This is a genomic window from Colwellia sp. SU-HH01172, from assembly GCF_057553355.1.
Genome location: NZ_BAAJMB010000003.1, coordinates 288358 through 346028 on the forward strand (window position 1 = coordinate 288358; position 57671 = coordinate 346028).

A 57671-nucleotide genomic window follows, 5' to 3' on the forward strand; every position below is an offset into this window, starting at 1 on the left:
ATTACCGATTAAACCTGCTAATGACAGTGCGATAGAAACAAAAATACCAATAATGAAAATGACAGCAATTGGTTTAGGTATTTTGTAACGTGCCGCTTTAACCACCAAAGGGTTACAGATAATGGCGATAAATGCCGACAATAAAAATGGTACTAATAATGTTGCCGCGGTTTTTATACCGGCTAAAACAACAAATAAAGCCGCTGTAACTAATAAAAACTTCACAGCGCCTTCTGACTTCCCTTGTAAACCCATTCTATAAACCCTGAGTATTATCAAATTAAATATAAGTGATTAAAACTATACGCGATTTCATAGCTGGGTAGCTAGTGTTAAACACGCATAGTTTTGCATAGAAATGAAATTACATGGTTCTTCGGATCAAGGTTACGCTTGATAAGTTCAACAATCGCCAGCAACTTAGCATACCGATTAAGCCAACAAATAATGCTCCTGCGCCAATACCAACCAACCAATACTGAAAATGAAAACTACCCGCCATTTGGAAAACTTGCTTTTGCAATATATAAACGGCTATTTCCATGCCAATACTTGCCATTAAACCCGCAATAGCTCCCAAGGCAACGAATTCATAGAGCACACTATTACGAAGTAATTTACCGCGAGCCCCTAACGTTCGCAAAATAGCGAGTTCGCGCTCTCGTTCTTCCATGCTCGCCTGTACTTGAGCAATCAATACTAAGCTGCCGGCAAGAACAACAAGGATCAGAATTAATTGAATCGCCACTGAGACTTGCTCAATAATATTATTAAGCTGCGCCATAATGGCAGCAAAGTCCATTAAGGTTATGGTAGGAAAGTTCGCCATAAAACGATAAATCATATCTCGGTCTTGTTCGGAAACCGACCAAGCTGAAATAGCTGTTGTTGGAAATTGTTCAAGCACATGGCGGTTAAACACCATAATGAAATTTAACTGTCGGCTTTGCCAATTAACTTTACGAATACTAGTCACTGGTACGGTAAATTCATCAGAACCCAAGGTAAAAGTTAATTCATCGCCTAAAGCAATTTCCAAGCGTTCTGCCATGGAACTTTCGATAGACACTTGTGGTTGTTCATCATCAAATTGCCACCATTGTCCTTCAATGATTTCATTCTCAACCGGCAACTCATTTCGCCAAGTGAGTCCGAGCTCTCGCCCTGCTCCTCGTCGGCCTTCCTGTTTAGTTTCATCGCTATCCGTTTCAGCTTTTTTCTCATTATTTTGCTCAGAACTAGGTTCTTGACGAGAACTATCTTCTTCTCGAATAGTTTTTTCACCATTTATTGCCGCCAAACGAGCACGATAAATGTTATAAAAACCTTGGTTAGCAATGTTATTCTCATCAACAAATTGCTGTAATGGTGCAATTTGCTCTTGAGCAATATTAATCAAGTAGTGATTAGGGGTGTCATCCGGAAATTGTTGTTCCCATTCCGATAAAATCGAACTTTTCATCACCGTAATTAGTAACAACAACTTGATAGCAATCGTAAAGCTAACTAATTGCACACTATTCTCACTGGCACGGCGTTTTAAATTCGCCAGTGCTAAATGCCATGACTTACCGGCTTTTGTACCGACACTGCGACCAGCACTCATCAATCCACGACCAAATAGCAGCAGAATAAAGGCAACCACTATGCCACCAAATAATAATGCGGCACTCATCACAAGATTTTGACTGAAGATGAAAAGCAAAACAAATAATGCTAATAACGGCGGTGCTTGATGCCAACCAAAACGAGCCGGTTGCTGCTGACTAAAACCGCGAATAACATTAAGCGGTGAGCTATTCACTAAAACACTAATCGGATGAATCGCAAAGGCAATCGCACACAATAAGCCAGTAAATATTGCAGTTAAAAAAGGCGTAAATGTAAGTGGTGCATCAGCCAGCGACAAATAATTTGCAATGGCATTAACCCCTAATAACATCAGGCCATAACCCACAACCAAACCGGTAGCTATACTTAAACAACTTAATAACGTCCAATGTAAACAATATAATTTTCTCACATGAGATATTGATGCACCCATAGCCTTAAAAATTGACACGGTTGACTGGTGGCGTTGACCGTAGCGACGACTTGCCACAGCCACCGCAACAGCAGCTAAAACAATACCTAGCATACTGGCCAAAGACAGAAACTTTTCAGCCGTATCTAATATTCTTGATAACCGATTTTGTGCCGCTTTCGCGTCATACCAACGTTGAGCATCATTAATTTGTGGTTTAACCCATGCTTCAAACGCTTCAATATCATCAGTTTCACCGGCAAAGAGATATTTATAGGTCATACGGCTACCAGGCTGTATCAACTCTGTTTTTGGCATATCAGCAATATTTAAGATCACCGTTGGCCCAGCTATAAAGGCGCGATAAGAGCGGTCGGGAATGTCGGTGACTATGCCGGCAATGGTGAGTGGTGCAACACCAATTTCAATAATATCGCCAATATTGACATTTAAACGACTTAACACACTAGGCTCAACCCAGACAGTACCTGGCTTAGGAGCATTAACTAATATGCTGTTTGCTTGTGATAACGATGTTTTAACTCGCAGCTCACCACGCAATGGATATGTTGCTGAAACCGCATCAATCTCACTAAGCAACATATTGTCGCCAGCAAATGCCATTGACTCAGTTTCAATTTTTCGCGCATGGTTTAGCGACAAAGCCTGACTTTTTTCGAGAAAGCTTTTATCAACTTCCGCAGACATTCTTAACACCCGATCGGCACCTATGGTATTGGTACTATTGGCAACAATGGCGTGTTTAATTTGTCCTGAAAAACCGGTTAATGAAAATACCGTGGCAACAGCCAAAACAATGGCGAGAAATATTATTGTCAATTCACCACGGCGAAGCTCATGATGTAACAAGCGTAATGATTGTGCGAACCAGGCCGAAGACGCTTTTTGATTAACAGTGATCATAGTTAACCTACTTGTGGAACTGAAGTTTGGCTATCAATATCGTTCGCTTGCGTGGCTTGAACATTAACATTAACATTTTCAATTTCAGGATCCGCAGCTTTTTCATTCAACATACCGCTGTCCATTTCAACTTGGCGCTGACATCTTGCCGCCAATTTAGCATCGTGTGTTACTAACACTAAGGTGGTGCCTTCTTTAGCATTTAAGTCAAAAATTAAATCGGTAATATGCTGTCCGGTCTTACTATCAAGATTACCCGTCGGTTCATCAGCAAACAAAATATCAGGCTTAGCAATAAAAGCGCGGGCAATAGCAACACGCTGTTGTTCACCGCCAGAGAGCTGTGATGGGTAATGATCCAGTCTGTCTGCTAAACCAACTTGCTCTAGCAACGCTTCCCCTCTTGCTTGGGCGTCAGGCAAGTTAGCTAATTCTGCCGGCAACATCACGTTTTCCAACGCAGTTAAACTGTTAATCAATAAGAATTGCTGAAATATAAAGCCAACATGTTGCGCCCTAACTTGGCTACGTTGCTCTTCATTAAACTGGTGTAATGGTTGGTTTTTAAGATACACTTCGCCAGAGCTTGGCAGATCTAATCCTGCTAAAATTGATAATAACGTTGTTTTACCTGAGCCAGAAGATCCAACAATAGCAATTGACTCACCTGCGGCAACGGTTAAATGAAGTGGTTGAAGTAAGGTTAAGGTTTTATCTTCAACTTGAACTGATTTAGTTAAGCTTTTAACGCTTAAAATACTCTCGGAATTTAGATGCATGAAAAATTATCCACTTTTTATCTTATTTATTAGCTTACTACTTATTACTACCGCCAATGCAGCAGTAGAAAACAATACGGTTGAAAACCCGATAGCTATCACACCAACGAGCAACATTTTACTATTAGGTGATAGTATCAGCGCAAGTTACGGGATGAAACCCTCTCAAGGCTGGGTTCATTTATTGAACCAAGCTCTTACACAACAGAAACAACCTTACACAATAATAAATGCCAGTGTTAGTGGTGAAACGACGAGTGGCGGTTTATCTCGGTTAGCCGGTATTTTAGCCAATGAGAAAGTCGACCATTTATTAATTGAGTTGGGTGGTAACGACGGTTTAAGAGGTTATTCTCCTAAATTAATTAAAAATAATTTGTTACAAATGATCAAGCTTGCACAAGATAAAAACATAAAAGTTTCAATGATTAAGATAAAAATAACGCCAAACTATGGCCCTCGATACAATAAAATGTTTGAGCAAGTTTTCGAAGATGTCGCCAAAGAGCGCAACATCACGCTACTGCCATTTTTTATGGAGGCAGTCGCCACTAATAAAGCATTAATGCAAGCTGACGGCATTCACCCTAACGCAAAAGCGCAACCGATAATTGCCGATTATGTTGGGCAACAACTTGCGAAATTGATGACAACGGAGCTTTAATTTAAAAATGGAATTTATCTGGATAGGTTTTGCTTTTATCTGTGGTTTGTTAACCAAACTGGTTTCATTACCCCCTTCTATTGGTTATTTGGCCGCAGGCTTTATTCTCCACTTTCTCGGTTATCAGGCTGACGACATGGTAACCACCCTTGCTGACATTGGCATTACGCTAATGCTATTCACCATAGGGCTGAAATTAAATATAAAAGACTTAATGAAAAAAGAAGTTTGGCTAGGTAGTTTAAGTCATACGGTTTTATGGCTATTGATTGGCTTAGTACTATTAAAAGCCATTGCACTTGTTACCATCCCCTTTGTCAGTGGCTTAAGTTTAACCACGTCTGCGTTAATTGTATTCGCATTAAGTTTTAGCAGTACCGTCTGTGTTGTAAAGCTAATGGAAGATCATGGTGAAATGCGCACCCGCCACGGTAAACTCGCTATCGGCATTTTGGTTATGCAAGATATCGTTGCGGTGATATTTTTAGTTGTTGCTACCGGCAAAATACCAAGCCCCTGGGTGGCATTATTATTGGTGCTCATTCCTTTAAAACCTTATATTAATAAATTAATAGACAAAGTAGGACATGGCGAGCTACTTCCGTTAATGGGCTTTTTCATGGCTTTTGGCGCCTATGAACTGTTTGAATTGATGAAAGTAAAAGGCGATTTAGGTGCCCTACTTGTCGGCATGTATCTAGCATCTCATGGCAAAGCCAGTGAAATAACCAAATCATTACTTAGTTTTAAAGACTTATTTTTAATTGGCTTTTTCTTATCTATAGGTTTCACCGCTTTACCTACCCTAGAGATGCTTGCGATAGCTGCCATTTTAACCTTGCTACTACCAATTAAATTCCTCTTATTTTTCTTTATATTGGTAAAGCTCAACTTGCGTGGACGAACAGCCTTTCTATCTGCTTTAGCGTTAAGTAATTTCAGTGAGTTTGGACTAATAGTCGCGGCGTTAAGTAGTAAATCAGGTTGGCTTTCACCTGAATGGCTAGTGATATTGTCGCTGGCAGTTTCACTATCATTTATTATAACCAATATTTTATACAACTTTGCTCACGACTACTTTGCTAATAACAAAGAAAAATTTAAGCGTTTTGAAAGTAAAAAGCGCTTAGAGGAAGATAACTTTGTCCAGCCTTGTGAAGCGCCTATCGCCATTATCGGTATGGGTCGTGTTGGCATGGGGGCCTATCGAGCCTTGAATGCACAAATAGAGAATCAAGCTTGGGGCTTAGACACCGACAAGAATAAAGTAAAATGGTTAAATAAGAACGGCATACAAGCCTATGTTGGTGATGCTGAAGATGCAGATTTTTGGGAGAGCATTGATCTCAGTAAAATTGAATTAACACTATTAGCGCTGCCGTCAGTACAAGACATTATGAATATTACCGCACAAATAAAACGCACAAACTATACCGGAAAGATTGCCGCAATTGCTCGCTATGAGGATGAACGTATTGCCTTAGAGAGCTTTGGCGTAGATAAGGTGTTTAACTTTTACAATGAAGCTGGTGTTGGTTTTGCTGAAGAAAGTATCAATTTAATTAAACAGACATAAACACGATAAATTTCATACTAATATCTATTTAGCCAAGTTAGCTAATGAAATTGATTAAGCAAGTTAACACGGTATTAGTGAGCTTAATAATTGAACATGCCTTTGTTAGATCGACAAAGGCGTTCTCAACTAAGTAATTCCTATAGGCTCTCGTCTATATTCGTATTAGCTAACTTTGTGATTTATGTTCTGGAATGATTGGCAGAGGTTACGTTCTCATATTTTAGTTCTAATAGCGTCACTGAGGTAAACTTTATATGAGGTTATAAAATTTATTACCAGCAATAATATGGCACTCGAAAGTGCCATTACTAAGCTAAACTTCAGCTTTACTTTATGCTTTTTTTGAACGAAAGCCTATTAAACCTAAAAGACCTAAGACCATGATAGCTAATGAAGTTGGTTCTGGTACAGGTGCAGCTAAAGAAAATGTAAATGTTTCTAAGGCATTAACCGTCAGATTATTGAGATCTGAATTTTGGTCCCAACGAACTCCCATAAGTTGTCCTGCGTTATGAGAACCTGTTGTATATGAAAAATCATAACTAAATCCATTGACTTCACCTAGTACATCCAGACCACCAAATAAATCGACTCCATTTCCAAATGTTGCAAAATAATGGCTCTGGGCTTCTATTTCTCTAAAACCATTTACGAAATTAAATTTTTCATTTGTATCTAGATTAAAAAGGAATGAATTACCCTGTCCAAACTTAAAGCCAGAGGATGCCCAATTCAGATCGGTATAACCACCAACTAAAAAGTTTTGACCTTGATATGAAAAATCGTAGATAGATACGGTAGCACCAATATTGTCAACAGCGCTATGCCAAGAGGCCGCTGTCGCATTTTGCCCTGACGCTCCATACCAAATACTATCCCAATCTAAGTCTCCTTGCCCAATCCAGTTTTCAAGCTGTGTTGCTTTAGTATCATCAAGTAATATGCTACTTAAATCTATAATTCCGGCATCAGCAACAGATGAAACTATGAATGATGCTGCCATTACAAGTGAAAATAAATATTTTTTAATCATTTAACATCCTTATTTTTCTTTTTCGATAAATAAACTCAAACTTTAAAATACAAAGCAAAAAACACTAAGTAAATAACATAATATTTTAAAATATGCTCACCTCCAATTATTGGCCAATATGCAAGTTCCCTCGCCATCAAGCAATTAATTTTTCTATAAAAACTTAATTATATCAACAATATATTTTTGAAGTATATAATGCAATTTATTGATGCTTTTTGGATACGTAGTAGAATCAATACCACAAATTTCAGGCATAAAAAAACCGACTAAAGTCGGTTTTTTTATTTTCACTTTTAAGCACTGAATACTTGCATAAAAGCAAAATAAATAGTGGCATCCCTAAGGGGATTCGAACCCCTGTTACCGCCGTGAAAGGGCGGTGTCCTAGGCCTCTAGACGATAGGGACACAAGACAATGTGATTAAAGTTAAACAAGTTAATCCATTCACGTTTTGTATCTGATTGTTAAACGTCAAAAAACATTTATCAATCTAAGTTAATGGTGGCATCCCTAAGGGGATTCGAACCCCTGTTACCGCCGTGAAAGGGCGGTGTCCTAGGCCTCTAGACGATAGGGACACATTAATACCAAATGGAATACTTAATTATAAAGCTACCGTATAAAGCTCTAGCCTAGTGAACTTATAACAACCTTATATATTCCATAGTATGTGTCAAAAACACTTACCATTAAACTTATCTAACTAAAAATGAGTGGCATCCCTAAGGGGATTCGAACCCCTGTTACCGCCGTGAAAGGGCGGTGTCCTAGGCCTCTAGACGATAGGGACACATTAATAACTTGAAATACTTAGTATAATAAAACCGTATAAAGCTCTAGCCTAGTGAACTTATGGTTTACATATATATTTCTTGTTTGTGTCTAAAACACGAACTCATTTTCTTTTTACTTCCGTAGAAGTCTTCCGAAGAAGTGGCATCCCTAAGGGGATTCGAACCCCTGTTACCGCCGTGAAAGGGCGGTGTCCTAGGCCTCTAGACGATAGGGACACTAAAACGATAAAACAAACCATTACAGCTTATTTGTGTAATCCGATAATTTAATCGTTACCCAACTACATTTATCTTTTTATCTATCTTTTAATCATGCGATTAACATGACTAAATAATAATGGTGGAGCTATGCGGGATCGAACCGCAGACCTCTTCGCTGCCAGCGAAGCGCTCTCCCAGCTGAGCTATAGCCCCACATAGAAATAAAACAAGTGGCCTAATACTTATCTTAATCCTCCTCCAAACAAGTAATCGAGTTACTCGTTGAAAGCGAGGCGCATTCTAAGCAGCGACCATGATACTGTCAACCCTTATTTTAGATATTAATGCATTTTTTTCAAAGATTTCATTTAACTGATTACTTATAGAACAAGTTGACTAAATTTTGTCTTATCAACTGTTTATATTAGACATAGTGGCAAGAATGGTTAGGAAGAAAATAAAAACTCTGATGTCATTTCATAGTCTTAATTAAAATATATGCGCTTAGCTGCCAATTTATCTAGCTTATCTTGCGCAGAAACTATGGCTTGCCGCTTTATTTATCATATAATTAACGTTATGGTTAAGGCTCAATTGAAAAAAATAATAGTTATATGCAGCTAAAAGAGCTCAATGTTGTTGCCATTGGCGGCGGACACGGTCTAGGGCGTGTACTTTCCACCCTCTCCTTTTTAGGCAACCAACTAACGGGTATTGTCACCACGACAGACAATGGTGGCTCTACCGGCCGTCTAAGAAAGCGCAGTAGTTCCATTGCTTGGGGCGATTTACGTAATTGTTTGACGCAATTAGTCGATGAACAATCCGTGGGTAGCCAACTTTTTGATTTTCGCTTTGACGGCGAAGATGAACTCGGTGGCCACAACCTAGGTAACCTTATCTTATACGGTTTGGGTCAAATTCACTCTCGCCCTATTGAATCCATTAAGCTTGTTCGCCGTTTGTTAGGTGTTAAAACGCAAGTATTGCCAATGTCTGAAACACCAACCGATTTGATGGCGTTTTATCCTGAGGGACGCTGCCGTGTCGGCGAACTATCTGTCGATGAAATGCCGATAATGCCAAAAAACTTAATGTTGGCCCCTTTGGTTAAAACGCTACCCAATTGTATCGATGCCATATTAAGCGCCGATTTGGTTATTCTGGGTCCGGGCAGTTTCTTAACTAGCATAGTTCCACCATTGCTGGTACGAGATATCAGCAATGCTTTAAAGCAAACCAATGCTCATCGGGTGTTTATTGATAATATTGTTGCCGAAAATAGTCCAGCCGCAGATATCACTTTAGATGAGAAATTGGCATGGATTGAAGAGAACATTGGTTGCTTGCCTATTGATAGCGCAATTTGCCACGATAAAACAGCCACGTCAGCACGTATTAGCATTTGTCATCATGAGTTAGGTAGTGATACGGTTCCACATTATCATAGCCGTGATAAATTAATTGCCGCATTGAATATGTGTATCTCTAAAGCACTAAGCGAAAATGAAACAGCACCAGCGAGTGCTGTTAATTCAAATTAAGTCTTAATTGTAAATTCATAATCAAAAAAGCCAACAAAATTCTGTTGGCTTTTTTCTTAACGGCAAAGTAACTAAAATATTACTTTTGGCGTTCGTCTTGGCTAATGCGACTAGCCACTGCGCCCATTTGACCTTTGTATTTAGCATCATCACGTTTGTTATAAGGGCGTAATGCACTTGATGACATAGTTTCAAAATTCAGTGCAGCAATTTTCATTTTCGGACGCAAGGCTAACGGTAATTTACCGCTGTTGTAGAATTCTAAAACAATTTGCCCTGACCAACCGGGATCAATGCGATGAGCAGTAACATGCACCATCAAACCTAAGCGTGCCAATGAAGAGCGACCATCTAACCAACCAACAATATTATCAGGTAAAGTCACCGACTCATAAGTAACCGCTAAGGCTAATTCTCCTGGGTGAAGAAAAAACGCTTCACCATCAGGTATGAAAATTTCATCACTCATCACTGAATTCATCGCTTTTTGCATTTCATCTTTTGGGCCACTCAAATCGATATATGGCGCGGTATGATCTTGAAATACTCTAAATTCATTACCTAAACGGATATCAACACTGACGCCTGAAATCATACTGCTATCAGGTGTTGGTGAAATTTTTATCTCACCTTTGCTAATACTTTCTTCAATATCTTTGTCACACAATCTCATGATTATTCTTCTTAGATTTAGGTGTTAAATAAAATAGCCATTAAACTACTTCACTATTAAATTTTTCTGCAAGTCCTTGCTTTAACTGTCAACAACCTCAGCTGTTGTTGGGCTGCGCATATCTAACTGATAATATAATTGCGCCGCAACATTCCGCGCTATTTTACGATAGAGCTGAGCTAATTCACCAGCGCTATTTTCATTTATTAAACAACTACCACCGTCGGCATCTTCACGAATACGAATATCAAGCGGCAATTGTCCCAATAATTGTGTTTTAGCTGTGTTAGCAATACGCTTGCCACCACCTTCACCAAATAAATGTGAATGATGACCACAACTTTCACATTGGTGATAACTCATATTTTCAATAATACCCAATACCGGTAATTTAACTTGCTCAAACATCGCCATGCCCTTTACCGCATCAACTAAAGCAATATCTTGTGGTGTTGTAATTACTAAGGCACCAGCCACGGGTACTTGTTGTGCCAAAGTTAATTGAATATCTCCGGTACCTGGTGGCATATCAACAATTAAGTAATCTAAATCTGACCAGTCTGTTTCATTTAATAGTTGTGAAAATGCTCTACTTGCCATTGGCCCTCGCCATACGGTCGCGTTAGCATCATCAACCAAAAAACCGATCGACATCGCCGCTAAACCACCTGTTTCAAGTGGCGTAATCAACTTACCATCACTCGATGTTGGCTTTTCACCTTTTAAACCCAACATAGTTGGAATTGACGGACCGTAAATATCAGCATCTAAAATGCCAACGCTACAACCTTCTGCGATAAGACCATAGGCCAAATTTACCGCGGTTGTTGATTTACCGACACCACCTTTTCCTGACGACACGGCAATTATATTTTTAATGCCTTTTATCGCATGTTGTCGCACAGGCTCAACAGCATATTCAACCTCGAAATGTACTGGTAAGTTGATCTGCGAGCTTAGTTGTTCAGCAAGTTCATGAAGTTCACCGTCACAAGGAAAAGGTAACACGGCTTTAATTATCAATTCTTTGTTAATTAAGCTCATGCGCAAAGATTGGCTTATCGACACAAGCCCGACCGGAAATGCAGCAGAGTGGTAAGCGTCAAGAAATTGATTAATTTCTTGCTCCATTTCGTTATCAAGTTCATTTTTTGAAAGCATATTTTTAGAGAAAAAATTTGAGAACATTTTAAAACGCATTTTATCTAACCTTTATCACATAAAGGCGATAATTCTTAATGAAAAGTAGTGACAAATTCTGTACCATTCATCGCATAATTACCACCAATAATATGTAAACTTTATATGTCTTTATCAAAGTCATCTGTAGTATCAGCAGATAAACGTAAAATTTTAGTTACTTGTGCCCTCCCTTACGCCAATGGTTCAATTCACCTAGGCCATTTGTTAGAACATATTCAAACCGATATTTGGGTTCGTTTCCAACGTATGCGTGGTCATGAAACTTACTTTGTTTGTGCAGATGATGCCCACGGCACACCTATTATGTTAAAAGCACAAGAGCTTGGTGTAACGCCTGAGGAAATGATTGCTGGTGTTCGTGATGAGCATATGGCTGATTTTGCTGATTTTTACATTAGCTTTGACAACTATCATTCAACGCATAGCGATGAAAACAAAGCATTTGCTGAAGAAATTTATAATCGTTTACATGCTAAAGGTCATATAAAAACCCGTACGATTGAGCAATTATACGATCCAGAAAAAGGTATGTTTTTGCCTGATCGCTTCGTAAAAGGCACCTGCCCAAAATGTAAAAGTGAAGACCAAAACGGTGATAGCTGTGATAACTGTGGTGAAACCTATTCACCAACCGAAGTGTTAAACCCACGTTCAGTGGTTTCAGGGGCGACACCGGTATTACGGGATTCAGAACATTACTTCTTCGACTTACCAGCTTTTGGCGAAATGCTACAAGAATGGACGCGTAGTGGTTCCCTACAAGAAGAAATGGCGAACAAATTAGCGGAATGGTTTGAGTCAGGTTTACAGCAATGGGATATCAGCCGAGATGCACCATACTTTGGTTTTGAAATTCCAAATGCACCAGGTAAATACTTCTACGTTTGGTTAGATGCACCTATTGGTTACATGGGTAGCTTTAAAAACTTATGCGATAGAACTGGTATCGACTTTGACGCATTTTGGAAGTTAGATTCAGAAGCTGAGCTTTATCATTTTATTGGTAAAGACATTATTTATTTCCACAGTTTATTCTGGCCTGCAATGTTAGAAGGCGCTGGTTTTAGAAAGCCAACGTCAGTTTACGCCCACGGTTTTGTTACCGTTAATGGCGCTAAAATGTCTAAATCTAAAGGCACATTTATTAAGGGCCGTACTTATTTAGAACACTTAAACCCAGAATACCTACGTTATTACTACGCAGCAAAATTGACCAGCCGTATTGATGATTTAGATTTAAACTTAGAAGATTTTGCGCAACGTGTTAACTCTGACTTAGTGGGTAAAGTGGTTAATATTGCTTCTCGCTGTGCAAGCTTTATTACCAAGCGTTTTGACGGCATGTTATCAACAAATATTGATGACCAAGCACTAGCTGACGAAGTGATGGCCGCTGGCGATAGCATAGCGGCACATTATGAGTCTCGTGATTTTGGTCGTGGTATGCGTGAAATCATGGCATTGGCTGATAAAGTAAATGAATACATTGCAGTGAAAGAACCTTGGCAGTTAGTGAAAGACGAAAGCAAGCAGCAAGAGGTTCAAGATATTTGTTCATTAGGTATCAACATGTTCCGTACCCTAATGATATATTTAAAACCTGTTCTTCCTGTTTTAGCCGACAGCACAGCAGCATTCTTAAATGATGAATTAATCTGGGAAGGTCACAAAACCTTATTAACAGATCATAAAATTAATAAGTTTAAAGCCCTACTACAGCGTGTTGATATGGATAAAGTTAACGCCATGACTGACGCATCAAAAGACAATTTGGCGGCAAAAGCTGAACAAGAGAAGTCTAAAAAAGCGGATAAGAAAAAAGCTAAGAAGTCAGAGCCAAAGCAAGAACTTACTGGCAAGCCATTAGTTGATGACCCGATTTCAGAAGAAATTCAGTTTGATGACTTTGCAAAAATTGACTTACGTATTGCGAAAATTGTTAATGCTGAGCACGTTGAAAAAGCCGACAAGCTTTTAAAACTTACCTTATCACTTGATAGTGAAGAAGGTGGTGAAACACGCCAAGTATTTGCCGGTATTAAGTCAGCATATCAACCTGAAGATTTAATTGGTAAGCACACGGTAATGGTAGCTAACTTAGCACCGCGTAAAATGCGCTTTGGCATGTCAGAAGGCATGGTCTTAGCTGCCGGACCAGGTGGTGAAGATTTGTGGATATTAAACCCAGACGATGGCGCACAACCGGGCATGCGTGTTAAATAGTCAAACTTCTGCATAAAAATAATTAGGGCGAACTTTTTAGTTATTAAAGTTTGCCCTTTTTTATGTATCAACCTTTATGGATAGCGCTTTATCAAAAAGCCCGCCTTTTAACGCAGTTTAATCAATACATTTATATTTCAATCAGTTTACTATACTCTAAAAATAATAACGCCAATAAGACAAGACCTTAGCCTACATGAGCAAATTTAAGCTTAGCCAAATTCCGTTATCTGCACGCATTATTATTTCAATGGCCTTAGGCCTCATCATTGGTGGTTTAGGTACTTCACTTTTTTCCACTGTTAACCATTTAGCAAACGCCTTTGTCATGTTGTTACAAATGACAGCCCTGCCTTATATTTCACTGTCACTTATGGTGGGTATCGGCAGCTTGTCAGCACATAAAGCAAAAAACGCGTTAAAAAGCAGCGTAGTATGGTTGTTGGCACTTATTGCTTTAACACTAGGCTTTATCCTATTAGCACCGCTATCTTTTCCCAATTGGCAAACCGCCGAGTTTTATAGCGCCAATACCATTAAAGTTAGTCAAGAATTTAACTTAATAGAACTGTTTATTCCGTCAAATCCATTTAATGCCTTCGCCAATGCTGTTATCCCATCGGTCGTATTATTTAGTATTTTCATTGGTGTTGGCTTAATGCCGTTAAAGAACAAACGCCATGTATTAACTGTACTTGGCAGCCTACAAAACTCAGTAAGCAATATCAGTAACCTAGTGATGCGTTTTGCCCCTATCGGCGTTTTTTGTCTCGGTTGGCGAGCCGCATCAACGCTTGATGCCTCTCAACTTGATGGCTTAATGATATATGTCGCCAGTGCCTTAATTTTAGTACTGCTACTGTCTTTTGTGGTCTTTCCAGCATTACTAGCGACCATCACCCCCTTTAGCTATCGTGCCATTTTAAGAGCCTCGCGCGAAGCTATGGTAACGGCATTTGCTACGGGCAGCTTTTTTGTTGTTATCCCCATTATTGTCGAAAAAACTAAGCAATTAATTATTGAGCAATACCCGCACAATAGCGATGCCGATAAAGTGTCAGAAGTTATTGTGCCCATTACCTTTAGTTTACCGGTTGGCGGCAAACTATTATCACTATTATTCGTGCTATTTTCTGCATGGTTTTCTGGCGCTTATATCGGCTTAGAAGATTACATAAAGCTAGTAATTATAGGTGTACCCCAGTTATTTGGCACTAGCACATTAGCAATGCAGAACTTGTTAGAACTATTTAACGTATCTAGCTCAATGTTCGACTTTTTTATTGTCTCAGAAAATTTAGCGGTTGGTCGTTTATCGGCACTGCTTTCTGTCACTTTTGCTAGCTGCCTACCACTGCTAATTGCGACTAGCATGGCCAAAGCGTTTCGTATCAAAAAAAGTATGTTCATAAAGAACTTAGTGGGTATTCCAGCGCTTTCAATTATCGCCTTTATTGCATTACAATTTGCTTTTAACTCTATCAGTTATCAATACCAAGGTTATAGTAAGTTCATCGAACGCGATTTTTTAATGGAAAGTGTGCAAAGCCGTTATTTAAATGAACCTGAGGCTAACAGTAGTACTGCACAACCTTTTATTGGCGTACTGGACCGTATAAAGCAACGCGGCTTTATTCGTGTTGGCTATTTTCGCGATGATTTACCCTACTCTTTTCACAACCATAAAGGAAAATTGGTTGGTTTCGATATTGAAATCATGAATCAACTGGCAATTGATCTAAATGTTGAAATAGAGTTTGTCAGAATATTTCATCATCAAGCGAAACCCTTATTAGCATCGGGGTATTTAGATATCACCTCAGGCGTGCCGGTGATCCCTGATAATATGGCACAATTTACCTTAACCATGCCTTACAGCACTCAAAATATTGCCATTGTCGTTAAAGATGAACGACGAGCTGAATTTACCGATTGGCAAAAAATACTGCAACGAGAAGACTTAACCTTAGGTATACCTGAAACCTTTTTCTATAAAAAAGCGGTAGCTCGAAATTTCACACAAGGTAAGGCTTGGCAGATATCAACGCCAAGGTTGTTTTTTAAAGAAGAGTTTGCTCATATTGATGCTATGGTATTTGGCGCAGCGGCGTCATCAGCATGGACACTATTAAATCCAGATTACACGGTTGTAGTGCCAAAACCGGCACTGGCTCCTTTGTATATGGCATTCCCTATCAATAAAAATGATCATGCTTTTGAACTATTTATGCGAAACTGGATCTCAATGAAGCAACAAAGTAATACCATTGATAAACTATTCAATTACTGGATTGAAGGTAAAACAAATTTAGCCAACTAACTTTTATCGTTTTATCTCCTCTATAATGCACACTGTCGCGATTAGACTTAAATAACTTAAAAAGAATAATGATATACCATGACAAAACACATACTAAAATTAACCCTATCAACCGCATTACTAATGTCTGGCTGCGCCAAAATAAATGATATTTCAACTAACCTAGACCGTGATAACTTCAAGCATTATTTTTCACCAACAAAAGTACAAATTTTTGAAAGTGAAAAAGACTTTACCGGAAAATATAAATTTATAGGTTTAGTTGAAGGTGAGTCTTGTCAAGAAAAGGCCCATCATGCTGCCCCAAACGAAATTGACGCACGAACAGAAGCAAGACGTAACGCTTACAAATTGGACGCGAATGCCATTATTTTTAGCCAATGTGTAATGATAGAACAAGACCAAGCAGCCAAATACTGCGTTGCATCAACCGTTTGTTATGGTCGTACCTATCAAGTTGAGCAAGAAACGAATGACTAACAAGGTTCAATTTGACGTTATTGGCACCATAGAATCTCCATACAAAGAAAAGTTTGCCATTCCCCGTCAACCGGGCATTGTTAGTGCCGCACAAGGAAAGGTGATTTTACAAGGAGATGCCAATAACATTGAAACTGTGCGCGGCTTAGCGCAATTTAGTCATATTTGGCTATTATTTATTTTTCACGGTACACAAGCACAAGGTTGGAAACCGTTAGTGAGGCCCCCGCGCTTAGGTGGTAACAAAAAACTCGGGGTGTTTGCGACTCGCTCAACTTTTAGACCAAATCCAATTGGCATGTCGGTAGTCAAGTTAGATAAAGTTGAACAACTAGGCTCACAGGTTATCCTTCATATCAACGAATTGGATCTACTCCATGGTACACCGATTGTCGATATTAAGCCTTATGTTCCCTACGCTGACATTGTTGAAAGCGCGCAAGGTGGTTATGCACAAGAGCAACCTATAACTGATATCAAAGTAGTGTTTTCTAGCGATGCCCAAGCTATGCTAACAAGTGTCAGTCATCAATACCCTGCATTAGAGGCGCTTATTGAACAAGTGTTAAGGCAAGATCCACGCCCCGCATACAAGCAACAGACTATCGACGAAAAAATATATGGCATGGCGCTATATGATTTTAATATTCAATGGCAGATGCGAGACAATAATACTTTAACAGTGCTTTCTATCGATAAAGCGCTAAGTAAAAACTAATAAAAACAAGCTGTCCGATTATCGCGACTCATCATGTATTTACTATGTGAAAATACCGACTTACAGCTAAATAAGCACAAAGGAAATTCATTGACTACACCCGGCCAACAAAACTATCAAGCCAGTATAGAGCTGCTGCTATTAGCGGCAATTTGGGGCGCGTCATTTATGTTTATGCGTGTTGGTAGCCCAGAGTTTGGCCCAATATTATTTACATCATTGCGCACAGGTATAGCGGCTATTTTTCTATTCGGGTGTTTAGTTTTTTATAAAGAAACATCTGCGTTAAGGGGGCGTTGGCGACAAATATTTATCGTTGGTGCGTTAAATACCGCCATTCCTTTTGTTTTGTTTGGCTATGCAACCTTAACCCTTGCGGCCGGAACAACCTCAGTACTTAATGCAACTACCCCTATGTTTGGTGCCATAGTGGCTTATTTATGGCTAAAAGATAAATTAACGATTAGCGCAACCTTTGGTTTATTCATTGGCTTTATCGGGGTTTATTTATTGGTTTCAGAGAATTTACACTTCAGTCATGCTGATGCTGCTGAATCAGAAAGCAACGCCCTATTGCCTACTTTAGCGGCGATGTTGGCTGCACTTTGTTATGGAATATCAGCAAATTACACCAAGAAATATTTAGCGGGTATCAAGCCATTAGCACTTGCAGCGGGTAGCCAAATTTCCGCAACGGCTATGCTAGTGCCTATTAGCTTGTTTTTTATCCCTGAAAATATACCAAGCAACAATGCCATTTGGTCCGTATTATTAATTGGTATTATTTGTACGGGAATAGCCTATATCTTATTCTTTCGCCTAATTGCGCAACTCGGGCCAGCAAAAGCAATTTCTGTTACTTATTTAATTCCAGCCTTTGGACTTTTATGGGGTGCTTTGTTTTTAGGAGAAACCATCAGTTTAATTATGCTAATTGGTGGTATCATTATTTTACTAGGTGTTGCTCTCACAACTGGCGTCATAAAAAGAAAATAGTGTGTACTTAACATCAAAAAGTATTACATCCAATTTTCGAAATATTTAAAGTAAATAAGCTAAAACAAAAAAGGCTGTAAAAACAGCCTTTTCTTTGCCATTCACTAATGGTTTAAAATATTATGGTTGCTTGACAACTTTTCCTGACTTCATTACAAAATCAACATCAAGCAATTCTTTGATATTGTTTAGCGGACTGGCATCCATCGCGATAATATCCGCGACTTTACCTACTTCTAAGCTACCAAGACTGTCTGACTTACCAATTAAGTCTGCTCCATGAATGGTAGCTGAAACCAAAATATCTTGCGGTGTCATACCTGCTTCAAACATCAATTGTGCTTCTCTAGCATTAGTACCATGCTTTGAAACACCACTATCGGTGCCATAAGCTATTTTCACCCCAGCTTTATATGAACGCTTAAAGTTTTCAATCATATCGCCGCCAACACGTATCGCTTTAGCCTTGATTTCTGGCGACATAAAATTTGTTGTTTTCGCTAAATTAACCACAGTATCGCCAGCCATTAAGGTTGGTACTAAATAAGCACCGCCCTTTTTAAATAGTTTGATACTTTCTTTATTGGCATAGCTACCGTGTTCAATACTATCAACACCAGCGCGTAATGCCGCATTGATGCCGGCAGCAGCATGGGCATGACTGGCCACTTTTCTCCCCAATGCATGCGCAGTATCAACCACCTCTTTAATTTCATCGTCCGCCATTTGTTGGCCAGTGCCAGTATCCGTGTCTGATAAAACACCACCTGTTGAGGTTATTTTAATAACGTCGGCACCATACTTAATGGCATGTCGAGTTGCCCTGCGACAATCATAAGGCCCATCACATACCGTTTCTGCGGTATGAAGTTTCATAAGATCAGGTGCCATGCCATCAACATCACCATGGCCACCAGTTACCGCAACACTGCTACCTGCGGCAACAATTCTTGGGCCTGTAACCCAACCTCGTTTAATGGCATCACGAAGGGCAAAGCTTTGTTCGGCACTACTGCCTAAGTCGCGCACGGTAGTAAAACCAGCGAGTAAGGTTTTTTTAGCGAAATAAGCACTTTTCATCAGCGTATCAGCATCAGATAAATTAACTGTTTCACTATCGTTATTCGGCCCTAACTCCCCTTGTAAATGCACATGCATGTCCATTAGCCCTGGCATAACAAAACTCGACGATAAATCAATTAACTTGGCATCATCAGCAAAGGTATTCGCGGCTAAAAAACCCGCTTTAACAGCAGAGATTTTACCATCAGTGATCACTAAGGTTTGCTTTTTAAGTGGTGCCTTACCTGCCACAACCAGTAATTCTCCAGCATGAATAACAGAAGTGTCAGCGAAAGCTGATTGTGAAAGTGCAGCGCTAACCAAGAGCGCTATCGATGTTAGTGACGATTTAAAGGTGATCATGTGCTAAGCCTTTTTGTTATTATTTAAGCAAAGTAATGACAATAGCAGTATGGCAAAAAAATATGCAAGGAAATTCGACAAATAGTGAATTTATTCAGCTTAATAACAGCTAGGTAGCTTGTCGCAAAAAATCAAACTAAAACAGGTATAAAAAAACCGACATATAGCCGGTTTAATATATCAAAACTTAAAATCTTAGTGGTGATGACCGCCAACGCCATGCGCGTGGCCATGTTCAACTTCTTCAGCTGTTGCTTCACGTACGTCAACAACTTCTAAATCAAAGGTCAGCACTTTGCCTGCCAATGGTGGATTAATATCAACGGTTATCATAAACTTACCGGCTTTGATCACCGTTACTTGACGTTGACCAGCGTCGGTATTAACTACCGCTGTCATGCCTTTTTTCCATTTCGCACTTGGTGTTGGTAAACCTTGTAAATGTTTAACCGGCACACGTTGAATAGCGTCATCTTGACGTTCGCCATAAGCATCTTCTGGTTGTAAAGTAACAGAAAACTTATCGCCCGTTTCTTTGCCAGCTAAAGCATTTTCAACGCCAACTAACATATTCTTATAACCATGTAAGTAGGCTAGAGGATCGCCAACATGTGAATTTTCTAATTCAGCACCCGCTTCATCTTTAAGCGTATAGTGAAACTGAACAACGGTTTTGTCGGTAATTTTCATTTATTTTCCATCAATGTATTTATTCATTTGCCACTGAAATGGCAGCTATACTTTCCCGAGAGTTTAACAAAATACTATTAGCGGCACCACCAGCATTTACCGTGATGTTTGTGTTAACACTGCCCTTAGGCCCAAAGTAATAAAATAATCACACTGAGAATAATCAACGACATACCGATATATTCAATTAACGATATTTTCTCTTTAAAAATTCGATAAGTGATCAATAAAGTAATAAAAAACTCAACTTGCCCTAAGGCTTTAACATAGGCAGCATTTTGAAAACTAGCCGCGGTAAACCAGCCAATAGAGCCGACAACACTGGTAATGCCAACAAACAGACACAGCCGCCACTGCTTAACCATAACGCGCAATTGGCTTTTATCTTGTAGATAAACATATGCTAACGATATTAGCGTTTGTACGGTAACCATAAAAGTTAAGGTAACCGCCGCACTAAGCAGTAGGTCAGTGTTCAGTGCTAAACTAGACTCACGAATAAGCAAAGTGGTAATCGCAAGCCCTAACCCTGACGCCAAACCAAAACCAGCACCTGGGTTTTGCAAAACATCTCGAATAGTGAATTTAACTTTTGAAACCAGTAATACACCAACAACGCCAATAACAACGGAAAACCAACCTAGCAATGTCATACTTGCTGAAAACAATAAGGCACCAACAACAGCCACTTGAATGGCTTCTGTTTTCGCTAAACTGGTTGCCACGGCAAAATTTCGATACTTAAATGCCGCCACTAGACACAGAGTACCTAAAATTTGCATAACACAGGCGATAATTGCGTATTGTAAAAATTGTCCATTTAGGGTTGGCATGGGCTCATTGCGAAAATCCAGCATCCACCACAAATACAGCCAGGCAAAAGGCAACGCATAAATATACCTCACCCCCGTTGTCGCCATCGCATTTAGGTGTGTTGTTAATTGTTTTTGTCCGGCCGTGCGAATAGCTTGCATTAACGCGGCAAGCAAGGTGAAGTAAATCCAAATTTCCAAGAACATTCCTAAATTCAATAGCTTTATAAGTACTATTGTATGGGGCAAAATGCCAAAACACTATTGCTCTATGTCGATATTCAATATCAAAATAATCTATTCTATTGCCAATGACATTTAGCAAAAGCTAAACTGGCAGAATTGTGAGTGCCCTGTTACATTAACGTTAAATACGGCAATCATTTTCGATAAACAAGGCTCCTAAATGCGATTTTACTTATTACTTTTATGCATACCTTTTTTTAGTTTTTCACAAGTTATCGGCAGCGATAATCATGGTTTTCAAATTAAAATAGAAAGTGAAGTTAATGTTGAAAAAGCCGTTGCCTATCAACAGTTTTTGCAGGTGAATCAATGGTGGCACCCTGATCACACTTGGTTTGGTAAATCAGAAAAACTGTCAATTGACGCTAACGTTGGCGGCTGCTTTTGTGAAATAGACGGCGAAAAGCAAGCCATGCATATGACCATTTCATATGTTGACCCAAACAACGAAATTAAAATGGTTGGTGGTTTAGGACCATTACAAATGATGGGGTTAAATGGCGGTATGTCGTGGAAGTTTGACGCCATAGATGCAACACGTACTAAAATAACTTTTCACTACCAAGTTTCAGGCTATATGAATGGCGGCTTAACTAAGCTCGCCCCTATTGTTGATAAGGTACAAAGAACCCAATTAACGCGGCTAACCAATTTACTCAACACAGGCCATGTTGATACTAAAAAGTAACACACTGGTCTTACCTGTTGAATTCGCACAGCATTCAGGTTAGTTTAAAGTCATTAACCTAATCACTGATCATATCTACTTAATGACTTTATGCTGAAACTTCACTCCATCGACGGCTACATTCAACGTATTTTAATTGCAGAATATCAAGATAAACTACTGTTGCTCGATGGCTGTTGTCGAGCTGATATCACGACAATTGAAAACTTTATTGTTGATAAACTCAATAAAACAATGGCTGATTTGCGTTTAATCGTGGTTACTCATATGCATCCAGATCATGCGGGAGCCGCTAATATATTACGTAAAAAGCATGGTTGCAAAATTGCTGCAGCCAATGTTGCCGGTCAATGGTATCAAGGCTTTGATGGTAAGTTAATGCATCTAACCGATATGTTATTAACTTTGTGGGTTGCCAAACGTAAGCGCAAAGCTAAGCAATATATCTATTACAACAGTACCTTAAAGCCGGATATTTTTCTCAGTGACAACTCTTTATTGCCCAACTTTGAAGATTGGCAAGTGCACTTTACCCAAGGTCATACCGATCGTGATATTTCCTTGCATCACTTGCCCAGTGATCAAGTTTATGTTGCCGACTTAATGGTAAAAGTCAGAGATAAATTTATCCCACCTTACCCGGTGTTTTATCCTAAACGATACTTAACATCATTACAGAAAGTAAAAGCGCTTAATGCACAAACACTGATACTTGCTCATGGTGATAAAGTGCAACTAACCGAACAAGAGTGGCAACAAGTTATTGCTTTAGCACCAACTAAACCGGTAACCCATTGGCGCTCAGTAAAAACAAAACTGAAACGCGCACTCTTTAATCGCTAACGCGAATATTAACTTTGATATATCCAAGCCAAAAATGATTTGGAATCATTTACGTTAGTAAATGAAATGATTTTTTTACCCAATTGATCAGTAACTGCAACATTATTTTTATTAACAGAAACCGCTCGAACTGGTGATACGATCGAATACGTCGTACCTTGATATGTATAAGACATAATAAAACTCTTTTAATGTGCGCCTATGCGCATGAACAACAAAAGCTATATTATTGCGGCGTGAAACTTTGATATTTCTTGAGTTCGATTTACAGAATAAAACTTTGAAGAATAACAATTTTTACGAAAAATTTGTTCGTAAAACTAACAATAATTTAAGCTTAATAAATTATGTGATGACTAACTGTGAAAGGGAAAGACAAAACGCGATTTTAATAAACAATCGGTTAAATAAACTAGATGGGAATAAATAACACCCGGACTATAAGGCAATGTTACGATAAAGTAAACAATTTTAGCCAAAGTTTACAACATTTCAATTGACTATTTTTTTGACCGGCGGTTTTGATTGGGGCTAGCGGTCACCAAAGCCATCAAATTGATCATAAATACCTGCAATATTTTCCCCTAAGAAATCTAAGAAAACTCGTATCTTTGGTGATACTAAATCTCGTTTTAAATAAATAGCATAGGTAGCGCTTAGTTCTTCATACGGACTAAAGGTATATTCCGGCATCACGTGTTTTAAAGAGCCTTCTGTTAACTCATTTTTGATGGCCCACAATGGCATTAATGTAAGCCCTGCATGATTTAACGCTAGTTGTTTTTGACCATTGACTGAATTCACTGAAATCGTATCTTTAATGGTTAACTTTGTTCTTGTCTCAGCCATTAAAAACCACTCTTGCCAGCGCGCATAGCTGTATCGAATACATATATGTTTAGCTAACTCATCTGGGCTTTGAGGGGTGCCGTTGTTCTCTAAATAGTTAGGACTCGCGCATAACAAAAAATTATTGTCTGCTAGCCGTTTAGCTATCATTGATGAATCAGACAATCGTCCGCTTCTAATAGCAACATCAATATTTTCTTCAACAAGATCGACAACCCGCTCTGTTAATTCAAGTTTTAAATCTATGGCTGGGTATAGTTTTGAAAACTTGGGGAGCAATGGCAATATTACGCTTTCGCCAAATCCCACTGTCATACTTACCTTAAGCTTGCCTTTGGGCTTCTCTTGTAAGTCATTCACGACTCTTTTAGCTTCATCAAATTCTGCCACAATGCGCTGAGAAAACTCGTAATATTTTCTTCCTGCTTCAGTCAATCCCGTATTTCTTGTTGTTTTATTTAACAGGCGTACACCGAGTTCTTGTTCTAGCGCAGCTAATTGCCTAGATATCGAGGAGGGCTGTATATCAAATACTCGACTAGCTTCTGAGATGCTTCCTGTCTCAACAACACAATTAAAATACAATAATCGATTTAATGAACTCATAACGGCACCTAGTGATTGATTATTTTTCATTTTACCTTTGCTTTGCTTTTAAGGCAAAGGTGATTTGTTATTGGGGTAGTGGCTTGCTCAAATAACAACAAATAGAATAGCGACATCTAAACAATTTCTCTCATAAATAAAGAGTAAATAAAAATGAAAGCAATGATTATTGAAGAAGTCGGATCAACTGAAGTATTCCAACTTGTAGAAAAAGCAAAACCAGTGGCCAAAGCTGGCCATATGATAATTGAAGTAAAAGCCACAAGTGTCAATCCTCTTGATACCATGCTACGTTCAATTGAAACACCTTGGTCAGCAAATTTACCGGAAATACTACACGGGGATGTAGCAGGTATTGTTATTGAAGTAAGTGAAGAAATTACTGATTTTGTGATTGGTGATGAAGTTTATGGCATGGCTGGCGGTATTAACGGTGTAGATGGTGCGTTGGCTGAATTCATGTTAGTTGATGCACGTTTAATGGCTAAAAAACCTAAAACACTCACCATGAAACAGGCCGCAGCGTTACCATTAGTTTCAATTACGGCTTATGAAGCACTGGTTGAAAAGATGAATATTAAACCTGGTGATAACGTTCTTATTCATGGTGCTACGGGTGGCGTGGGTCATATTGCCGTGCAATTAGCTAAAGTGCTGGGTGCAAATGTCACTGCTACTTATAATCCCGTTAATGAAGCACTAGCTAAAACAATAGGTGCAGATAACTTAGTTGATTACACAACTGAGCAAGTTGCAAGTTATGTGGGTAAATACACTGACGGAATAGGCTTTGATAAGATCTTTGATACAGTGGCTGGTGCTAATATTCAAAAGTCATTTGAAGCAGCTAAATTCAGTGGTCACGTATCAACAACTTTACCAATTGAAGATCCTCTTGCAATTGCGCTAAAGAGTTTGTCGTTCCATAGTATTCTCATGCTACTACCGCTATGTCATGGCATTAACCATGAATCACATGGCCGCATTTTGACGGAAATTGCGGCGCTGGTTGATGCAGGAAAGATTTCTCCTATCCTTGATGAAAGTAACTATTCAATTTGGGAAGTCGCTAAAGCACACGAACATTTAGAGTCAGGAAAGGCGGTAGGAAAAATCACCTTAACGGTATAAGTATTGATTTAAATTGCAATTAAAGTGCTAAAAATTCATTAGCACTTTTTAACCCTTATTCTAGCGCGAGAAGTTAGACAAAATAATGCTTGCTTTGGGCTCAAAGTTAACAATAAGCAAGGCCAACATTAAGAATGACCGTATTAGAGATATCTACCTAAACGGTTTTACATTGAGATTTTATTGAAATGAAAACAATCAGATAACCTAACCACTAAGTTCATATACTCTCAATACGATATACGCTTTAATTGCTAAAATTTATAAAGCACCTTCTTGATACCGATAACGCGGCTCCAATTCACTAACCCCTAAACCACTCTGCTTTTTCACTTTTATTTGTACACCAATGCGTTCTTTCAAGGCATCAACATGGCTAATAACACCGACCATTTTGCCACTGGCATTTAAGTTATCAAGGGCATCAAGCGCAATTTCCAAGGTGTCATTGTCCAACGTGCCAAAGCCCTCATCAAGAAATAGCGAATCAATGCTAGTTTTTGCACTGACTAAGTCAGACAAAGCTAAAGCGAGTGCAAGGCTAACCAAAAAGCTTTCACCACCGGATAAGGTTTTGGTATCACGCACACCATCCGCTTGCCATGTATCAACTACTTCTAAGGCTAAGTTATCACTCGCTTGACGTTGTAATTGATAGCGACCATGTAGCCGATTTAGTTGCTGATTAGCCAAATAAACCAAATGTGACAAAGTTAGCCCTTGTGCAAAACGCCTAAACTTAGCACCGTCTGCCGCACCAATTAAGCCATTTAAGTGTGACAAATCATCTAAGGCCGATTGCTGTGAGTTAATTTCTGCCAACAATGCTTCTTGCTGCTTTCGTTGTGCTTCATTTTGCGCTAACTGCTGACTTAGTTGTCCTTGCCGTAATTGCAGCTGTTTTAATGTTTGCTGGCATGCCTCTGCTTTTCCTTCAAATTCTGTTAATGGCATATCCGCCAAACTTTCTTTACCTGAAAAAATCACAGTTCCAGCATTATTAGCCTGTTCATTGGCAGCATCAGCAGAAAACGTTTGTAGTTTCGTTTGCAATTTTTGCTGGTCTTGTTGCAATTGCTCTAGTTGCTGCTCAGCTTGCTTTAACTGCCCATTCGCCAGTTGCACTTGTTGCTCTAGGCTAGTTTTTAGCGCTTGCAAACTTTGCTTTTGCTCTGGGCTCAAAAGCGCGGCTAAAAAGCTATTTTCATCAGCAAATGTGCTTAATTCAAGTTTCTCTAACCATTGTTGCTTCGCTGCTTGATGCTCAGGCACCAGCTTGTTTTTAGCATCAGTATTACCGGTAAGTTGGCCATTAATGTTTTGCAGCTGCTTTTGTTGTTCATTGTGCGTTGACTGCAAAGCAACGACTCTTTGCTCAAGTTGCTGCTGTTGCTGCTTTAATTGTTCGCGAACTTGTTTAACATCTTGCTCAGCAAACACTTGTTGCCTTTGCGTTTGACTAGCAATGAGCTGTTGTTGGTGCTGAACCAACTCCGCTTGGTAATTTGTTAAAGCACTCTCTAATTGCTGTTCTTGACTGTTTAATACAGCAAACTGCTGTTCAACTTTTTGCAATTGCTCTTTATCATTTGCAACCGCTTGCATTGCCTGTTGGAAACGAGCAACTTGCTGCGTTAAGGCTTGTAACCATTGCTCAATAGCAACTTCACTTGCCGCTATATTATGTTTTTCGGCGGCCTCATTGCTATCAATACGACTGTTAACATTACCATCAATATTACCTACAACTCGTTCAGTATTATTAAATACCGTAAAGCACTCAGCTAATTCGATATTGGCAACAGTAATATCTGCAGAAAGTGATTGCCACTTAGTACTAATATGACTTTGCTGCTCAGCAATATTTGTGGCAATTTGCTCAATTTGCAGGTGCAACTGAGTAAATTGTACAGTTTGGGTTTGTATCTGCCCTTCTTGATTAAGCACCTGTTTTTCTTGCTTTGATACCTGCTCCGCTTGCTGTTGATAAGCTTGTTTCAAGGCTTGCATCTGCTTATTTATATCATTTAACTGTTGAAATTGTTGTTGATGTGCCAACAAACTCTGCTCGATTTTTTCAAACTCTGCTAACTCACAATTTAGTTGCAATAAGTCACGCTGTTGTAACCACTGAGCATGCAACTGTGCTTGCTCTTGGCTTTTAGCAAGTTTGTTTTCGTTTTGAAAAGCAATTTTGCTTTCCAACGCAGCATATTTCTTATTTAACTCTGCACCACTCTTTTCGGTTTTATCACGCTGTTGCTTCAATTTTTCTAAACGAACTTGCTGTTGACTTTGCTTCGATACGTTAGTGCTTAATGTTTGATAGTGTTCTATCGCTGGGTGCTGCTCTGAGCCACATAATGGGCAAGCTTGCTCGGGCTTTAAATTAGCACGGTGTTCACTCAGCGACATGATCAGACTTTCTTGCTCGACAATTAATTTAACATCAGCTATTTCGGCTTTCAGTTGTTTATATTGTTCGCGCATTTGCATTAATTGCCCATTAAGCCCAGTTGCACCGTGTTGGTCTTGCGCTAGTTCTTGTTCAAGCGTTTGCAGTTCAGTCGCTAGTTGCTGAAAGCGTTGCGCGTTCAATTTAATTTGCGCCTGCTCAGCACTGGAAGATTGCATGCTATGCAATTGCTGTACTAATGCTTGTTCATCTTGACATTGATGTTGCTGTAATAAACTAGTTATGCCTTGCTCTTGGTTGGCGAGTGTTTGCTGTTGTTGTGTTAGCTGCGCTTGCGTTTGTTGTAACTGTGTTTGCGCTTGCGTCAATGACTTTGACATATCATCAGCTTGTTGCACTAAACTTATGCGCTGGTCGCTCATCTGCGCGACAGTTTTTTTCTCGGCTAGCAACTGCTGAATAATATTACGCCACAAAGGTAGCTTTTCAGGCAAAGGTGCTAAATCAGCATTTTGCTCAATAAAGCTTTTTGCTGTGGCTAAGTTTTGCTGTTGTTGCGCTTTTTCTTTTGACAACTGCGTTAACTGTGCTTGCGCCGCTTGCCATTCTTGCTTTGCCGCTTTTAACTTGCTATCACATTGCTGGCTTTGTTCCGTGATTTGGCTGATTTTATGATCTAAAGGGATAACCTGTTCAACAATCAACTGCTCGGTTGTTTGTTGTTGCGATACAAAGGCTTTTTGCTCCTGTAAAGAAGCTTCTAGTGCTTGGTTTTCTTGTGCTAACGCTTGCTGTTTTTGTTTTAGCTCATCTTTAAGTAGCACATGTTGTTCATCAAGTTGTATTTGTTGTTGCGTTAAATGGCTAAGTTTTTGATGGTCTGAACGCAGTTGCTCTGCAGGCTCAGCTAACGATAACGAGGCAAGTTTTTCCTGCTGTTCAGTTTGCTGACTTTCTGCTTGTGTTAATTGCGATAGCGCATGTTGGCGCTGCTGCTTCGCGGATTGCTCATGTGTTAACCAGCTTTTCACTTGTAACCAAAGCTCAAGCTGCGCTTCCAATTTACTTTGCTGCTGGCAAATATTGGCGATATCGTCAGTGATTTCCTGCTGTTGCTCAGCTGATAATAAATGCATACCTGCACGTTTAGCTTCCAGTATTTTTAGTTCACTGCTTGCTTCTTTGTGCTGGTCAAATACCGCTTTGGAAATATCGCCATAAATTTCACTGCCGGTCAGTTCTTCAAGTAGCTCTGCTCTGTCATTTGCCGGGGCATTCAAAAACGCAGCAAACTCCCCTTGCGATAACATCATCGACTTTTTAAAGCGGTCAAAATCTAAGCCAGTTAGCTGCGAAATTTCATTGCGAATATCAGACACTTTAGTGGCGATAATATCGGCTTCACCCGCATCAACATCTATAATTTTAGCAAGCTCTGCGGTCGGTTTTTGTAAATTACCTTCGAGACTATTTTTAGCTCGGCGTTGGCTCCAAAAAGCGCGGTAAGCTTGCCCTTTCACTTCAAACTCAACTTCGGCTAAACAATTGCTGGTATGGCGGGTCATCAGCTGGTTTTGTTTGTCTGAAATAGTTAAGCGTGGCGTGCGATGATAAAGCGCCAAACACATAGCATCGAGTATGGTGGTTTTACCTGCCCCTGTTGGGCCCACAATGGCAAATAGCGCACTGGTGTCAAATGGTGATTGGGTAAAGTCAATTTTCCAATGGCCTTTTAACGAGTTAATATTTTCAAAGCGTAGCGATAATATTTTCATTATTTCTGCTCCGCCTTGCTTTCATTTTTCGTCACAGTTTCAGCTACCAGACTCTGCGTTGTTTCAAGTTGAACTTGCTCAGCAATATTCGAATACAAGGTATTTAAGCGTGATTTTCTTGCCAATTGTTCTTCTGATTGCCAATCTTCAAGTGCAACACGCGCCTCAAAAACCTCCTGCACACTTAGCTCACTTAAGGTAATTTTTTTCTCACTGCTTGGCATTTTCGCTCGTGCTTTTTTACTGCGTCGTACCAGTAGCACTTCCACTGGTAATGTTTCAGTTAACTGCTCTATTCTGGTGGTTAAATCTTGCAAGTATTCGGCGCTTTCTATTTCAATATCGAGCCAAATTTTTTCTTGAACTTCATTTGAAGTATCAGGGTTAGCACTTTCAAGTTCTCCAATATTAATCGCTTTTTCCTGCTGCTCATTAACGACAGCGGTAATATCTTGTGCTAAATTTTCTAAATTAGTTTTCACCATAGCCATTGACTGAAAACACGGCACATTACACAACTCAACATTTGCCAGTTTACCTTGCTCAAATTCAGCAATAACAATATTTTTTTGCGTTTTCACTTCATCAAAACTTAACGCGATTGGCGAGCCGCTATAACGAATATGGTCACTTTTCGTCACTTTTTGCGGGCGATGTATGTGTCCTAAGGCAATATAATCTGCATCAGGAAATTCGCTGGCGGGAAAAGCTTCTAAGGTGCCGATATAAATATCACGCACTGATTCACTGGTTGATGCGCCAACCGTGGTTAAGTGACCAGTGGCAATAATAGGCAAACGAGCTTTATCACTACGCTGCTCTTGTGACAACTCCTGTGCATGTGCAAACAAGCTTTTATAATGTGTTGAAATAGCTTGTTGCAACGACTGTTGTTTCTCTTTCGCTGATTGCCCTGCATAACTTTTAACAATATCGCGTGGGCGAATAAAAGGAATGGCACAAATCACCGCTTGTTGCTCAGTTTTAAGGCTTTTAAGCACAAACACTTGCTCGGCGATATTATCGCTAGCAGCAGAAATAACCCGCGTGGAAAGTTGGCTCACCAACTGTTTAGACTCCGACAACATAGCCACGGAGTCATGATTACCGGCTAACACCACCAGTTGACAATTTGTTTTATGCAGTTTGGCGATAAAATCAAAATACATTTCTCGGGCATAACTTGGCGGCGTGCCAGTATCAAAAATATCGCCAGCAACAACAATGGCATCAACTTGCTGACTCTGGGATTGTTCAATTAACCAATTAAGAAACTGTTGATGTTCATTTACTCGACTTTTACCGTAAAAATGTTGGCCTAAATGCCAGTCAGAAGTGTGAATAATTCGCATAGTTTTTCAGCGTGCCAAAGTCGGATAAGTCAAAGTAAATATTCTACCTAGTCTAGGTTGAGGTTACTACCATACTTAACTGAATCTTCCGCAAAAATTTCTTGCGCTATACTGATAGCAAATGGAATAAACCATGATCTTTAGTTTACCTTTTGCCCAAGTGACCAATAACAAACCGCTAAAATAAATAAAAAAGGAAAAACACATGGAAAATCAAATTGTTTGGGTTGATATTCCCGTCATCGATTTAGACCGCGCTATTGAGTTTTATAGCGCCCTCTTGAATGGAAAAATTAAAAAGGAAGAATTCGAACATTTCACGTTTGGTATATTACCCCACGCTGAAACTAATGTTTCTGGCTGCTTAGTTCCCTCGCCACCTGAGCAAATATTTACCTCTGGCCCGCTGATTTACTTTAATGTTAATGGCCGACTTGACGATGCGATTAAAAAATCAGAAATGCACGGCGGTCGATTGGTTGAAGAAAAAATATCAATGGGCGGGCATGGCTTTCGCGCTATTATTCATGACTCAGAAGGTAACCGCATTGCCCTTCATAGTAATACGGTTTAGCCAATGCTATAGGCATTACATAATACTATTTAGCCATTGATAAACCACATATCTAGCATTTATTGTTCTTACAAAACAATTAAATAAAAAAGAGCCATTCACTTTAAATGAACAGCTCTTTTAATGTTATAGCTCACACTACTGTGAACTTTAATTTTTCAACGTGATTAACAAAGTAAAATTACAGCTGAGTTAACACACCCTCATTAACTTTAAATTTATACAAACGTACGGTTGATAAGAAGGCCTCTGCGTCATCGTAATAGTTGCGTGTCACGGTATCCATATTATGGAATTCACTGCCAGTATTGTGGAAGTTCACCAATACATTTTCTGCATCAACTTCAACAATGGCAACACCATGTTCCCACATGCGTGAAAATACCATGTCGTCAGTAATATCATCACGTTTAGTCGCGGTGCGTACTAGTGGGTCAAAGTAAAAAGGTAGGTCACTTAACGCATCTGGTACATCGCCTAATTGCGAGAATATTTGATTCATACCATTTTCTAAGAATGAACCAAAGGTGCCAGATGAAACCGATGACGTAGTAAAGTTAAATGACCTTTTGCCCGTAACCGCATTTGGCTTGTGCTCAGTAACGTAACTACTATGAATATCGCCACCTAAGCTGATAACGCCAAATTGACTCATAACATTATCGACAAAGTTCGATTTAAACTGTGGGACACCATCCCATTGGTCTGCTTCTAGATAAAAACGCTGTTTCAGCGGCGCTGGAATAGCATCTGAGTTTAATACCCCTTCGAGTAAGCTTAAGCCACTATCAGCACGGCTCGAAGACAAATCAAAAATTAATGGTGAAAATGACACGGAACTGCCGAGCATTTTCCATGTACTGGTTGATGTAGCAAAGGTTTGCGCTAACCAATCGGTTTGCATATCGTCAAACACTTTTTGTGCACTCGTGCCTTGCAAATTGGCAACATGTTCACGATAGCCAGCATATATATCGTATGTGTCTTTAACCACTAAGTAACGGCTACCAATAAAACCAAACAACGAGGTTTTACCTAGAGTATAAAACGCTAAACCTTGTGCTACGCCTGTTTCAGGCAATGCTGGTAGCATTTGAATAGGATGCTCGGCAGGTAAACTTGCTTGCGCAGCCGCTAAAACTTGATTTAAGTAACTGGTAGTTAAATTGCCTTGCACGGCAGTAACAGCGCGTTGTTGTGCTTGTGCTAACGCTTCTGCTTCAGTTAATTCAACACGTGCCATTAGCTCTTGCATATAAAGGCCAGTAAACACTTCTAGGAATGTCGCTTTATATGGCGCAAACATAGCGTCGTCAATATTCACATAAGGTGACATTTGGCTAACAATAGCATCTACTTGTGCTTGTACCATACCAGCACCTAGTAAGAAGGTACTTAACGTCGCTTGGTCCATTTCTACTTTTGCCGGAAAAGCATCTTCTGGCAAAATGTGATCGGGGCGATTGGTACGAAAATCTGTCATGGCTAAATGTAAATGTTGACCAAATTGGAAGTCGCGGTAAATTCGCGTATTCGGGAATAAATGCTCTTCGTTGATACCTATAGCGCCAGCTGCAAGCCCTGCTTGAGTATGAGGTTGCTCATGGTCAATTGGCATATACTCAAAATAAGCAATTTCAGAATTCTTTTTACGCTCAGTTTGTTTTTCTTCACCTGCGCCATCTAAATATGTCGCGGTATCACCCCAGCTATCGTCCGAGAACTCATGATCATCCCAAATGGCGATCATTGGGAAACGCTCATGCACGCGTTGTAATAATTCATCAGTACGGTAAGTTTTATATAACTGACGATAGTTATCTAAACTATTCGCTGCTTGCGTTTTATTATCACCAACACCTATGGTTAATGCGCCTTCGTTGTCGGTAAATTCAATACTGCGCGCACCACCAGCTGATTGGAATTGTGAATCACCCGTGGTTTCGTAAATGTAGTCACCTAAATGCACAACAAAGTCTAAATCGTCGTTATCAAGTAACGATAAGTAGTTGTTAAAGTAACGACCGATATAGTCTTGACAAGAAACGTAAGCAAATTTTACTTTGCTATCGCTATCGGCTGCGGCAGCAGTTTTAGTACGCCCAACGCGGCTTGAGTAGTTTTTACCACCCATTTGGTAAATAAAGCGGTAGTAATAGTGCTGCCCAGCATTAAGCTCAGTAACACGAATTTTTAAACAATTATCGTACGAAGCTAGGGCATCAAAGCTTTCTTCTACCACTAAATTAGCGAAACCTTCGTCGCTAGCCACTTGCAACATTAGTGATGTGTCGGCACCTGAGCCATCATCAACACGAGTCCATAAAATAACTGAGTCAGCTTTCGGATCACCCGATACCACAGACTGCGGGAAATATTGGCTACCATCTAAAATACTCGGCTCAACTGGGCCGGGCTCGACAACTTCATCTTTTTTGTCTGAACTACCACAACCAACAAGGCTTGAGGTAACAACAGCACCAGCACTTACCGCAAGGGTTTTAATAAATTTACGACGGGTATAATTCATATTTAAATCCTTCTTACTCATTATTTAATTGTTGTTATAATTTTTGACATTTTAACTTTACTTTATGACAAGTTTTCAATGCCTTATTGCTTTTATGTTGTTATTTATTCTTGTTCCGTTTTTATTTAACCTACTATTCTGGGTAACCAGTGATATTTTTGATCTCTTGATATATTGGCTTTAGTTGTTTGTACATTTTTCGATAAACTTGACGATATAATTTGTTATAAAGCTTCACATTTTCTTTATTGGGTATAAATGACTGTTCAATGCGAGTCATGGCATCAATGGCTTGTTGGTAATTGTCAAAATAACCACTACCCACGGCAGCATTAATTGCAGCCCCTAAACCAGAAGTTTCAAAAGTATGCGGGCGGTGAGCGGGCAAATTAAAAATATCTGCCGTCAGTTGCAACGCGGCATCTGACTGCGAACCGCCACCAGAAACAATTAGCCGGATAATTTTACGTTTCTGCCGTTTTTCTAACGTTTCTTTACCTTCACGTAACGCATAAGCTAAGCCCTCTAAAATAGAGCGATAAATATGAGCACGAGTATGAACATCACCAAAACCAATAATCGCCCCTTTCGCTTCTAAATTTTTCAACCCCGGTGACCAATAAGGTTGCAACATTAAGCCCATCGAGCCTGGCGGTACTTGTGCGACGAGTTGATCAAATAAACTCTCAGCGCTCACTCCTAAAGTTTGTGCTTTTTCAATTTCATTTTGCCCGAACTCTTGCTTGAACCAATTCACCATCCAAAAGCCACGGTAAATCATCACTTCTGCATTAAAGTTGTCTGGAATTGCCGACGGATATGGCGGAATAAAAGCTTGTGGCTCAACGTATTTAGCGTTATTGGTATTGATTGTTGCTGTAGTGCCGTAACTTAAGCTGGCGGTGTCAGGGCTGATACAACCTGAGCCAAGCACCTCGCAGGCTTTGTCTGAGGCTGAGGCAATCAACTTTGTTCCCAATTTTAAGCCTGTTTCTTGAGCTGCTTGCTCAGTAATAGTGCCAAGTATTTCACCCGGTTTGACTAAAGTTGGCAGCATAGAGCGCTTTACTGGCAATGCCAGCCATTTCCAATCCCAACGGCCTGCCCAATTTTGTTTTTTATAATCAAATGGTAAATAACCAACAATACTGCCGATAGAATCTTTAAATTGTCCGGTTAACTTATAGGTGAAAAAACCAGAAAGCAGTAGAAATTTATCGGTATTTTGCCAAACTTTCGGCTCATTTTGCTCTAACCAATTGGCTTGCGATTTACGGCGAAAATAATCAATCACCTTAGTTTGGCCAATCGCGGCAAATGCTAATCGCCAATACCAAGGCATGGGCTTATTTTGTTGGCACAAGCGTTGGTCAAGCCATAAAATTGCCGGGCGCAACGGCTTGCCATCTTTACCAAGATTGATAACCGTGCCACGCTGAGTGGTAACGGTTACCGCTGTTATTCGTTCACGATAACCGTTTTCAAGCACTTCTTTTTGCTGCCAAAGTTGCTGACAACATTTACCAAGCATTTGCCAAAAATAATCCGCGTTTTGCTCTGCCCAACCTGGGTTGCTTGAAAAATATGCTTCAAGCTCAACACGGCTTTTCGCCACTAAGTCGCCATTAAGATTAAACAAGAGTGCGCGAACACTTTGAGTGCCATTGTCTATCGTTAAAATCAAATCATCAACATTATTTACCGTGCTGCTTGCCTCGCTTACTGGGTGACTTAATTGTTCATCGACATTGTTAGCTGCGCTAGATTTCGTCATATTTTCAACTATTGCTCGTGTTATTTTCAATGCCATTTGGCAAACTGTAAGCCCGTCGCCAAATAGCGATATAGCGCGTTTTTTCTTGCTGCCACTTTTCGTCATTCCAGGCTAAATATGGCGCGCATAATTGCTGTATTTTAGGTAGCAATTCACGAGCACCTTCAGGTAAAACATTACCAATTCTGGTACGACGCAGCAGTAAGTCGTCTAAGTGTTGCACCTGTTCAAATTGCACTGACCAAATAAGCTCTGCCCATAAGTGCCTACTGTAACGTATTGGATTACAATAGCTTTTATCACTTTGATTGACAAATGCTTGACTAAATTCACCATAGCAAGCCATTATTTGCTGATTAATCTCTTGGCTAAACTGGCTGTTAAGATCAGCACTTGCTTGCGAAAGTATTGGTAGCTTGCAGGCTTTTATTAATAACTGTGAATAGTCAGCGTTATTTTTATCGTTTTGCGTGACCTTGCTTAATTGCTGGCAGACAATATTCAGCACTTGCTCGGCAATTAAGCGAAAAGTAGTCAGCTTACCGCCGGTAATCGAAATAAGTCCAGGTTGCTGCTCAATATAATGTTCACGTTTTTCTTTTGACGGCGCAGCTGAAGGTTCGGACGTAATTACGGGCCTAACACCAGCAAAGGTAGAAATAACATCGTGTTCGGTTATATTGGCATCAGGAAACTGTTGTGCAATAGCTGCGAGCAGATAGTCAAATTCGCTTTGGCTAATTTTCGCATCTTTAGCCATACTTTGTTGATGCTCAACATCGGTGGTACCAACAATAGTGACATTTTGCCAAGGGTAAACTTGCACTGGCCGTTTATCTTGCGCGTGCCGAATAGACACCACACTCGCCACAGGTAAACGCCAATTCGCTATCACTAAATGGCTGCCACGTAACGGTCGCATGTGCATTACCGCTTTTTTATTTTTGCCTAAATTGTTGGCATCTAGGCAAGTTTTTTTCAGTAATTCTGACCACGCACCACAGGCGTTTATCACCACTTTGGCGTTAATGGTTAATGCTGACTCATAATCTTCTACTTCAACAGTGATTTGTTGATTTGACTCTTTAGCTTCTAACTTAGTGACTTTGGCATAGTTTAGTGCTTGTGCCCCTAACTGTAATGATTCTTGAATTAAGCGTTGCACTAAACGCGCATCTTCCGTTAGGGCATCAAAAAACTGCGTACCACCCAATAATTCACTGTCTTCAACTTTCGGCGCTAAAGCCAAGTACGATGATTTAGACCAAAATTGATGCTGTTTAATTCCGGCAATAAAATCGTAGCAAGACAATAATTGATTAAACAGCCATGGGCCCGGAAATGATTTTTTGTAATGGCTCATCACAAAGCTTTGCTTTGCGATAAGAGGTTGGCCTTCTTTTAATAATCGTTGTCGCTCAACAACAGACTCACGCGTTAAACCAACTTGCCCTTGCGCCATATAACGCAAACCACCATGAACCATTTTTGACGAACGGCTTGAACTGCCCCAAGCGAAATCTTTCTGCTCTAGCAACAAAACTTTTAAGCTCATTTGACTGGCAAGTTTTAAAATACCTGCGCCGGTAATGCCGCCACCAATAATGACTAGGTCCCAATTTTCAGTTTGGCTGTTATTATTTTCAGCCAATTGAGCAATGCGTTGTTCACGGCTTTGTCTTAGGTTTTCAGACAAAGCAAGTTCGTTAGCCGCGCAATGCACTGCGCTATGGCCACTTTCATCACTTGCTTGTTGATTATCTTTAGTCATGATACGCATCGCCGAACACACCTGTTATAAAGCCATTATTCAAGTAAAGTGCCGGGGTTTAACTGCTGCTCAGCATCAAAATGCTCAACTAAGTTTTCTAGCACCTTCATGCCCAATTCACCTTTTTCAACATGTAGATATGGCGCATGATCTTTACCAACACCGTGTTGATGGCTGATGGTACCGGCGTTATTGACGATAGTATCGCTCGCTAAGTGCTTTAAGGTTTGCCAGCGCTTTAACGTTTCTTGGTAGCTATCAGCATTACGATAAACATAGGTGGTGTACAAACTACAACCTTGGCTATAAACATGCGAGAGATGAGTAAATACATGCACTTTCTCGTCAATATCTTTCAAGCCCTGGCGAATTTTGTCTTCAACGGTTGTCATTAACGCGTCAACATTGCCCCAATCAGTCGCGGTTTCAAAGGTATCAACCACATAACCTTGTTGCCATAGCGCATCTCGAAGATAAGGTGAACGAAAACGATTCGCTTGCCATTTTTTGCCCAGCATTTCACCCGTGTTAACACCGTAATATTTTTTCACCACAGCATTTAATTGTTTCTTACTAGCAGATATTTGTTGCTTACTGCCAGTTAAACCAAAAGTCAGCATACACTTACCATCAGCGCAGCCGCGCAATGATAAATAACGCTCTAACCATTTAATTTGGTTTTCATGACCGGCAAGTTTTAGCTGCGTTTGTGTTTCAACTGCGTTGCTAACGCGCAACATTGACAAAGCAATGCGCTGTTGTACTGATTCTTTACAAAACTGACTAGCGGCTTGCCAGTTAGGGAAGAAAATAACGGAGAATTTTTCTGCATCAGCCACTTTACTAACTCGTACTTTAACTTGCGTCAAAATACCAAAGCGCCCTTCTGAGCCCAATAATAACTCACGTAAATCAGGGCCTGCTGATGAAGCTGGAAATGTCGGGACATCTAATGAACCGGCAAAGGTTTCAATGTTACCACCGGCAAACATTTGCTCAATTCGACCGTAACGTAATGATTGCTGACCGCTAGAGCGACTTGCCACCCAACCACCGATAGTTGATAGTTCAAAAGATTGCGGAAAATGGCCAAGCGTATAACCACGCGCTAAAAGCTGCGCCTCAACCATAGGGCCAGGTGTTCCTGCACCAAAGGTGGCAATTTGGCTATTTTCATCAAGGTGCAGCAATTGATTCATTCGGCTCATATCAACCGTTAATATCGCACGTTGCGATTGTTTTGGATTAATATGCCCTGCAACGCTAGTGCCGCCGCCATATGGGATCAACTCAACACTATGGGTTTTCGCATAAGCAAGAATATCTTTTACGTCTTGACAGTTTTCGGGAAAGCTTACGCCATCAGGAAAACATTCCACTTCACCACTGCGCATCGCTAAATAATCAGGTAACGATTGACCTTTAGCGTGACGCACACGCTCTTCAGCATCAAAAGATACTAGCGGATGTTCAGGTAAACGAGATTTTGGTACTGAGCCTATAACCTGTGCTAAGGAAATATCTGCTAGCGGCTGGCCAGTGCCAACAACTTGAGATAAAAATGCCCCTGCCGATTGTGGTAAATCCATTGAGGTGCTTTCGTCACCCCAGCCATTCCAACGTCTCATTTACCACCCCTGCTATTAATTCACTGTTAGTTCGCTTTTAGTTATGATAAAACGAAGTTTGCAACGGCAAAATGTCCTAAAAAGACAGTCGGGGTGACATTTTAGGACAAAAATACGGTCAGGTTGGACCTCTTTAATAACAGAGAAAATATGACAGATACCAAAACAACAATAAATATCAGCAAAGATAGCCAACCAACCTTAGATGAAAACTTAGGTCAAGCCTCCGTTCCCGCGGTAAATCAATACCTACAACTCGCCATTGAGCAAAACCTAGACGTTGAGAAAATATGCCATGAAATTGGTTTAGAGCAATCAACACTCAGTGACAATAGCAATCACATTACCGGCTTAGCATTTCAACAACTTATCGCCCGCTTAATAGCGCAATCAAGCGATGAATTATTTGGTTTACATACCGCAAAGCACGTACAACCTGGCTCGTACAGCGTTTTAGGCTATATTTTGATGAATTGTGAAAACTTAGGGCAAGCACTTACTAAAATTCAACCATTTGAAAAACTGGTTGGCGATATGGGCACAACAACCTTTGCGCCATTAGGTGAGCAAGTAAAAATTAGCTGGCACTGCCAATTTACGGATGCAAAAGTAAAACGCCATATGGTCGATAATTGCTTGGCATCATGGTTAACCTTTGCCCGCTATCTTGTCAGCCAAGAGAGTAATCCAAGTGAACTGTTACTGACCCGAAAACAACCAAGCTTGAGCCAACAAAACGAATACCAAGCAGTTTTTAAATGCCCAGTAAATTATAGCCAAGAAGAAAACGCGATAATTTTCGATAAAGCCTTATTAACGTTGCCATTAAATAAAGGCGATCAACAATTACTTTCAACCCTAGAAACCCATGCTGAAGCAATGATTTCTAGCTTAAGCAGTGAGAATGACTTTTCAAGCCAGCTACAATTGACCATTGAGCAATCATTAAAAGATGGTTGTTTTCACCAACAGGAAGTTGCCAAAACTTTCGCTATTAGTGCCAAAACGTTACAAAGACGATTGGCAACCCTAGGCTTAAACTTTCAAACTGTGCTTGACGAAACTCGCTTAAAATTAGCCAAGCAATATCTGCATGAAAGTACATTGAACCTAAACCAAATCAGCGTTGAATTAGGCTTTACAGAGCCAAGGTCTTTTTATCGCTGGTTTAATAAATTAACGCAACAAACCCCTGGCGAATATCGAAAAGCAGTAACCAATAACACTTAACTGCGCAAGTATTTCCAATAATACACCAGATTACTTAGCCGTGAGTCTATTGCGTTAGGCTTTCTGTGAGCGATTAGTACTTGGTAATTTGTAGATTCTCTCCTTCCCACTTAAACCCGATAGAATGTCTCGCCCAGCCGACTTAAAGACATCAAAACAAGACATTAAGTAAAGCGTACTTGACACACCATTAAACTTCCTCTAAATTAACACATGTAAAGCAAACTTAACTTTTAGTAAAGCATCACAGACAAAGGAAGCGATATGATGACGGATAACACAACAAATAAGTCAACAAATTGGCAAGAAAAGAATAAGAAAAATACCGCTAAGCTAGGTTTTTGGACCACTATGTGGGTGATCAGTATGGCGCTTACCAATTTTGGCCCAAGGTTCATTTGGGATTTTGAACAAAGCTTAACCATCATTGCCGTAGTACTAAATTTAGCATTAGGCTTGAAAATGGTTTTAGCCAATGTTCAACATATTAAAGGCTTAGATGAAATGCAACAGCGTATTCAGCTAAATGCCATGGGCATCACGCTAGGCTTGAGTTTAATTGTTGGCTTAACCTATTCAAACTTAGACGTGTTAAACCTGATCGGCTTTAACGCTGAGATCTCTCACCTAGTTATTTTTATGGGGCTAACTTACTTAACGGCAACGTTTATTGGCACTAGGAAGTACCAATGAAAAATAAACTAAAAGTACTACGTGCAGAAAGAGACTGGACACAAGCACAATTGGCTGATGCTTTAGAGGTTTCACGGCAGACCATTAATGCCATAGAAAAAGGTAAATTTGATCCAAGTTTACCACTGGCCTTTAAAGCGGCAAGATTGTTTAAACTCAGTATTGAAGAGATTTTTCAGGACGAAGAAATTTAAGCAGTTAACCGCAATCAGGAATAACATCTATTAGGCCTAGCTTTTCGTAAGCTAAGCCTTTTGTTCTAACCAAGTACATCAACAAGTACCCGCTGCCAATTTTTGCCCATAATTTTATCTACCTCTGAATGACTAAACTTAGCCTTCGTTAATTGATATTCAATAGAGCGCATGCGCTTAATATGGTTTAATTCAGGGATCACAATATGACTAACATCTTGATCAAAACCTAATACGCCTTTTTTGCCTAAACCTTGCCACCAGCTATCATAGCCTTCTATTGCCACGGCATTATTATTACCTGATGCTAACGCTTTTTTATGACCGCGTAACGGGTAGTCATTGGCAATGGCTACGGCATCAATACCGGCAACATTACGGACATGATTTAGGTGATTTATATAATGCTCAGGCAGTGGTATTTCTTCATTAGTTAACCACCACGACATCATGAAAACCCCAAAAACTCCGCCACTGTCGGCAATACCTTTTAGAATATGATCCGGCGTACAACGGGCATTATCAATAATGGCACGAGCCGCGCCATGCGTTTGAACGACCGAGCCTTTGGCTCTATTTAGCGTGTCTTGTGCACTGGCAACACTAGAATGCGATAAATCGATTAACATCTGCTTACTTTCAAGCTTATCGATTAGCGCTAGGCCTTGTTGACTTAACCCTCGTTGCTCAAGGCTTAAGGCACCACCAGCATATAAATTATTATAATGATGCGTTAATTGCAGCACACGTAAACCTAGTTGGTGAAATTCATCGACTTGATCTAGTCCACCTTCAACACAGTCTGCACCTTGAATTTGTAAGAATACTGCACATTTATCAGCCTGTTTCGCTGTCACAATATCACTGCCTTTGTCAGCGATCATATAAACATCAGGGTTTGCCAACATCTGCGCTGATTTCTCTTTAATGCTTTTCATGCAAGCATTATAAGTACGCTTATAATTGACACTGCCATCAGCACGTTTGACTTCTTCAATTGCAGAAATATCAGCAATGAAACTATTTAGCTGTGATGCTTTCACATCTATTGCATTATCTGGCACGAAAGAAAGTCCGTCTACATAGAGCCTTTTTTCTTTAACAACCGCGGCATAATTGTAAGTATTTGAACACGCACTTAAAGCCGCAATTGAGCTACAGCCAGCAAGCTGTTTCAAAAAAATTCTTCTTTGCACTTAGCACTCCTCAATGCACACTTGTATTGTATTGCCTTTGAATTTCACACTTATCAGACAAAATAAAAAAGCACTTTACTGCTAGTAAAGTGCTTTTATAAAGTATTAAATAAACAACAAAACTTGTTACTAGCCCAATAATTTTCCTAAACCGTCGGTTAATACTTGCTTTGCTTGTTGGCCTTGCTCTGTATCTAAGTAACTTTGCGCACTAGAAACAAAACTGCTGATCATTTCTGGTTTTAAGCCTAATGCTTCAAATTGTTTTTTCACATCATTTACGGCTTTAAGAGAGTCGTTATACTCAGCAGCTTTATCAAGTAAACCACCTAAACCTTCACCAGAGCTTAACTTACTAATATCAGGCATTTGCCCAACAAGCCCTTCAGCACCCGGTAAAGATTTGGCAAGTTGGCTAAACTGCTCAGCAGAAACATTATTTTTAACATAATTAAAAATTGCCCCCATACCGCCAGACGCTTGTGCAGAGTTTACATCTAATGAGCCAGTTAACATATCCACTAAACCGTCAGTACTTGGCATTGCTGAAGCATTTACCTCAACGGTTTGCTCTTTCGCATCACCTAAACCAACCAAGTTTTTCAAGCTATCTAACCAGCTTGTTTCTTCTGCAAGCACTGAGCTACTTAAAGTTGAAATGGTTAACAGTACAATAAGTTTTTTCATAAAGATTTCCGCAAATTAATTAAGTTACAATTTCGTTAAAAGTAAGTGTACAACATTTAACATAAAGGTATATATGCTTTCTTTTCATCACTACAGACCATTGATGTAAAATCAACGCTTATAACACCGACATTTAGGTGTATAATATCTAATAAGAGCAGTCAAAATAAGTCAACGATGAGCCTAGAAAACGAACAATTAAATAACCCATTACACGGATTAAAATTAGACACCTTACTAAACGAATTAGTAACGCATTATGGCTTCGATATTTTAGCTGAGTACACGCGTCTAAAATGCTTTAAAAATAATCCGAGTATAGCGTCAAGCTTAAAGTTTTTACGCAAAACCGACTGGGCAAGAGAAACTTTAGAACGCTTCTACCTGTATAGCTTTAAGAACCTGCCTGAGCCAGGGGAAGACGAGTTTGAAATTCCTCCACGCAAACGCATTATTCCTTTGCATATAAAAGCGAAAGAGCCAAAAGTATTGCTCAAAGGTGAAGCGATTGTCCCTTTAAGCAAAGATAGCTTTAAAGAAACACATCGTTCAAAGCCTGAGCATAAAAAAGCGTATAACCAAGGGCATAATAGAGCAAGTAACCGTCCAGCAAGATCGCACCGTGATAATAAAGCAAATGCTGGTGATTCATCAAACGATAACTCGAGTAGTAATAAGCCGTTTGATCCGTACTCAAACGCTCCACGATAAACATTTACTCGAACATAAGACAAACAAAAGCCCCAATTACAACGAGTAATTAGGGCTTTTCTTTTTTAAAGCTTAAATCGTGCGACTGAGTCTGTTAACGAATCAGCCAATTTGTTTACGTCTTCACTACGGTTTGATAAAGCTTTTGATTCCGCCGCGTTGTGAGTTGCTGCTTTTGATGCTTCACTCATAGTCGCTTCAATATCTTGGCTAAAGCCAAGTTGCTCATTAGAAGCAATACTGATGCTTTTACTCATTTCATCTATGGTGTGCAACGCACTTTCAATTTGCTTTATAGCATGACTCAACTCTTGGCTTTGTGAGACACATTCTGCGGCCTGATTTTGCCCTTGTGAAATCGCTATTTCAGCCGTTTGCGTCTCTTTTTGCAATGAATCTATCATAAGCTGAATTTCAGCAGTCGATGCTTGTGTACGTGATGCGAGTGATCTTACTTCATCAGCAACAACCGCAAAGCCTCGACCATGCTCTCCTGCCCTTGCCGCTTCAATTGCGGCATTTAGTGCCAGTAAGTTGGTTTGATCGGCAATACTGCCAATAGTATCCAAAATCCCCCCAATACTATCGCTGTGTTTACTCAGCCTCGCCATCACATCAACCGACTCACTCAAACGTTCAGACAGTGATACGATGCGGTTACTATTATCATCAGCAATAGAGCGCACTTCATAGCTATGTTTTGATGCTTCAGAAACATTATTTGCCGTCAGGTTTGCTTCATCAGTAACACTGGATGAACTAGCGAACATTTTTTCTGCAATTTCCTTGGCACCATTTACGCGAGTTATTTGCGCCGATGTTGATTCGGCAATACGATGACTTTGCTCATTAGTGATTTTTGCCGACTCATCAAGTGAATAAGCATTTTGACTAATGTTCTTCATTAATGAGGTTAAATCGTCACTGAGTTTATTAATGTTATTAAATAGATCACCAAATTCGTCTTGGTTTTCAATTACCAATCTTTGCGTTAAGTCTCCTTGAGCAATTAGTGCTAAAGATTTATTGGCATTAGCTAAAGGGCCTAACATTGCGCGAGTGGTGATAACACCGATAAATGCGGCCAAAGCCACAAATATCACCGCCATATAAATGGCAAGATCTTCTCCGGTGGCAACTTTATCTTTAGTGGTTAACTGCAACTCATTAAAGCGTGCTTCTGCTAGAGATAGCAGTAACGTTAGCTGTTGGTAGGTGGCATTAAAGCTATTAACAGAATTATTGTAAGCGGTATTTGCGTTAATCGCGTCATCAAGTGCTTGTTGTTTTTGTTGATAAAGTTTTCCTGGCTCCACTAATAATTCATTTAATACTGAAAATTGCAACTCAAAGTCATCAAGCAGTGACTTGTCATCAATACTCTCAAACAGTCTTTGCATAAAATCAAAGTTGTTTTTGGCATTAGCCACTAAAAATCCCACATCTTCTTTATGTTGAGCAAGCAGAGCAAGCTCAGGCACTTGCTTTAAACCCGACATGGTATTTTGTAAGGTATACAACATATCGTCGATGCGAGCACCGTTGCCAACAATGTCGACTAATAGTTGTGCGTTATCTATTTCTAGTAGTTCAAGATCAAGCATGTCATTACTTGCTTGATCACGACTAGCAATAAATTCCTGATAACTGCTGACAAATGCTTCATTAGCGAAAGCAACATTCTTCTTCGCTAAATAAAACTGCTCACTTTGACTCACATATTCTTGATAATGAGTTTGAGCTTGTTTTAGAGCTTGCAACATTTTTGGCTGATCCATCACCTTACTGCGTAACACGGCAACCGCTGATTGAAATTCTTGATTTAATCTTGCGTATTCTTGTTCACTGTTCACTAAGTCAGGTGTGCTTTGCTGAGTAAAGCCAAGCGCGCCAACTTTAATCATATTCAGTAACTTTATTTGCAAAGCACTGCTCTGCTTCTGTACAGGCACTGCCAATAACTCTACATTGCTGTTGGCCGTACTAATTTGCGTTAATGAATTATAAAAAAATATGCTTCCTGCAACTAATAAAACCCCTATCGTGCTAAACCCCATTATTATTTTTTGTTTTATTGTTAATGGTAGGTTGTACATAGACACCTCTGGAATAAATAAATTCTCTTGCTTATGCAAGTCAGTTTCAATCGCTTAGATTGATAAATGATTATAAAACGCAAAATTTAAATGTAAACAGTGGTCAAACCACATATAACATTCAGCCTAGTTAATTATCATCTAATTTATAATTTTCAATATAACACTGGTTCTTCATCAGTCATTAACACACCCAACACTTAATTAACGTTATTTTAACATCCGACTTCCCCTTAGCCCTTACTAGACAAGACTATAATTTATGTTTATTTCTACCATTTAACATATAAATAGCCTGTAATTGGATAATAAATGAGCGCTACTCTATTATCATTTTAACTGGTCGAACGTCCGATCAGTAAAATAACCACAATAAAAACATGACGTAATAAATATAAAAATATTTGGGGAAAAATATGAATGCAATTAAAAGTGTAGCCGCTATTCTCGGCTTCTGCTTAACACTGTGCTCGACTAACGCTCACAGCAAAGAGTACAAAATAGTGCTTATCCATGGCTTTCAGCCACAACAATTAATCTCTGATGGTGACGTTACCGCAAGCGGCCAAAACTACTGGCAAGGCTACTGGAACAACTTAAGTGATGCTCGTATTGACTGGCCTTCATATGAGCGAATTGAAGGCAAAATAGCGTCGGATTATGTTTGGCCAAAATTAAAATCATTTTCAGAAAGCAACTTTTGCGATCCGGGCTGCATATTCGTTACGCACTCTACTGGTGATTTAGTGGCTCGATATATTATTGATAATCAAGAAACTTGGCTGGAAAATGCAGGATTATCGCCGCTTAACATTGTCGCAACCTTCGATATTGCCGGCGCTGGCGGCGGTAGTGAACTTGCCGATTTAGCAGTAAGTGTCGCTCAAGGTACCGAAAGTTGGACCTTTATCATAGAAGCAGCTTTAGAAGCTTGGTTAGGTGGCGACCTTAGCGACGAAATGGGCGTATTGCATGACTTAAAAGTTAACAACGCAAGACAGCTCGCCCCTTTACCTGATGCACGCATCCCTCGTTTACGTTTTATTGGTGATGCCAGTGAATATTTAGGCGTGACTAGCCCGTTTATTCAGGGCCACGATGATGGTGTTGTTGGCAGCCACTCCGCATGTGGTGGCAATCGACAAGGGCACTACGGCAGCTGTAGCGCACAAGTGGCTTTCAACGGCAAGCTATCTAGCCAAAGCAATGCAGTTTCCGGTTTTATGCCTTATCATTATCCAATGCTTATGGGTGAAGACTACAGCCATGGCTCATTACTAGAGCCGGAACAAGAAGGCAAAGTTACCGCAGCAAGCAATCAACAAGAGCTGTTATCTGGTGAGAGCATCCAGTTTGATACTTACACAAAAACCTCCGGCTGGTGGTTGTGGAAAAGTAACTACCTTTACGTACAAAACTCAGATAATGACAGTATGTCAGCACTGATTTATGACGCAATTCCTAATTAAATAAACTAGCAAAGTATTAAGAGTTATGAAAAACAACCCATTTTTAAAGCGAATAGTGGCAATGAGTATTGTTGTTGTCACTGTTTGGCTTTTTTGGCCATCCATGCCACAACATCAAGTAATGGAAAGCAAAGTAGCGATAAAAAAGCCAATGCTAAAAACTAATATTAGCCAAACTCAAGCTGTTAACGAAAGTAATCGTATTGTTATAACGTCGACAAATATTACCTCAAATGACTCAGCAACATTGGTCGCTAAAGCGTATGCCGGCGAATTAAACTTTCCAGCTTATTCACAACCGCTAAGCCGTAATGATTTCGATCGTTTAAATCCAAATCACTTCAACCCACAATCTATCCCGATTGACGACGAAGGTACTAGTATCACTGCTGAACTTTCAAAATATCGTTACACCTACCCTGAACCCATTTTGGCAACACTAAGCGGCGAAAACATTGCAAATGCCGAATTGCAACTCGTCGATATAGCTACTGGGAAGTCACTGCTGACTAGAAAATTTCAACAAGATGAAAACAACTGGTATGTGCAACTTGATGGAGAACGTGACTTTCCAGACCAATTACAAGCAACTGTAAAAGCAAACGTTAACAACAAGAATATTAGCATCGCCCTGTCACTAAAATATGTCGATTCTGTTGCGACACTGAAAAGTTTTGAATCAGCGGTTAGCCATGATGCCGATATGTTAATAAAAGCGAATATCACCACTAGAGAGCAAGGCCTATATCGCATACGGGCAAATTTATTTGACGCTGCTCACCAACCCATTGCTCATCTGGTTAGTAAAGCAAAGCTGAGTAAAGGCAATACTGATATTGATTTAAAGGCACATCAATCTGTGCTTCAAGGCAAACAACAACCCTTTTATTTATCTACTTTTTCAATCGAATTAATGTCACCGGCGCCAGGTAAACCGACAAAGTATGGCAATAGTGCTATCAATCAATATGAAATAAATAATTTTGCTATATCGAGCTTAAGTGATGTACCTTATCAACCAACAGTGCAAGAGCAACAACGCTTGTTACTGCTGCAGAACATGGCCCAAGGACGATAAATATATACCTTAACTATATTGATATAAAAGTAATTTAAAGGAATTTTTCCAAGGTAGATTACTACGTTCTGTAAACTAAGCACTTTAAATAAGGGCTATTTATTGTTTACAAAAGTTAACTTAATATTTACCGCTTTATTATTGGCTTATTCAGCTTATGCAACGGAGCGGCCAAGTAAAGCACAATTGGCTTCTATACTTATGGAAGCTGAAGATTACTTGCTGGTAAAACCTTCAAAATCACTAGCGATATTAACTACAAATACTAATTTATCACCGTTATCTGATTCTCAATTTCTTCGCTGGCATATCGCTATAATACGTGCGTCAGTTTCATTAAATCGCTTGTCCATTATGGAGCGATCAATTCAAAAGCTAATAGAGCATAGGTCCTCTGCTGAATTTAATCGTCGGCTGGTACCGATATTAAGTAGTATTGGCATTTGGTTACGAAAATCAGGTTATTTGTCGCAGGCGAAGTTGGCACTAACCTGTGCACTCACCCACAACAAAATTGAAGAAAATAAAGTAAAACTACTGACAAGCCTTGCTATCGTTTCACGACACTTAAATCAAAATGACTATGCGGTAGAAACCTACAACTTAGCAAAACATATTGCTCAAGATAGAAAATTAACACCTTCATTAGCAACCATTGAAAATAACCTTGGCGTTATTGCTTTAGAAAATGACGATGTTATTAAGGCAGAGCATCACTTTCGCACAGCTTTAGCCATGTATCAAGAGAACTCAATTCGCTCTGGCAATATCATTAGTGGTATAAACCTACTACAAACTTTCTTAATTCAATATCAGCAAGTCAATTATCAAAGATTATCCCCTTCCATTGCTCGACTTACTGACGCTTTCCCTAATGAATCAAGGCAAAGTACTTTGTTTTGGCTAAATACTGTATTTAACGCAAGGCAAGGAATGAAGCTTAGTGAAGAAATCAAAACACAGCTTACAACAAGTTTTAATAAGATTAGCGATCGAAAATTAAAGTTTTCATTAAAAAAACACTTTGCCGACGAACTGAAAATAAAAGTCGACTTGCCGAATAAAGCTCATCACGAAAAACTGCCTCCGCTATGGTTTGAAGAAATTACTCAATGTGATTGGGAAAAACTAAAATCATTTAAATTGGAAGATTTGAAATAAGCTGTGATTGATTAAATGCTATGTTCTCCCCTTGTAATGATCTGAATGCATATGGATATATTGATAAAAATTTAATATAGAGATATTTAAAACAGAACTAATTATCGACATAAACTTGCATCTCTTCACCTATTTTTTTTCTCATTTCCATTAATTTAACTGCCGTTTCGTGTTGTTTCTTATCTTTTTCAGTTTCTGGTACCCATTGCGCCACTCGCTCCGGTTGTCCGTTTTGATCGACAGCCACCATAATAACAATGCAATGTGTTGTTAAGCGTCGATTTAGTGACTTTGGGTCACAGGCATTAACTTCGAGCGCTATATGCATTGAAGATTTGCCGGTAAAAATCACTTTCGCTTCTACTTCAACTAAGCTACCGACATGTATCGGGGCAACAAATCGAATTCCCCCAGCATAGGCTGTGACGCAATAGCGGCCACTCCAGCCAGCGGCACAAGCATATGCAGCCAAATCAATCCACTTCATTACTGCGCCACCATGAACTTTGCCACCAAAATTCACATCTTGTGTTTCAGCTAAGAACCTTAACGTAATATCTCTTTGACTATTTGACATCGTTTTCTCACAGAACTTAAACAGGTAAATAATTATATTTGCGATTGGAAACTTGTTGCAGGCCATCCGTGGCGAAACATGGACGTTCTCGCTGCAAAAACTCAGCCTTCACGCTGCATACTTCAGTAGCGAGAAATATGAATTTTTGTGCATTATCTGTATTTAGAAATTAAGTTTGTAACCAACAAGGAACTTATCTTCAGCTTCATATACATCTTCGGCTTCATCACTCCAAGCACTATATTCAACATAGAAGCTACCAAGCTTATGATTATAAATTGCATCAAGAATAATTTGGCTACTGTCTACCGTCAGTCCGCTTGCTGAATCCATAGAAACCCATGCATATTTAGCCTGAAATTGTATGTTATCCATTTTATATCCACCATAGATCTCATAAACATTTTCATCCACAATCTCACCACTTGGATTTAGACCTTCATAAAAACGTAAATCACTTGAGTCTTGGTAATGCGCAGCAAGACTTACATTGCCATGGTTGTATGCAAGCTGAAATGAATCAACCACATGGTCACCTTCAAATGCTGTTACCTCAAATCGTGACGCTGATACGGTAAAATCATTAACAACATATTTAGCTGCCACATTATAACCGACTAGATTTTCATTCTCTGTCCCAGCAGCATCAGACTTTACGTCACCATTATTTAATATTGCCATCGCCGAAATTTGAAAGCCGCCCATCTCTGGAGTTGTGTAGGTTACTGCACGATCGGGTCGAAGATATTCGATATAATGCCCATTACCTTGAGCATCTTTGCCGAAAAGCCCGTAACGACTCGTATGACAAATAACACCCGCAGCTTCATGGGTACAACCAGCAGATTCATCAATATCAGAGAATATATCAATCGCGTTATCGGTAAAATTCCATGCCGGTGAATATTGCTTGCCGATTAAAACGGAGCCAAAATCACCTTCTAATCCAACATTAGCAAGACGAGCACGTTGGTCATTACCAGCAAACGAACCGTCATCAGTAAAAAGTCGAAATTCAAAGTTGTAGGTCGCTTTAACGCCATCAAGTATTTCAGCTGATCCATAAGCACCGAGACGAGAATAATTATCTTTATACTCAATTTCGCCTTTGTTCGTGTCTTCCAATTGAACTCTAATGCTACCGTACCAATTAAATAAATCATTATTTGCTTGTGCCATTGTAGGTACAATTAAAGCGGCAGCTATGGCCAATTTAGTGCTTAGTTTCATGTTAATTTCCCCTATCATATTGATGAATCATGTTTATTATTTTGTAGAATCTATTTTTAATCTTTTAACAGGGTTGGGACTGAATCGATTAATAAACACATTCTTATTTTGTACGAAAATAATACTAAGGAGGTGTTTACAAATATTGAAGTCAATTAACTTAATCAGTTAATAAGGGAATCTTATACCTAGTGAAATAAACCGTTAACTTTTCAACTTATAAGCTTGTTCTAGCTAGTAATTTTACATATTCCGATGATTGGCCTTTGTTGCAAATTTCACTTATTTAATCTGAAATAAATAGCCAATAATGATAACTACTGTTTCTCTTTTTATTTAGTCACAAAAATTATCAGTGAAATTGATTAATATCACTTATCAAACAATAACTTAATTTAATTAGAGCAGAAGTATATAAACATGAATAATAGTGCTTTTAAGATGTTTGTTTTGCGCGTAACAAATTATTGAGCAGAAAAACCTATTTATGTTTTACGAATCTTCAATGCTAATAATAGCTTTGTTAGCGATAACTTCCGGCGCTGCTTTGCAGAGCATGGCTGGCTTTGGTTTAGCAGTGATTGCTTCTCCAATATTGCTGCTAATCAACCCAAGCTTATTGCCAGCCCCAATGCTAATACTTGGGTGTTTGTTGTCACTTTTAAACTGCATTCGTTATCGACATCAACTTAGTTTTGTTAATATCCAAGGGGCACTACTTGCAAGGATCCCTGGCTCAATTTTAGGCGTGTTTTTATTATTGCTTTTACCACCTGTATTTCTCGCTGTCAGCTTTTCGCTATTTATTATACTGTCGGTTTTGCTTACGTATCACCATATAAGCATTAGTAATTCAACACGAAATTTAGCTTGGGCAGGTTTTTTTTCTGGTTTGATGGCAACCACCACATCTGTTGGCGGTCCGCCAATCGCCATCACTTACCAGAATAGTAATTTAGAAACGGCAAGAGCAGAATTATCTTTATATTTTCTATTGGGGACGCTGCTGTCTTTAGCATTATTATTGTTGTCGGGAAATATTAGCGACTTCCAACTACAGCTCACCTTGCCGTTAACGCCAGCAATATTTATTGGTTTTGCTGTATCGCTATATCTAGATAAGTATTTTGTACAAGATTATTTAAAGCCAGTAGTTGCGTTATTGTCTTTAAGCTCATGTGGCTTAATACTGCTAAAAGCGATGAATGAGCTCTAAGCAGTACAAGTAGTATTAATGGCTTTGACTGAAGATTTAAAACGGATAGATAACTTTATTGATACTTCATCGTTTAGGTGAGTTTTCATCGTCGGCGCTCGTAGGGGAATGTGTCACACTGCAAGCTGTTCTAGGGTCAAGCTCAACGGCAGACACAATGACACTGCCTTGCATAACAAAACTCTCTTGCTCTGTGACAGGTAGCGCCGAGCGTACCATCATTCTAAAAATAACAAAACAAGCTAACAAACATTGAATCAAAGCAAGAAGATAGAACAAGGCTGAGCCACCAAACTTATCCATAACAAGCGAGGTAGAATAAGGCCCAATAATTCCACCTAAGGCAAATGCCAATATCATTGAACTCATTGCGGACACCATTTCATCTTGGCGTAACTTATCAAAAGCTTCAGAAATACTTAATGGGTAGCTACAAGCAATTATACCGCAGGTAATTGCTGTCGCTAAAAACACTCCCCAAGTTATCGCAAGTGATGCAAATACTGTCACAGCAATACATGCACATGAGGATATTATTAATAGCACAAACAATACCGAGCGTCGGTCAAAGCGGTCAGACAAATAGCCAACAGGAAACTGTAATACAAAAGCCCCTAAAATAGCACTTCCCATATACAAGGATAATTGAAAACCAGCTATATCGAATTCTTTTGCGAATACCGGTAATAAGCTAAAAATGGCGGAATAGAGCATGCCAGATATCAAGCAACTAACAACGCCAAGCGGAGAGCGCCTATATAATGCCCTTAGCGGCATTGCATTAACTTTTTCAATTGTAGGTCCAACATGGCGACTGAGCACAACAGGAATAACCGCCACACACAGTAATATACCCGCGATAACAAACAGTTTATTGTCTTGGGCATAGCTGACATTCATAAAAAACTGGCCACCAAAAAGTCCTGCTAACATAACCGCATTGTATATTGCCAATACTTGCCCACGGTTTTCTTTAGTGGAACTGTCACCTAACCAACTTTCCATAGCGGTAAAAGCACAGGCGATACAAAAGCCCATGACTACACGCATGACTCCCCAAAGAAAAGCATCTGCATACAGGCTACAAATAAGTATGCTGACCGCTCCTAATGAAACACAGCCAGCAAACATACGAATATGCCCTGCCCGTGCTATTAGCCTAGTGCTATAAAGTGCACCAATAAGTAATCCAACATAATATAATGATAAAACGATACCGATTAACTCGATACTCATACCATCAACAGCCATTCTTACCGGCAATAGAACATTAATTAGGCCATTCCCTAGCAATAAAATAAAACAGCTAAGAAAAAGAGAAAACATTGAGATAAAAGTGTGACGCACAAAGTATTCCTATTGTCATTACCGATATGAAAAACAAAAAAGCCGACTAAATGTCAGCTTTTTATTTTTTTGAACATAATAAAAACTAACTAGGGTACTGCCGCGTAAGCCACTATTTCACACAGCATTTCTTCTCGTGCTAAGCCAGCAACAATCATTGCAGCTCTATTGGGATATGGTGCTTGAAAGTACTCTGCGTAAACTTTGTTAAATAATGGCAATTGATCTCTAGCCGTGACATAAATAAGCACTTGCGTAACATCATCCATAGTCAACTGTGCCGCTTCAATTGTATGTTTAAAGTTTTCCATAGTCTGACGTGCTTGTGCTTCGATGCCACCGTCTACCACTTTACCTTGAGCATCAATTGGTATTTGGGCTGTGGATAGAGTGCCATTAGCGATAACCGCCCATTCCAAAGGAGCCTTTGAAGCAAAAAGCTCTGTTTTAACTGGTACTTTCATTTTAATTTTCTCTATTAATTAGGTTTAAAATTGATAAATAGAAATTATGCAAACTGTTGGTTACAGCATGCATACATTCATTGTTATTAGAAGTTTGAATATCATGATAAGTTCATAAACTTAGTCGGCTTACCATGATATATGGGCCGTTTATAAGCCTTGCTCATCAGCCATTTTTCTAGCTATTTGAGGTGCATTCCATAATGAAGGAAGCAAGATAAAAGACACAGGCACTGCTGTTACCACAATAAATGACTGTAACGCCGATATACCACCTGCACCTATTGATATCAATATTGCAGCCATTACACCCATCATTATTCCCCAAAATACGCGTATTGAGCTTTGAGGAGAATCTGTGCCAGTCATGACCATGGACACCGAATATGTCATTGAATCACCAGTAGTTGCGACAAAAATAGTCGTCAATATTAAGAACAACACCGAGATGACTCCCCCCATCGGCAATTGTTCGGTAATAGCCAATAAAGCGGCAGGTAAGTTAAAACCGGTGAAAGGTTCTGATATAACCCCTGGATTCGCTAATTCAAATGCTAAACCGCTACCTCCAACAATAGTGAACCAAAAACAAGTAATGACAGGAGCAACAACAGAGATTAGTAAAATCATTTCTCGAATTGTTCGACCTCTTGAAATACGTGCAACAAACATTGCCATAAGTGGGCCATAACCTAGAAACCACCCCCAAAAGAAAACTGTCCACCAATCAAGCCAAGCCGGGTTAGAACGGAATGTTGCCATTGGAATGAATTGGTCGATATAAATACCAAAGGAGTGCAAATAACTATCAAAAATAAATGCTGTTGGTCCAAACAGTAATATAAAAGCCATTAATATCACCGCTAAAATAATATTAGCACGACTTAATATTTGAATACCTTTAGTAACACCGCTCACCGCTGACAAAGTATAAATACAAATTAAGCCAAACAATATAGCGACTTGCGTGGTATAGGTATCAGGTATACCAAATAATTTTTCTAATCCAAAACTTACTTGTAAGCCAAGAAATCCTATTGGACCAACAGTGCCAGCAACTACGGCTAATACACAGCACGAATCAACAATAGTACCAAACGCTCCTTTCATCACTTTATCGCCAAAAAGCGGGTAAAGTAAGGTACGCGGCTTTAACGGTAAGCCTTTTTCATAATGCAGATACATAAAAACAATACCCGTCAAACTACCTAGTATTGCCCAAGCTAAAAATCCCCAATGCATAAAGCTCTGCGCTAACGCATTATAAGCAGCGTCAGCTGTGCCAGAGTCACCACCAAATAGAGGAGGTGGAGAGGTAAAATGTGCCATTGGTTCAGCTGCTGCCCAGAACACACCGCCACCCGCAAGTAGCGTACACATAATGATAGAGACCCACTTAAATCTTGAGATTTCAGGAGACGTAATACCGCCCAACACCACAGAGCCTGTGCGACTAACCGCGAGAAAAATACCAATAACAAACGTCAGTAACAACAACACTTGCCAGTACGCGCCAAATAATTTAGTTGATGTCGCAAATGCTGAGTTTACCCAACCCGACATCATTTTTATGTCGTAAAGTGCCAAGATAGCAAACAGCACAAGTGCACCACCGCTAATCAAAAATACGGGAATATCGACACCCTGTAGAAATTTGATTTTGGGCATTGCAACCTCTCTACTTTCCGCAACCGTTTTAGAAGTATTCATTATAGTCTCCTGATGGTTCTCTTATAGTTATAGTTATATTTTCTAAAGTGCTAGCTTTTAGGACTAAACCTAGTGTGAATTAGCGCTTTAGCACCTGAGGTTTTAGACCTTTGTCTAGGAAGTTAAGCCAATTTAAGCCCATAACTTTAGCAATATCGTCTGCCTTAAAGCCTCTTTGTTGTAATCCTTGCGTAATATTTGGAAAATCACGACTGTCACGAAACCAAGACAGTGGCCTTGGCCAGTCTGCGTTTGCCTTCGAACCTTCACCATAATCCATGTCTTTTGACCAACGTCCGTTACGCATCCATTCAAGTACTGATAACGGTTGTTCCTGACATAAGTCAGTTCCTAAACCAATATTATCTATTCCCATTAAATCTGCAGTCGAAGCGACCATGTCGCAAAAGTCATCTAAAGTGCAGTCAGGCCCATTTTTTAAATGAAACGGGTACAAACTGAAACCTAACAATCCACCTGACTCACCCAGTGCTTTTAGCACAGCATCCGACTTATTGCGTTTAGCTGCATGAAAGCTGTTTGGGTTGGCATGTGAGATAACGATAGGACGCTCTGAAATGTCAATCGCTTCTAATGTGCTGCGTTCACCGCTATGGCTCATGTCAACCACCATGCCCACGCGATTCATTTCCTTTATGGCTTGTTTGCCAAAGCGAGTAACACCGCTATCTTCAGCTTCATAACAACCACAAGCTAATAAACTTTGATTGTTATAAGTAAGTTGCATAATCATCAAATTGAGTTCGCGCATAATCTCAATCATGGCAATATCGTCTTCAATAGGAGAACAATTTTGTGCACCAAACATGATACCAACCTTACCGAGTTGCTTAGCCAATCTAATGTCCGCAGCACTTTTAACCGGCATGATCAGATCCGCATTCATCTCAAAATGATGGTTCCACTCACCAATACGCAATAATGTTTCACGAATTTGTTCGTGATATACCACAGTGACGTGCACCATGGTAACGCCACCTTCTTTAAGCTGTTCAAAGATCGCTCTATTCCAATTTGAATATTGCAGCCCATCAATGACAATAAGATCGTTATGCATAGTAATCACCGAATTTATGAACGGATGTAAGTAGTTTTAACTACGGTGTAAAACTCTTTGGCATAGCTACCCATTTCACGAGAGCCAAAACTTGATTCTTTACGGCCACCAAATGGCACATGATAATCGGTTCCAGCTGTCGGCAAATTCACCATCACACAACCCGTTTTTGCATTACGTTTAAAATGCGTGGCATATTTAAGTGATTCGGTACAAATACCACCGGTTAAACCGTAATTTGTGTCATTAAGAGTATCTAACGCTTC

At 39.6% G+C, this 57671-nt stretch carries 46 protein-coding genes and 5 tRNA genes (2 of these 51 only partly in view); 20 read left to right on the forward strand and 31 right to left on the reverse strand.

What is annotated here, in order from left to right; all coding sequences use genetic code 11:
• The 3 genes from AC27JP_RS10710 to AC27JP_RS10720 form a co-directional block, all read right to left on the reverse strand.
• Positions 1 to 255 carry the beginning of an AI-2E family transporter gene (locus tag AC27JP_RS10710; protein ID WP_487114857.1) on the reverse strand. It extends 777 nt beyond the left edge of the window, so 255 of the gene's 1032 nt are visible here — the first part of the coding sequence; its start codon is at positions 253 to 255; its stop codon lies beyond the left edge, outside the window.
• Between the two features lie 109 nt (positions 256 to 364).
• Entirely contained in the window at positions 365 to 2947 is a 2583-nt protein-coding gene (locus AC27JP_RS10715) for an ABC transporter permease (protein WP_487114859.1), read from the reverse strand.
• A 2-nt stretch (positions 2948 to 2949) separates the two neighbouring features.
• Positions 2950 to 3726, reverse strand: a complete 777-nt coding sequence (locus AC27JP_RS10720) for an ABC transporter ATP-binding protein (RefSeq protein WP_487114861.1) — start codon at positions 3724 to 3726, stop codon at positions 2950 to 2952.
• Here AC27JP_RS10720 and AC27JP_RS10725 point away from each other — a divergent pair.
• Positions 3725 to 4390 (forward strand): arylesterase, encoded by a 666-nt coding sequence (locus AC27JP_RS10725; protein ID WP_487114863.1) that lies wholly within the window; start codon positions 3725 to 3727, stop codon positions 4388 to 4390. The genes AC27JP_RS10720 and AC27JP_RS10725 overlap by 2 nt on opposite strands.
• 7 nt (positions 4391 to 4397) lie before the next feature.
• Positions 4398 to 5966 carry a cation:proton antiporter domain-containing protein gene (locus AC27JP_RS10730; protein ID WP_487114865.1) on the forward strand — a complete coding sequence of 523 codons (1569 nt, stop codon included), beginning with the start codon at positions 4398 to 4400 and terminating at the stop codon, positions 5964 to 5966.
• Positions 5967 to 6300: 334 nt separating this feature from the next.
• Here AC27JP_RS10730 and AC27JP_RS10735 read toward each other — a convergent pair whose 3' ends face one another.
• The 6 genes from AC27JP_RS10735 to AC27JP_RS10760 form a co-directional block, all read right to left on the reverse strand.
• Positions 6301 to 7002, reverse strand: a complete 702-nt coding sequence (locus tag AC27JP_RS10735; RefSeq protein ID WP_487114867.1) for a PEP_CTERM-anchored TLD domain-containing protein — start codon at positions 7000 to 7002, stop codon at positions 6301 to 6303.
• Positions 7003 to 7336: 334 nt separating this feature from the next.
• Positions 7337 to 7412, reverse strand: a tRNA-Glu gene (locus tag AC27JP_RS10740).
• A 96-nt stretch (positions 7413 to 7508) separates the two neighbouring features.
• Positions 7509 to 7584: transfer RNA gene (locus tag AC27JP_RS10745), tRNA-Glu, on the reverse strand.
• Positions 7585 to 7720: 136 nt separating this feature from the next.
• A tRNA-Glu gene (locus AC27JP_RS10750) sits at positions 7721 to 7796 on the reverse strand.
• A gap of 144 nt (positions 7797 to 7940) precedes the next feature.
• Positions 7941 to 8016: transfer RNA gene (locus tag AC27JP_RS10755), tRNA-Glu, on the reverse strand.
• A 122-nt stretch (positions 8017 to 8138) separates the two neighbouring features.
• Positions 8139 to 8214: transfer RNA gene (locus AC27JP_RS10760), tRNA-Ala, on the reverse strand.
• 401 nt (positions 8215 to 8615) lie between these two features.
• On the opposite strand from AC27JP_RS10760, the gene AC27JP_RS10765 reads away from it, so the two are divergent.
• Positions 8616 to 9545, forward strand: coding sequence for a gluconeogenesis factor YvcK family protein (locus AC27JP_RS10765; RefSeq protein WP_487114869.1), 930 nt, complete (start codon positions 8616 to 8618; stop codon positions 9543 to 9545).
• A 79-nt stretch (positions 9546 to 9624) separates the two neighbouring features.
• Here the strand turns inward: AC27JP_RS10765 and dcd are convergent, their stop codons facing one another.
• Positions 9625 to 10218: a dCTP deaminase gene (gene dcd / locus AC27JP_RS10770; protein ID WP_487114871.1), complete on the reverse strand. Its 594-nt coding sequence runs from the start codon at positions 10216 to 10218 to the stop codon at positions 9625 to 9627.
• 81 nt (positions 10219 to 10299) lie between these two features.
• Complete coding sequence (gene apbC / locus AC27JP_RS10775) at positions 10300 to 11418, reverse strand: iron-sulfur cluster carrier protein ApbC (RefSeq protein WP_487114873.1); 1119 nt, start codon at positions 11416 to 11418, stop codon at positions 10300 to 10302.
• A gap of 105 nt (positions 11419 to 11523) precedes the next feature.
• Between apbC and metG the strand changes: the two genes are divergently transcribed.
• The 5 genes from metG to AC27JP_RS10800 all read left to right on the forward strand — a co-directional run bounded on the left by metG (position 11524) and on the right by AC27JP_RS10800 (position 18158).
• A complete protein-coding gene (gene metG, locus AC27JP_RS10780) occupies positions 11524 to 13644 on the forward strand; it encodes a methionine--tRNA ligase (protein WP_487114875.1) in 2121 nt (706 codons plus the stop codon).
• 196 nt (positions 13645 to 13840) lie between these two features.
• A complete protein-coding gene (locus AC27JP_RS10785; protein ID WP_487114877.1) occupies positions 13841 to 15964 on the forward strand; it encodes a cation:dicarboxylate symporter family transporter in 2124 nt (707 codons plus the stop codon).
• Positions 15965 to 16042: 78 nt separating this feature from the next.
• Complete coding sequence (gene rcsF, locus AC27JP_RS10790) at positions 16043 to 16444, forward strand: Rcs stress response system protein RcsF (RefSeq protein WP_487114879.1); 402 nt, start codon at positions 16043 to 16045, stop codon at positions 16442 to 16444.
• Complete coding sequence (gene tsaA / locus AC27JP_RS10795) at positions 16437 to 17162, forward strand: tRNA (N6-threonylcarbamoyladenosine(37)-N6)-methyltransferase TrmO (RefSeq protein ID WP_487114881.1); 726 nt, start codon at positions 16437 to 16439, stop codon at positions 17160 to 17162. The genes rcsF and tsaA overlap by 8 nt, the downstream gene beginning before the upstream one ends.
• A gap of 90 nt (positions 17163 to 17252) precedes the next feature.
• The gene (locus AC27JP_RS10800) at positions 17253 to 18158 is read left to right on the forward strand and encodes a DMT family transporter (RefSeq protein WP_487114883.1); all 906 of its coding nucleotides are present in this window, start codon (positions 17253 to 17255) and stop codon (positions 18156 to 18158) included.
• Between the two features lie 120 nt (positions 18159 to 18278).
• Here the strand turns inward: AC27JP_RS10800 and AC27JP_RS10805 are convergent, their stop codons facing one another.
• The 3 genes from AC27JP_RS10805 to AC27JP_RS10815 form a co-directional block, all read right to left on the reverse strand.
• Positions 18279 to 19583 carry a metal-dependent hydrolase family protein gene (locus AC27JP_RS10805; RefSeq protein WP_487114885.1) on the reverse strand — a complete coding sequence of 435 codons (1305 nt, stop codon included), beginning with the start codon at positions 19581 to 19583 and terminating at the stop codon, positions 18279 to 18281.
• A gap of 195 nt (positions 19584 to 19778) precedes the next feature.
• Positions 19779 to 20273: an FKBP-type peptidyl-prolyl cis-trans isomerase gene (locus AC27JP_RS10810; RefSeq protein WP_487114887.1), complete on the reverse strand. Its 495-nt coding sequence runs from the start codon at positions 20271 to 20273 to the stop codon at positions 19779 to 19781.
• Between the two features lie 125 nt (positions 20274 to 20398).
• Positions 20399 to 21286: an EamA family transporter gene (locus tag AC27JP_RS10815; protein WP_487114889.1), complete on the reverse strand. Its 888-nt coding sequence runs from the start codon at positions 21284 to 21286 to the stop codon at positions 20399 to 20401.
• A gap of 205 nt (positions 21287 to 21491) precedes the next feature.
• On the opposite strand from AC27JP_RS10815, the gene AC27JP_RS10820 reads away from it, so the two are divergent.
• Entirely contained in the window at positions 21492 to 22019 is a 528-nt protein-coding gene (locus tag AC27JP_RS10820) for a hypothetical protein (protein ID WP_487114891.1), read from the forward strand.
• A gap of 90 nt (positions 22020 to 22109) precedes the next feature.
• Complete coding sequence (locus AC27JP_RS10825; RefSeq protein ID WP_487114893.1) at positions 22110 to 22862, forward strand: MBL fold metallo-hydrolase; 753 nt, start codon at positions 22110 to 22112, stop codon at positions 22860 to 22862.
• A 531-nt stretch (positions 22863 to 23393) separates the two neighbouring features.
• Here the strand turns inward: AC27JP_RS10825 and AC27JP_RS10830 are convergent.
• Complete coding sequence (locus AC27JP_RS10830) at positions 23394 to 24317, reverse strand: LysR family transcriptional regulator (RefSeq protein ID WP_487115207.1); 924 nt, start codon at positions 24315 to 24317, stop codon at positions 23394 to 23396.
• A gap of 153 nt (positions 24318 to 24470) precedes the next feature.
• On the opposite strand from AC27JP_RS10830, the gene AC27JP_RS10835 reads away from it, so the two are divergent.
• Positions 24471 to 25448, forward strand: coding sequence for a zinc-dependent alcohol dehydrogenase family protein (locus AC27JP_RS10835; protein ID WP_487114895.1), 978 nt, complete (start codon positions 24471 to 24473; stop codon positions 25446 to 25448).
• Positions 25449 to 25709: 261 nt separating this feature from the next.
• Here the strand turns inward: AC27JP_RS10835 and AC27JP_RS10840 are convergent, their stop codons facing one another.
• Both AC27JP_RS10840 and sbcD read right to left on the reverse strand, forming a co-directional pair.
• Positions 25710 to 29639 carry an SbcC/MukB-like Walker B domain-containing protein gene (locus AC27JP_RS10840; RefSeq protein WP_487114897.1) on the reverse strand — a complete coding sequence of 1310 codons (3930 nt, stop codon included), beginning with the start codon at positions 29637 to 29639 and terminating at the stop codon, positions 25710 to 25712.
• On the reverse strand, positions 29639 to 30991 hold the full coding sequence (gene sbcD / locus AC27JP_RS10845) for an exonuclease subunit SbcD (protein WP_487114899.1): 1353 nt from the start codon (positions 30989 to 30991) through the stop codon (positions 29639 to 29641). Before sbcD ends, AC27JP_RS10840 begins: the two co-directional genes overlap by 1 nt.
• 205 nt (positions 30992 to 31196) lie before the next feature.
• Here sbcD and AC27JP_RS10850 point away from each other — a divergent pair, with 205 nt between their 5' ends.
• Positions 31197 to 31565, forward strand: coding sequence for a VOC family protein (locus tag AC27JP_RS10850; protein ID WP_487114901.1), 369 nt, complete (start codon positions 31197 to 31199; stop codon positions 31563 to 31565).
• Between the two features lie 181 nt (positions 31566 to 31746).
• Here AC27JP_RS10850 and AC27JP_RS10855 read toward each other — a convergent pair whose 3' ends face one another.
• The 4 genes from AC27JP_RS10855 to AC27JP_RS10870 all read right to left on the reverse strand — a co-directional run bounded on the left by AC27JP_RS10855 (position 31747) and on the right by AC27JP_RS10870 (position 39268).
• Positions 31747 to 34095, reverse strand: coding sequence for an alkaline phosphatase D family protein (locus AC27JP_RS10855; protein WP_487114903.1), 2349 nt, complete (start codon positions 34093 to 34095; stop codon positions 31747 to 31749).
• Between the two features lie 133 nt (positions 34096 to 34228).
• Entirely contained in the window at positions 34229 to 35869 is a 1641-nt protein-coding gene (locus tag AC27JP_RS10860) for an FGGY-family carbohydrate kinase (RefSeq protein WP_487114905.1), read from the reverse strand.
• A gap of 4 nt (positions 35870 to 35873) precedes the next feature.
• Positions 35874 to 37640, reverse strand: coding sequence for a glycerol-3-phosphate dehydrogenase/oxidase (locus AC27JP_RS10865; protein WP_487114907.1), 1767 nt, complete (start codon positions 37638 to 37640; stop codon positions 35874 to 35876).
• Positions 37641 to 37675: 35 nt separating this feature from the next.
• On the reverse strand, positions 37676 to 39268 hold the full coding sequence (locus AC27JP_RS10870) for an FAD-binding oxidoreductase (protein WP_487114909.1): 1593 nt from the start codon (positions 39266 to 39268) through the stop codon (positions 37676 to 37678).
• A 150-nt stretch (positions 39269 to 39418) separates the two neighbouring features.
• Between AC27JP_RS10870 and AC27JP_RS10875 the strand changes: the two genes are divergently transcribed.
• From AC27JP_RS10875 to AC27JP_RS10885, 3 genes are all read left to right on the forward strand, one after another.
• A complete protein-coding gene (locus AC27JP_RS10875) occupies positions 39419 to 40498 on the forward strand; it encodes an AraC family transcriptional regulator (protein WP_487114911.1) in 1080 nt (359 codons plus the stop codon).
• Between the two features lie 264 nt (positions 40499 to 40762).
• Entirely contained in the window at positions 40763 to 41191 is a 429-nt protein-coding gene (locus AC27JP_RS10880; protein ID WP_487114913.1) for a hypothetical protein, read from the forward strand.
• Positions 41188 to 41385: a helix-turn-helix transcriptional regulator gene (locus AC27JP_RS10885; protein ID WP_487114915.1), complete on the forward strand. Its 198-nt coding sequence runs from the start codon at positions 41188 to 41190 to the stop codon at positions 41383 to 41385. The genes AC27JP_RS10880 and AC27JP_RS10885 overlap by 4 nt, the downstream gene beginning before the upstream one ends.
• Before the next feature lie 65 nt (positions 41386 to 41450).
• Here AC27JP_RS10885 and AC27JP_RS10890 read toward each other — a convergent pair whose 3' ends face one another.
• Complete coding sequence (locus tag AC27JP_RS10890; protein ID WP_487114917.1) at positions 41451 to 42581, reverse strand: membrane dipeptidase; 1131 nt, start codon at positions 42579 to 42581, stop codon at positions 41451 to 41453.
• A 129-nt stretch (positions 42582 to 42710) separates the two neighbouring features.
• On the reverse strand, positions 42711 to 43268 hold the full coding sequence (locus tag AC27JP_RS10895) for a DUF2780 domain-containing protein (protein WP_487114919.1): 558 nt from the start codon (positions 43266 to 43268) through the stop codon (positions 42711 to 42713).
• A 177-nt stretch (positions 43269 to 43445) separates the two neighbouring features.
• Here AC27JP_RS10895 and AC27JP_RS10900 point away from each other — a divergent pair, with 177 nt between their 5' ends.
• The gene (locus tag AC27JP_RS10900) at positions 43446 to 43979 is read left to right on the forward strand and encodes a VF530 family protein (protein ID WP_487114921.1); all 534 of its coding nucleotides are present in this window, start codon (positions 43446 to 43448) and stop codon (positions 43977 to 43979) included.
• Between the two features lie 65 nt (positions 43980 to 44044).
• Here AC27JP_RS10900 and AC27JP_RS10905 read toward each other — a convergent pair whose 3' ends face one another.
• Positions 44045 to 46075, reverse strand: a complete 2031-nt coding sequence (locus tag AC27JP_RS10905; protein ID WP_487114923.1) for a methyl-accepting chemotaxis protein — start codon at positions 46073 to 46075, stop codon at positions 44045 to 44047.
• 416 nt (positions 46076 to 46491) lie between these two features.
• Here AC27JP_RS10905 and AC27JP_RS10910 point away from each other — a divergent pair, with 416 nt between their 5' ends.
• The 3 genes from AC27JP_RS10910 (at position 46492) to AC27JP_RS10920 (ending at position 49783) form a co-directional block, all read left to right on the forward strand.
• Positions 46492 to 47544: a hypothetical protein gene (locus AC27JP_RS10910; RefSeq protein ID WP_487114925.1), complete on the forward strand. Its 1053-nt coding sequence runs from the start codon at positions 46492 to 46494 to the stop codon at positions 47542 to 47544.
• A gap of 25 nt (positions 47545 to 47569) precedes the next feature.
• Complete coding sequence (locus AC27JP_RS10915; RefSeq protein ID WP_487114927.1) at positions 47570 to 48622, forward strand: hypothetical protein; 1053 nt, start codon at positions 47570 to 47572, stop codon at positions 48620 to 48622.
• A 102-nt stretch (positions 48623 to 48724) separates the two neighbouring features.
• Positions 48725 to 49783: a hypothetical protein gene (locus AC27JP_RS10920; RefSeq protein ID WP_487114929.1), complete on the forward strand. Its 1059-nt coding sequence runs from the start codon at positions 48725 to 48727 to the stop codon at positions 49781 to 49783.
• 97 nt (positions 49784 to 49880) lie between these two features.
• On the opposite strand, the gene AC27JP_RS10925 is transcribed toward AC27JP_RS10920, so the two are convergent.
• Both AC27JP_RS10925 and AC27JP_RS10930 read right to left on the reverse strand, forming a co-directional pair.
• Positions 49881 to 50360 carry an acyl-CoA thioesterase gene (locus tag AC27JP_RS10925; protein WP_487114931.1) on the reverse strand — a complete coding sequence of 160 codons (480 nt, stop codon included), beginning with the start codon at positions 50358 to 50360 and terminating at the stop codon, positions 49881 to 49883.
• Between the two features lie 162 nt (positions 50361 to 50522).
• Positions 50523 to 51590, reverse strand: a complete 1068-nt coding sequence (locus AC27JP_RS10930) for a porin (protein ID WP_487114933.1) — start codon at positions 51588 to 51590, stop codon at positions 50523 to 50525.
• Positions 51591 to 52095: 505 nt separating this feature from the next.
• On the opposite strand from AC27JP_RS10930, the gene AC27JP_RS10935 reads away from it, so the two are divergent.
• Positions 52096 to 52806 carry a TSUP family transporter gene (locus tag AC27JP_RS10935; RefSeq protein ID WP_487114935.1) on the forward strand — a complete coding sequence of 237 codons (711 nt, stop codon included), beginning with the start codon at positions 52096 to 52098 and terminating at the stop codon, positions 52804 to 52806.
• 66 nt (positions 52807 to 52872) lie between these two features.
• On the opposite strand, the gene AC27JP_RS10940 is transcribed toward AC27JP_RS10935, so the two are convergent.
• The 5 genes from AC27JP_RS10940 to AC27JP_RS10960 all read right to left on the reverse strand — a co-directional run.
• Positions 52873 to 54153, reverse strand: a complete 1281-nt coding sequence (locus AC27JP_RS10940) for an MFS transporter (protein ID WP_487114937.1) — start codon at positions 54151 to 54153, stop codon at positions 52873 to 52875.
• 89 nt (positions 54154 to 54242) lie between these two features.
• Complete coding sequence (locus AC27JP_RS10945; protein ID WP_487114939.1) at positions 54243 to 54617, reverse strand: RidA family protein; 375 nt, start codon at positions 54615 to 54617, stop codon at positions 54243 to 54245.
• 150 nt (positions 54618 to 54767) lie between these two features.
• On the reverse strand, positions 54768 to 56327 hold the full coding sequence (locus AC27JP_RS10950) for a BCCT family transporter (protein WP_487114941.1): 1560 nt from the start codon (positions 56325 to 56327) through the stop codon (positions 54768 to 54770).
• A 79-nt stretch (positions 56328 to 56406) separates the two neighbouring features.
• The gene (locus AC27JP_RS10955) at positions 56407 to 57405 is read right to left on the reverse strand and encodes a membrane dipeptidase (protein ID WP_487114943.1); all 999 of its coding nucleotides are present in this window, start codon (positions 57403 to 57405) and stop codon (positions 56407 to 56409) included.
• Positions 57406 to 57419: 14 nt separating this feature from the next.
• Positions 57420 to 57671, reverse strand: the final stretch of a protein-coding gene (locus tag AC27JP_RS10960) for an aldehyde dehydrogenase family protein (protein ID WP_487114945.1). The gene runs 1191 nt beyond the window's last position; only the last 252 of its 1443 coding nucleotides appear in the window; its start codon lies off the right edge, out of view; the stop codon is at positions 57420 to 57422.

Coding starts and splice junctions, on each gene's coding strand:
- AC27JP_RS10765 (WP_487114869.1), top strand. CDS start 8,616: ATGCAGCTAAAAGAGCTCAATGTTGTTGCCATTGGCGGCGGACACGGT.
- AC27JP_RS10825 (WP_487114893.1), top strand. CDS start 22,110: ATGCTGAAACTTCACTCCATCGACGGCTACATTCAACGTATTTTAATT.
- AC27JP_RS10855 (WP_487114903.1), bottom strand. CDS start 34,095: ATGAATTATACCCGTCGTAAATTTATTAAAACCCTTGCGGTAAGTGCT.
- AC27JP_RS10785 (WP_487114877.1), top strand. CDS start 13,841: ATGAGCAAATTTAAGCTTAGCCAAATTCCGTTATCTGCACGCATTATT.
- AC27JP_RS10715 (WP_487114859.1), bottom strand. CDS start 2,947: ATGATCACTGTTAATCAAAAAGCGTCTTCGGCCTGGTTCGCACAATCA.
- AC27JP_RS10950 (WP_487114941.1), bottom strand. CDS start 56,327: ATGAATACTTCTAAAACGGTTGCGGAAAGTAGAGAGGTTGCAATGCCC.
- apbC (WP_487114873.1), bottom strand. CDS start 11,418: ATGCGTTTTAAAATGTTCTCAAATTTTTTCTCTAAAAATATGCTTTCA.
- dcd (WP_487114871.1), bottom strand. CDS start 10,218: ATGAGATTGTGTGACAAAGATATTGAAGAAAGTATTAGCAAAGGTGAG.
- AC27JP_RS10835 (WP_487114895.1), top strand. CDS start 24,471: ATGAAAGCAATGATTATTGAAGAAGTCGGATCAACTGAAGTATTCCAA.
- AC27JP_RS10805 (WP_487114885.1), bottom strand. CDS start 19,583: ATGATCACCTTTAAATCGTCACTAACATCGATAGCGCTCTTGGTTAGC.
- AC27JP_RS10955 (WP_487114943.1), bottom strand. CDS start 57,405: ATGCATAACGATCTTATTGTCATTGATGGGCTGCAATATTCAAATTGG.
- AC27JP_RS10900 (WP_487114921.1), top strand. CDS start 43,446: ATGAGCCTAGAAAACGAACAATTAAATAACCCATTACACGGATTAAAA.
- AC27JP_RS10720 (WP_487114861.1), bottom strand. CDS start 3,726: ATGCATCTAAATTCCGAGAGTATTTTAAGCGTTAAAAGCTTAACTAAA.
- AC27JP_RS10725 (WP_487114863.1), top strand. CDS start 3,725: ATGAAAAATTATCCACTTTTTATCTTATTTATTAGCTTACTACTTATT.
- AC27JP_RS10830 (WP_487115207.1), bottom strand. CDS start 24,317: ATGAGTTCATTAAATCGATTATTGTATTTTAATTGTGTTGTTGAGACA.
- AC27JP_RS10925 (WP_487114931.1), bottom strand. CDS start 50,360: ATGTCAAATAGTCAAAGAGATATTACGTTAAGGTTCTTAGCTGAAACA.
- AC27JP_RS10880 (WP_487114913.1), top strand. CDS start 40,763: ATGATGACGGATAACACAACAAATAAGTCAACAAATTGGCAAGAAAAG.
- AC27JP_RS10735 (WP_487114867.1), bottom strand. CDS start 7,002: ATGATTAAAAAATATTTATTTTCACTTGTAATGGCAGCATCATTCATA.
- AC27JP_RS10895 (WP_487114919.1), bottom strand. CDS start 43,268: ATGAAAAAACTTATTGTACTGTTAACCATTTCAACTTTAAGTAGCTCA.
- AC27JP_RS10935 (WP_487114935.1), top strand. CDS start 52,096: ATGCTAATAATAGCTTTGTTAGCGATAACTTCCGGCGCTGCTTTGCAG.
- tsaA (WP_487114881.1), top strand. CDS start 16,437: ATGACTAACAAGGTTCAATTTGACGTTATTGGCACCATAGAATCTCCA.
- AC27JP_RS10930 (WP_487114933.1), bottom strand. CDS start 51,590: ATGAAACTAAGCACTAAATTGGCCATAGCTGCCGCTTTAATTGTACCT.
- AC27JP_RS10865 (WP_487114907.1), bottom strand. CDS start 37,640: ATGACTAAAGATAATCAACAAGCAAGTGATGAAAGTGGCCATAGCGCA.
- AC27JP_RS10820 (WP_487114891.1), top strand. CDS start 21,492: ATGCGATTTTACTTATTACTTTTATGCATACCTTTTTTTAGTTTTTCA.
- AC27JP_RS10885 (WP_487114915.1), top strand. CDS start 41,188: ATGAAAAATAAACTAAAAGTACTACGTGCAGAAAGAGACTGGACACAA.
- AC27JP_RS10850 (WP_487114901.1), top strand. CDS start 31,197: ATGGAAAATCAAATTGTTTGGGTTGATATTCCCGTCATCGATTTAGAC.
- AC27JP_RS10910 (WP_487114925.1), top strand. CDS start 46,492: ATGAATGCAATTAAAAGTGTAGCCGCTATTCTCGGCTTCTGCTTAACA.
- AC27JP_RS10810 (WP_487114887.1), bottom strand. CDS start 20,273: ATGAAAATTACCGACAAAACCGTTGTTCAGTTTCACTATACGCTTAAA.
- AC27JP_RS10875 (WP_487114911.1), top strand. CDS start 39,419: ATGACAGATACCAAAACAACAATAAATATCAGCAAAGATAGCCAACCA.
- rcsF (WP_487114879.1), top strand. CDS start 16,043: ATGACAAAACACATACTAAAATTAACCCTATCAACCGCATTACTAATG.
- AC27JP_RS10945 (WP_487114939.1), bottom strand. CDS start 54,617: ATGAAAGTACCAGTTAAAACAGAGCTTTTTGCTTCAAAGGCTCCTTTG.
- sbcD (WP_487114899.1), bottom strand. CDS start 30,991: ATGCGAATTATTCACACTTCTGACTGGCATTTAGGCCAACATTTTTAC.
- AC27JP_RS10915 (WP_487114927.1), top strand. CDS start 47,570: ATGAAAAACAACCCATTTTTAAAGCGAATAGTGGCAATGAGTATTGTT.
- AC27JP_RS10860 (WP_487114905.1), bottom strand. CDS start 35,869: ATGACGAAATCTAGCGCAGCTAACAATGTCGATGAACAATTAAGTCAC.
- metG (WP_487114875.1), top strand. CDS start 11,524: ATGTCTTTATCAAAGTCATCTGTAGTATCAGCAGATAAACGTAAAATT.
- AC27JP_RS10840 (WP_487114897.1), bottom strand. CDS start 29,639: ATGAAAATATTATCGCTACGCTTTGAAAATATTAACTCGTTAAAAGGC.
- AC27JP_RS10870 (WP_487114909.1), bottom strand. CDS start 39,268: ATGAGACGTTGGAATGGCTGGGGTGACGAAAGCACCTCAATGGATTTA.
- AC27JP_RS10905 (WP_487114923.1), bottom strand. CDS start 46,075: ATGTACAACCTACCATTAACAATAAAACAAAAAATAATAATGGGGTTT.
- AC27JP_RS10730 (WP_487114865.1), top strand. CDS start 4,398: ATGGAATTTATCTGGATAGGTTTTGCTTTTATCTGTGGTTTGTTAACC.